The 57671-nt window shown below is 40.2% G+C and carries 61 protein-coding genes and 1 riboswitch (2 of these 62 only partly in view); of the genes, 47 read left to right on the forward strand and 14 right to left on the reverse strand.

The features are described from left to right. Positions 1 to 549: the 5' portion of a flagellar motor stator protein MotA gene (gene motA / locus NSQ11_RS06830; protein WP_008346088.1), read on the reverse strand. 246 nt of this gene lie to the left of the window's left edge; 549 of the gene's 795 nt are visible here — the first part of the coding sequence; it begins with the start codon at positions 547 to 549; its stop codon lies off the left edge, out of view. Between the two features lie 386 nt (positions 550 to 935). Then, complete coding sequence (locus NSQ11_RS06835) at positions 936 to 3041, reverse strand: ATP-dependent Clp protease ATP-binding subunit (RefSeq protein ID WP_058213826.1); 2106 nt, start codon at positions 3039 to 3041, stop codon at positions 936 to 938. A gap of 245 nt (positions 3042 to 3286) precedes the next feature. Between NSQ11_RS06835 and NSQ11_RS06840 the strand changes: the two genes are divergently transcribed. From NSQ11_RS06840 to NSQ11_RS06865, 6 genes are all read left to right on the forward strand, one after another. Next, a complete protein-coding gene (locus NSQ11_RS06840) occupies positions 3287 to 4327 on the forward strand; it encodes a membrane protein (RefSeq protein ID WP_041092377.1) in 1041 nt (346 codons plus the stop codon). 75 nt (positions 4328 to 4402) lie between these two features. Continuing rightward, a riboswitch (PreQ1 riboswitch) is annotated at positions 4403 to 4447 on the forward strand. 158 nt (positions 4448 to 4605) lie between these two features. Continuing rightward, positions 4606 to 5262, forward strand: coding sequence for a 7-cyano-7-deazaguanine synthase QueC (gene queC, locus NSQ11_RS06845; RefSeq protein ID WP_008348090.1), 657 nt, complete (start codon positions 4606 to 4608; stop codon positions 5260 to 5262). Continuing rightward, positions 5263 to 5703 (forward strand): 6-carboxytetrahydropterin synthase QueD, encoded by a 441-nt coding sequence (queD, locus tag NSQ11_RS06850; protein WP_008348088.1) that lies wholly within the window; start codon positions 5263 to 5265, stop codon positions 5701 to 5703. Beyond that, a complete protein-coding gene (gene queE / locus NSQ11_RS06855; RefSeq protein WP_058213825.1) occupies positions 5696 to 6427 on the forward strand; it encodes a 7-carboxy-7-deazaguanine synthase QueE in 732 nt (243 codons plus the stop codon). Before queD ends, queE begins: the two co-directional genes overlap by 8 nt. 15 nt (positions 6428 to 6442) lie before the next feature. After that, positions 6443 to 6940, forward strand: a complete 498-nt coding sequence (gene queF, locus NSQ11_RS06860; protein ID WP_003211403.1) for a preQ(1) synthase — start codon at positions 6443 to 6445, stop codon at positions 6938 to 6940. 258 nt (positions 6941 to 7198) lie between these two features. Next, entirely contained in the window at positions 7199 to 7417 is a 219-nt protein-coding gene (locus tag NSQ11_RS06865) for a hypothetical protein (RefSeq protein ID WP_017367128.1), read from the forward strand. Positions 7418 to 7541: 124 nt separating this feature from the next. On the opposite strand, the gene NSQ11_RS06870 is transcribed toward NSQ11_RS06865, so the two are convergent. Continuing rightward, positions 7542 to 7730 (reverse strand): DUF2187 family protein, encoded by a 189-nt coding sequence (locus NSQ11_RS06870; protein WP_003211747.1) that lies wholly within the window; start codon positions 7728 to 7730, stop codon positions 7542 to 7544. A 168-nt stretch (positions 7731 to 7898) separates the two neighbouring features. Here NSQ11_RS06870 and NSQ11_RS06875 point away from each other — a divergent pair, with 168 nt between their 5' ends. The 6 genes from NSQ11_RS06875 to NSQ11_RS06900 all read left to right on the forward strand — a co-directional run bounded on the left by NSQ11_RS06875 (position 7899) and on the right by NSQ11_RS06900 (position 14440). Continuing rightward, positions 7899 to 8093, forward strand: a complete 195-nt coding sequence (locus NSQ11_RS06875) for a hypothetical protein (RefSeq protein ID WP_008348081.1) — start codon at positions 7899 to 7901, stop codon at positions 8091 to 8093. Between the two features lie 306 nt (positions 8094 to 8399). Beyond that, entirely contained in the window at positions 8400 to 9053 is a 654-nt protein-coding gene (locus NSQ11_RS06880; protein WP_017359441.1) for a cell wall hydrolase, read from the forward strand. 113 nt (positions 9054 to 9166) lie between these two features. Then, on the forward strand, positions 9167 to 10483 hold the full coding sequence (locus NSQ11_RS06885) for a polysaccharide biosynthesis protein (protein ID WP_017359440.1): 1317 nt from the start codon (positions 9167 to 9169) through the stop codon (positions 10481 to 10483). A gap of 54 nt (positions 10484 to 10537) precedes the next feature. Further along, positions 10538 to 11026 (forward strand): endospore biogenesis thiol-disulfide oxidoreductase StoA, encoded by a 489-nt coding sequence (gene stoA / locus NSQ11_RS06890; RefSeq protein ID WP_017359439.1) that lies wholly within the window; start codon positions 10538 to 10540, stop codon positions 11024 to 11026. Positions 11027 to 11321: 295 nt separating this feature from the next. Continuing rightward, positions 11322 to 13241 (forward strand): heavy metal translocating P-type ATPase, encoded by a 1920-nt coding sequence (locus tag NSQ11_RS06895; protein ID WP_060832282.1) that lies wholly within the window; start codon positions 11322 to 11324, stop codon positions 13239 to 13241. Positions 13242 to 13345: 104 nt separating this feature from the next. Continuing rightward, entirely contained in the window at positions 13346 to 14440 is a 1095-nt protein-coding gene (locus NSQ11_RS06900) for a Xaa-Pro peptidase family protein (protein WP_017359437.1), read from the forward strand. Between the two features lie 55 nt (positions 14441 to 14495). On the opposite strand, the gene NSQ11_RS06905 is transcribed toward NSQ11_RS06900, so the two are convergent. After that, positions 14496 to 14639, reverse strand: coding sequence for a hypothetical protein (locus tag NSQ11_RS06905; RefSeq protein WP_008348070.1), 144 nt, complete (start codon positions 14637 to 14639; stop codon positions 14496 to 14498). Positions 14640 to 14732: 93 nt separating this feature from the next. Between NSQ11_RS06905 and NSQ11_RS06910 the strand changes: the two genes are divergently transcribed. The 10 genes from NSQ11_RS06910 to NSQ11_RS06955 all read left to right on the forward strand — a co-directional run bounded on the left by NSQ11_RS06910 (position 14733) and on the right by NSQ11_RS06955 (position 26287). Then, positions 14733 to 15722 (forward strand): LacI family DNA-binding transcriptional regulator, encoded by a 990-nt coding sequence (locus NSQ11_RS06910; protein ID WP_269380059.1) that lies wholly within the window; start codon positions 14733 to 14735, stop codon positions 15720 to 15722. Between the two features lie 55 nt (positions 15723 to 15777). Further along, the gene (locus NSQ11_RS06915) at positions 15778 to 16632 is read left to right on the forward strand and encodes a transcription antiterminator (RefSeq protein WP_017359435.1); all 855 of its coding nucleotides are present in this window, start codon (positions 15778 to 15780) and stop codon (positions 16630 to 16632) included. Between the two features lie 202 nt (positions 16633 to 16834). Next, complete coding sequence (gene ptsG / locus NSQ11_RS06920; protein WP_046527708.1) at positions 16835 to 18934, forward strand: glucose-specific PTS transporter subunit IIBC; 2100 nt, start codon at positions 16835 to 16837, stop codon at positions 18932 to 18934. Between the two features lie 93 nt (positions 18935 to 19027). Then, the gene (locus NSQ11_RS06925; RefSeq protein WP_003211078.1) at positions 19028 to 19294 is read left to right on the forward strand and encodes a phosphocarrier protein HPr; all 267 of its coding nucleotides are present in this window, start codon (positions 19028 to 19030) and stop codon (positions 19292 to 19294) included. Further along, positions 19294 to 21012, forward strand: coding sequence for a phosphoenolpyruvate--protein phosphotransferase (gene ptsP, locus NSQ11_RS06930; RefSeq protein WP_008348058.1), 1719 nt, complete (start codon positions 19294 to 19296; stop codon positions 21010 to 21012). Before NSQ11_RS06925 ends, ptsP begins: the two co-directional genes overlap by 1 nt. Positions 21013 to 21110: 98 nt before the next feature. Next, positions 21111 to 21353, forward strand: a complete 243-nt coding sequence (locus NSQ11_RS06935) for a transcriptional regulator SplA domain-containing protein (protein WP_034657834.1) — start codon at positions 21111 to 21113, stop codon at positions 21351 to 21353. A gap of 80 nt (positions 21354 to 21433) precedes the next feature. Further along, a complete protein-coding gene (gene splB / locus NSQ11_RS06940) occupies positions 21434 to 22462 on the forward strand; it encodes a spore photoproduct lyase (protein WP_007498710.1) in 1029 nt (342 codons plus the stop codon). A 115-nt stretch (positions 22463 to 22577) separates the two neighbouring features. Continuing rightward, positions 22578 to 24539, forward strand: a complete 1962-nt coding sequence (locus NSQ11_RS06945) for a methyl-accepting chemotaxis protein (protein ID WP_326110363.1) — start codon at positions 22578 to 22580, stop codon at positions 24537 to 24539. Positions 24540 to 24615: 76 nt separating this feature from the next. Next, entirely contained in the window at positions 24616 to 25401 is a 786-nt protein-coding gene (locus NSQ11_RS06950) for an SDR family oxidoreductase (RefSeq protein ID WP_046527707.1), read from the forward strand. A 13-nt stretch (positions 25402 to 25414) separates the two neighbouring features. Continuing rightward, entirely contained in the window at positions 25415 to 26287 is an 873-nt protein-coding gene (locus NSQ11_RS06955) for an NAD(P)-dependent oxidoreductase (protein WP_212338816.1), read from the forward strand. 114 nt (positions 26288 to 26401) lie between these two features. Here NSQ11_RS06955 and NSQ11_RS06960 read toward each other — a convergent pair whose 3' ends face one another. After that, complete coding sequence (locus NSQ11_RS06960; protein WP_017359431.1) at positions 26402 to 27199, reverse strand: CAP domain-containing protein; 798 nt, start codon at positions 27197 to 27199, stop codon at positions 26402 to 26404. A 336-nt stretch (positions 27200 to 27535) separates the two neighbouring features. Between NSQ11_RS06960 and NSQ11_RS06965 the strand changes: the two genes are divergently transcribed. After that, entirely contained in the window at positions 27536 to 29662 is a 2127-nt protein-coding gene (locus tag NSQ11_RS06965; protein ID WP_046343408.1) for a penicillin-binding protein 2, read from the forward strand. Between the two features lie 156 nt (positions 29663 to 29818). Further along, on the forward strand, positions 29819 to 31645 hold the full coding sequence (locus NSQ11_RS06970) for a PAS domain-containing sensor histidine kinase (protein ID WP_212338818.1): 1827 nt from the start codon (positions 29819 to 29821) through the stop codon (positions 31643 to 31645). A gap of 25 nt (positions 31646 to 31670) precedes the next feature. Here the strand turns inward: NSQ11_RS06970 and NSQ11_RS06975 are convergent, their stop codons facing one another. Further along, the gene (locus NSQ11_RS06975) at positions 31671 to 32843 is read right to left on the reverse strand and encodes an aminotransferase A (protein ID WP_035392226.1); all 1173 of its coding nucleotides are present in this window, start codon (positions 32841 to 32843) and stop codon (positions 31671 to 31673) included. 294 nt (positions 32844 to 33137) lie between these two features. Between NSQ11_RS06975 and NSQ11_RS06980 the strand changes: the two genes are divergently transcribed. Continuing rightward, positions 33138 to 34022 carry a cation diffusion facilitator family transporter gene (locus tag NSQ11_RS06980; protein WP_017359428.1) on the forward strand — a complete coding sequence of 295 codons (885 nt, stop codon included), beginning with the start codon at positions 33138 to 33140 and terminating at the stop codon, positions 34020 to 34022. A gap of 64 nt (positions 34023 to 34086) precedes the next feature. On the opposite strand, the gene NSQ11_RS06985 is transcribed toward NSQ11_RS06980, so the two are convergent. Beyond that, complete coding sequence (locus NSQ11_RS06985) at positions 34087 to 34239, reverse strand: hypothetical protein (protein WP_008348040.1); 153 nt, start codon at positions 34237 to 34239, stop codon at positions 34087 to 34089. Between the two features lie 300 nt (positions 34240 to 34539). On the opposite strand from NSQ11_RS06985, the gene NSQ11_RS06990 reads away from it, so the two are divergent. The 3 genes from NSQ11_RS06990 (at position 34540) to NSQ11_RS07000 (ending at position 37496) form a co-directional block, all read left to right on the forward strand. After that, positions 34540 to 35079 (forward strand): RDD family protein, encoded by a 540-nt coding sequence (locus tag NSQ11_RS06990; RefSeq protein WP_007498690.1) that lies wholly within the window; start codon positions 34540 to 34542, stop codon positions 35077 to 35079. 124 nt (positions 35080 to 35203) lie between these two features. Then, positions 35204 to 36514, forward strand: coding sequence for an MFS transporter (locus NSQ11_RS06995; protein ID WP_017359426.1), 1311 nt, complete (start codon positions 35204 to 35206; stop codon positions 36512 to 36514). Between the two features lie 73 nt (positions 36515 to 36587). Next, positions 36588 to 37496, forward strand: coding sequence for a chemotaxis protein (locus tag NSQ11_RS07000; protein WP_008348035.1), 909 nt, complete (start codon positions 36588 to 36590; stop codon positions 37494 to 37496). 237 nt (positions 37497 to 37733) lie between these two features. Here the strand turns inward: NSQ11_RS07000 and NSQ11_RS07005 are convergent, their stop codons facing one another. Both NSQ11_RS07005 and NSQ11_RS07010 read right to left on the reverse strand, forming a co-directional pair. Continuing rightward, positions 37734 to 38195 carry a YkyB family protein gene (locus NSQ11_RS07005; RefSeq protein ID WP_008356877.1) on the reverse strand — a complete coding sequence of 154 codons (462 nt, stop codon included), beginning with the start codon at positions 38193 to 38195 and terminating at the stop codon, positions 37734 to 37736. A gap of 219 nt (positions 38196 to 38414) precedes the next feature. Further along, complete coding sequence (locus tag NSQ11_RS07010; RefSeq protein ID WP_081114960.1) at positions 38415 to 39311, reverse strand: helix-turn-helix domain-containing protein; 897 nt, start codon at positions 39309 to 39311, stop codon at positions 38415 to 38417. Between the two features lie 113 nt (positions 39312 to 39424). On the opposite strand from NSQ11_RS07010, the gene NSQ11_RS07015 reads away from it, so the two are divergent. Then, complete coding sequence (locus NSQ11_RS07015) at positions 39425 to 40363, forward strand: EamA family transporter (protein WP_017359424.1); 939 nt, start codon at positions 39425 to 39427, stop codon at positions 40361 to 40363. 161 nt (positions 40364 to 40524) lie between these two features. Here NSQ11_RS07015 and NSQ11_RS07020 read toward each other — a convergent pair whose 3' ends face one another. Beyond that, positions 40525 to 40740 (reverse strand): hypothetical protein, encoded by a 216-nt coding sequence (locus NSQ11_RS07020; RefSeq protein ID WP_017359423.1) that lies wholly within the window; start codon positions 40738 to 40740, stop codon positions 40525 to 40527. 167 nt (positions 40741 to 40907) lie between these two features. Here NSQ11_RS07020 and NSQ11_RS07025 point away from each other — a divergent pair, with 167 nt between their 5' ends. Continuing rightward, entirely contained in the window at positions 40908 to 41084 is a 177-nt protein-coding gene (locus NSQ11_RS07025; protein ID WP_008348014.1) for a hypothetical protein, read from the forward strand. A 227-nt stretch (positions 41085 to 41311) separates the two neighbouring features. Here NSQ11_RS07025 and NSQ11_RS07030 read toward each other — a convergent pair whose 3' ends face one another. The 3 genes from NSQ11_RS07030 to NSQ11_RS07040 all read right to left on the reverse strand — a co-directional run bounded on the left by NSQ11_RS07030 (position 41312) and on the right by NSQ11_RS07040 (position 44174). Continuing rightward, positions 41312 to 42589: an MFS transporter gene (locus NSQ11_RS07030; RefSeq protein ID WP_008348012.1), complete on the reverse strand. Its 1278-nt coding sequence runs from the start codon at positions 42587 to 42589 to the stop codon at positions 41312 to 41314. 73 nt (positions 42590 to 42662) lie between these two features. Next, entirely contained in the window at positions 42663 to 43160 is a 498-nt protein-coding gene (locus NSQ11_RS07035) for a L,D-transpeptidase family protein (protein WP_008348009.1), read from the reverse strand. Between the two features lie 156 nt (positions 43161 to 43316). Next, entirely contained in the window at positions 43317 to 44174 is an 858-nt protein-coding gene (locus NSQ11_RS07040) for a metallophosphoesterase (protein WP_052320945.1), read from the reverse strand. Between the two features lie 138 nt (positions 44175 to 44312). Between NSQ11_RS07040 and fadH the strand changes: the two genes are divergently transcribed. The 15 genes from fadH to NSQ11_RS07115 all read left to right on the forward strand — a co-directional run bounded on the left by fadH (position 44313) and on the right by NSQ11_RS07115 (position 55375). Continuing rightward, on the forward strand, positions 44313 to 45077 hold the full coding sequence (fadH, locus tag NSQ11_RS07045) for a 2,4-dienoyl-CoA reductase (RefSeq protein WP_138825676.1): 765 nt from the start codon (positions 44313 to 44315) through the stop codon (positions 45075 to 45077). Between the two features lie 64 nt (positions 45078 to 45141). Continuing rightward, positions 45142 to 46362, forward strand: coding sequence for an EAL-associated domain-containing protein (locus NSQ11_RS07050; protein ID WP_025207260.1), 1221 nt, complete (start codon positions 45142 to 45144; stop codon positions 46360 to 46362). Between the two features lie 261 nt (positions 46363 to 46623). Then, on the forward strand, positions 46624 to 47520 hold the full coding sequence (locus NSQ11_RS07055; protein ID WP_007498675.1) for a manganese catalase family protein: 897 nt from the start codon (positions 46624 to 46626) through the stop codon (positions 47518 to 47520). Between the two features lie 184 nt (positions 47521 to 47704). Further along, a complete protein-coding gene (locus tag NSQ11_RS07060) occupies positions 47705 to 47947 on the forward strand; it encodes a DUF1797 family protein (protein ID WP_003212254.1) in 243 nt (80 codons plus the stop codon). Positions 47948 to 48086: 139 nt separating this feature from the next. Next, a complete protein-coding gene (locus NSQ11_RS07065; RefSeq protein WP_008348001.1) occupies positions 48087 to 48602 on the forward strand; it encodes a ribonuclease H-like YkuK family protein in 516 nt (171 codons plus the stop codon). 149 nt (positions 48603 to 48751) lie between these two features. Further along, positions 48752 to 48943 carry an antirepressor AbbA gene (abbA, locus tag NSQ11_RS07070; protein WP_008347999.1) on the forward strand — a complete coding sequence of 64 codons (192 nt, stop codon included), beginning with the start codon at positions 48752 to 48754 and terminating at the stop codon, positions 48941 to 48943. Positions 48944 to 49089: 146 nt separating this feature from the next. Continuing rightward, positions 49090 to 49533, forward strand: a complete 444-nt coding sequence (cbpB, locus tag NSQ11_RS07075) for a cyclic-di-AMP-binding protein CbpB (RefSeq protein WP_007498671.1) — start codon at positions 49090 to 49092, stop codon at positions 49531 to 49533. Positions 49534 to 49629: 96 nt separating this feature from the next. Next, positions 49630 to 50511: a LysR family transcriptional regulator gene (locus NSQ11_RS07080; protein WP_007498669.1), complete on the forward strand. Its 882-nt coding sequence runs from the start codon at positions 49630 to 49632 to the stop codon at positions 50509 to 50511. Between the two features lie 102 nt (positions 50512 to 50613). Further along, entirely contained in the window at positions 50614 to 51021 is a 408-nt protein-coding gene (locus NSQ11_RS07085) for a DUF4275 family protein (protein ID WP_052320948.1), read from the forward strand. Between the two features lie 199 nt (positions 51022 to 51220). Beyond that, complete coding sequence (locus NSQ11_RS07090) at positions 51221 to 51697, forward strand: flavodoxin (protein ID WP_008347992.1); 477 nt, start codon at positions 51221 to 51223, stop codon at positions 51695 to 51697. Continuing rightward, a complete protein-coding gene (locus tag NSQ11_RS07095; RefSeq protein WP_025207261.1) occupies positions 51687 to 52580 on the forward strand; it encodes a hypothetical protein in 894 nt (297 codons plus the stop codon). The genes NSQ11_RS07090 and NSQ11_RS07095 overlap by 11 nt, the downstream gene beginning before the upstream one ends. 16 nt (positions 52581 to 52596) lie before the next feature. Next, positions 52597 to 53055 (forward strand): flavodoxin, encoded by a 459-nt coding sequence (locus NSQ11_RS07100; protein WP_039963334.1) that lies wholly within the window; start codon positions 52597 to 52599, stop codon positions 53053 to 53055. 109 nt (positions 53056 to 53164) lie between these two features. Next, on the forward strand, positions 53165 to 53875 hold the full coding sequence (gene dapD / locus NSQ11_RS07105; RefSeq protein ID WP_008347987.1) for a 2,3,4,5-tetrahydropyridine-2,6-dicarboxylate N-acetyltransferase: 711 nt from the start codon (positions 53165 to 53167) through the stop codon (positions 53873 to 53875). A gap of 28 nt (positions 53876 to 53903) precedes the next feature. Next, positions 53904 to 55082 carry an N-acetyldiaminopimelate deacetylase gene (locus NSQ11_RS07110; RefSeq protein WP_046343430.1) on the forward strand — a complete coding sequence of 393 codons (1179 nt, stop codon included), beginning with the start codon at positions 53904 to 53906 and terminating at the stop codon, positions 55080 to 55082. Between the two features lie 50 nt (positions 55083 to 55132). Further along, entirely contained in the window at positions 55133 to 55375 is a 243-nt protein-coding gene (locus NSQ11_RS07115; RefSeq protein WP_003211408.1) for a YkuS family protein, read from the forward strand. A gap of 24 nt (positions 55376 to 55399) precedes the next feature. On the opposite strand, the gene NSQ11_RS07120 is transcribed toward NSQ11_RS07115, so the two are convergent. Beyond that, complete coding sequence (locus tag NSQ11_RS07120) at positions 55400 to 56209, reverse strand: mechanosensitive ion channel family protein (RefSeq protein WP_017359416.1); 810 nt, start codon at positions 56207 to 56209, stop codon at positions 55400 to 55402. A gap of 271 nt (positions 56210 to 56480) precedes the next feature. Between NSQ11_RS07120 and ahpA the strand changes: the two genes are divergently transcribed. Next, positions 56481 to 57023, forward strand: a complete 543-nt coding sequence (gene ahpA / locus NSQ11_RS07125; protein ID WP_007498654.1) for a biofilm-specific peroxidase AhpA — start codon at positions 56481 to 56483, stop codon at positions 57021 to 57023. A gap of 275 nt (positions 57024 to 57298) precedes the next feature. Further along, positions 57299 to 57671 carry the 5' portion of a TlpA disulfide reductase family protein gene (locus tag NSQ11_RS07130; protein ID WP_008345174.1) on the forward strand. It continues 86 nt past the right edge of the window, so only the first 373 of its 459 coding nucleotides appear in the window; it begins with the start codon at positions 57299 to 57301; its stop codon lies off the right edge, out of view.

A 57671-nucleotide genomic window follows, 5' to 3' on the forward strand; every position in this document is an offset into this window, starting at 1 on the left:
AATCGCATGTCCAAGTGCTTCAATGTCTCCCATGTTTGCAAGTGCGGCAATAAGTCCGACAACGGCACCAAGTACCCCTAGAGTCGGAGCGTATGTACCAGCTTGTGTAAAGATTAATGCGCCTGACTGATGTCTCTCCGACATGGCATCGACTTCTTCTGTTAAGACGTCGCGAATAAATTCAGCACTTTGACCGTCAACCGCCATGCTTAAGCCGTTCTTTAGAAAATCGTCATCGACTTCCTCAAGATTTGCCTCTAATGCCAAAAGACCTTCACGACGAGCAATTTGTGCCCAGTTTGAAAATAGAGGAATCATTTCTTGTATCGTTGGAAGCTTGCTATCTTTGAAAATTTTGCCGAATAATTTTGGTGTTTTCTTAATTTCACTAGATGGGAAGGCAATGACAACAGCTGAAATTGTCCCAACCACAATGATCAATATAGCCGCCGGGTTGATAAGAGCGGTTAGACTCACACCTTTCAAAACCATACCGACACTCAGTGCAATAAATGCTAAAATAATACCAATTAACGATGTTTTGTCCATTATCTCACCAAATCCTTTAACTATCTTTTTCTATAGTTAATATCGGTGTCTTCTAGAAGGGTTTTAGTCAGAATATAAAATTAAGACAGTTTATGTGAAGAAATTTTGACGAAAGCGCTTTCTAGAAGCCGTAAAAAAAGAAACTCCCTCATATAAAAGGGAGTTTTCAACTTCATCTTTTTTGAGCTGTTTCATCTAAGAGCAATTCTTTTAATTTTTCTTCATGTATGATTTTGATCAAATCGTAGTTCCAATTGATCATGTGATCCATGTGCTCCACCTCTTTTTCTTTTATCGTAAAGGAAAAGAGGCGGGGGAGCGTCGGCGCTCAGATGGAATTTAGACACTGCCACATGATGGAGCTGAAGATCCTCCTTAGGATGTACTTAGCTCTTTTTCACAACAATTTCGTCATGTTCAACATCGACTGTAAATCCAGTAAGTTGTTCTTCTTCAAGCAAGATGTCCGTCATTTGATCCTCAACATGCTCTTGAATCGTTCTTCGTAACGGACGAGCCCCAAATGCTGGATGATAACCAAGTTCAGCGATTTTTTCTTTCGCTTCGTTTGTGACGTGAACAGTTAGATTTTGTTCTTTTAACTGCTCTGACAAATCTTTGAGCAGAAGATCCACAATTTTGACTAAATCGTCTTTATCTAATGAATCAAACTGAATGATGCTGTCAAAACGGTTCAAGAATTCCGGTTTGAAATAAGCGCTCAGTGAATCAATCAATGATTGTTCTTCGATGGCTTCTTCTTGTTCAGACTGGAATCCGACTTTGACTGCTTTTTTATCTGTGCTGCCAGCGTTACTTGTCATAATGATGACTGTGTCTTTAAAGCTGACGGTTCTGCCTTGGCTGTCTGTTAGACGGCCATCTTCCATGATTTGAAGGAACATATGCTGGACATCAGGGTGCGCTTTTTCGATTTCATCGAGCAAAATGATGCTGTATGGTTTTCTGCGAACCTTTTCCGTGAGCTGGCCGGCTTCATCATGTCCAACGTAACCAGGAGGAGAACCGATGATTTTGGACACGGAGTGTTTCTCCATGTACTCACTCATATCTAAACGAATGATCGCTTCTTTTGAGCCAAATAATTCTTCCGCTAATGTTTTAGACAATTCGGTTTTCCCGACGCCTGTTGGTCCAACGAAAAGGAAGGAGCCAGTTGGTCTGTGTTTTGATTTTAAGCCGGCTCTGCTTCTTTTTACGGCTTTCGCCACTTTTTCAACGGCATGTTCCTGACCAATGACGCGGGCTTTTAAGCGCACATCAATTTCTTTCATTTTTGTTTGTTCGTCTGCTTGCAGTTTGCCGACAGGGATACCTGTTTTTTGTTCTACAATCGACTGAATGTCCTCAGCTGTGACGACATGTTCTTTGTCATTTGTTTTGTTTTGCAATCTCGCTTCAATCGCTTCTTCTTCGTCTCGAAGCTTCGCTGCTTTTTCATATCGTTCTTCATTTAAAGCAGCTTGTTTTTCAGCGGCAATTTGCGCAAGACGGTTTGTTAATTCATCTTCACTTGCTGCATCAATGGAGAGATTCGCTTTTGAACCTGCTTCATCCATTAAATCAATGGCTTTATCCGGCAAGTGGCGGTCTTGAATATACCGCGAAGATAATTGAACACACGCTTTAATGGCTTCGTCAGAATAGGTGACGCCATGATAGGCTTCATACTTATCTTGAATGCCTTTTAATATCTCGAATGCTTCATCCTGTGTTGGCTCATCAACCATGACGGGCTGGAACCTGCGTTCAAGGGCAGCATCTTTTTCAATTTGACGATACTCTTTTAATGTTGTCGCACCTACTAGCTGCAGTTCCCCTCGAGCTAGAGCTGGTTTCAAAATGTTTCCGGCATCCATTGACCCTTCGGCAGAGCCTGCGCCTACAAGAAGATGAATTTCATCAACGAATAAGATGATATTTTTACGGCTTTGCAATTCTTTGATTAATTGCTTCATCCGTTCCTCAAATTGACCACGTACACCTGTGTTTGCCACAAGTGAAGAGACATCTAATAAATAAACTTGTTTGTTCTTTAATTTATTTGGTACATCTCCATTTGCAATTTTTAGTGCTAGTCCTTCGGCTATGGCCGTTTTACCAACACCAGGTTCACCAATGAGGACAGGATTGTTTTTATTTCTTCTATTTAAAATCTCAATGACTCTTGTGACTTCTTCATCACGGCCAATGACAGGATCGATTAAACCAGCATGTGCGCCATCCGTTAAGTTCCGGCCAAGCTCATCGAGTAAGCCTTTTTGTTTAGGCCGCTCTTGGCTCGTCGCATGTCCTGCTTGCTCAGAGAAGAATGAACCGCCTCCGAAAAGGTTAGGACCCATTTTCATTTTTGACTGTTCCATCAAAGAGGTATAGCAGTCTTCACATAAAACCATTTGGCTACGGGACGAATTTACTTGCATATTCAGGCGAATAGTTGCTTCATTTACTTGACAATGTTGACAACGCATAAGCCATGACCTCCTTAAAATAAAGTTTGACTTTATTTGACCAATGAATGTTAAATAAAATGGTCTGTTGTTTGACCATCTTTGACTATAGTATACTCTGACCTATTTTGACTTTCAACTGTTTTGCTCATAGCTGAATGAAAAATCCTTTTTTGCATTTAAACATGGTTTGTCCTTCTTTTCAAGGAACTTGTCTCATAGGATAAAAAAGAGACAATCGAAAGTGATGGGTGCGGAGGGGTCATATGAAACGTTCAAATGAATCCGCTTTTCAGCTTGCCTTTGTATATGTAGGAACAGTGGTTGGAGCTGGGTTTGCGACAGGGAAAGAAATCGTAGAATTTTTTGTTCGTTTTGGCTGGATTGGATTGATCGGGATTTTGATTAGCGGTGTTATTTTTACCGGCCTTGGCGCAAAAATGATGCTGATTTCCAAACGAATTGAAGCGGAATCTTATCAAGATATGAATCGGTTTTTATTTGGAGCTGCTGCGAGTCGATATATTAACATCGTCATGTTTTTTATCTTACTAGGTGTGACGTCAGTGATGATTTCTGGCGCAGGCGCTATTTTTGAAGAACAACTTGGCATCTCAAAAGAATATGGTATTTTTTTAACGATTATTTTAAGTGTCATTGTCCTTTTTAAAGGGTCAAAAGGGTTATTTGGTGTCAATGTACTTGTCGTTCCCATGCTGATTTTCTTTTCGCTGATTGTGTTTCTAGACTCATTTGTGTTTAGTAGCGGTGAAAGCCACGTTCTGGGGCTGCAAATGGGAGAGGGCGAATGGATGTTGTCTGCGATTTCATATGGTGCATTTAATTTAGCGCTGTCTCAAGCCGTATTAGTGCCGGTCGCAAACGAAATGACATCCGAAGCCGTTATCAAAAAAGGAGCGGTGCTTGGGGGACTGATGCTGACACTCATTCTGCTCGCCTGCTTTTTATCTCTTTCTTCATTAGATATGCTGGAGTCTTATGATATCCCGATGGCCCAAGTGGTGTATCAAGTCGCAAACTCCATTCATCTCATCTATTTATTCGTGATCTTTGGTGAAGTCTTTACATCCGTTATAGGGAATTTATACGGTCTCGAAAGACAGGTGAGGGCGTATATCCGATTGAACAGTATGTATACGATATCCTTTATTTTGCTTTGCTGTTATGTGATCAGTAAAATTGGATACGGCACACTCATTTCAACGGTTTACCCTGTTTTTGGCTATGTCAGTATCTTTTTTATCCTCTTTCTTTGTCTGAAAAAAGTGCCTGCATCAGGTGATTAAGTAAAGAAGGGATAGCTTGTACATCAATTATGTGGTACACTATCCTCTGTGAAAATTGAACAAAAATCCGTGAAAACGGGAGAGGTTCTAGCAAAACCCTCTATAAAAAACTAAGGACTTGCCGTATCCTTGGATGTGGCATTTTTTATTTTTTATGGCTGGGACACCTCATACACATGTAAAGGTGTCTTTTCTTTTGAGAAAAATAGGGGTTTTCATGAACCTTTCAGATGCAGCTTTGTGCGGTGGTACGGGTCTGCAAAAGGAGGAAAAGGAAAATGAAAAATGAAAAAGCGGTCGTTGTCTTTAGCGGGGGACAGGACAGTACGACATGTTTACTATGGGCACTTCAACAATTTAAAGAGGTTGAAACGGTAACCTTTCATTATAATCAGCGTCATCAAGAAGAAATTGATGTCGCCAAAAGAATTGCTGACAAGCTAGGTGTGAAAAATCATCTATTAGATATGTCTCTTTTAAATCAGCTTGCACCAAATGCCTTAACAAGAGATGACATTGATATTGAAGAAAAAGAAGGAGAACTGCCTTCCACATTTGTTCCCGGGAGAAACTTAGTTTTCTTATCCTTTGCATCCATTCTTGCGTATCAAATCGGAGCACGTCATATTATCACGGGTGTGTGCGAGACAGACTTTAGCGGCTACCCAGATTGCCGAGATGAGTTTGTGAAATCTTGTAACGTCACGGTGAATTTGGCAATGGAAAAACCATTTGTCATCCATACGCCGCTCATGTGGCTGAATAAAGCTGAAACGTGGAAGCTGGCTGATGAACTGAATGCGCTAGATTTTGTGAAAAATGAAACACTCACTTGCTATAATGGCATCATTTCTGATGGCTGCGGGGAATGTCCTGCATGTAAGCTTCGGAAAAATGGCTATGACACTTATATGGACATGAAGGAGGCGAACTAAATGCTTTCTCAAATCTATCCACAGACGGATCACCCATTTTCGTTTGAATTGAATAAAGATATGCATGTATCGGCAGCACACTTTATCCCGAGAGAAGATGCTGGCGCCTGCAGCCGTGTACATGGTCATACGTATACGATCAATATTACGATTGCAGGAGATCATTTAGATGAGTCAGGTTTCCTTGTGAATTTCAGCACGCTAAAAAAACTCATTCATGGACAGTACGACCATACACTGCTCAATGACCATGAAGAATTCTCATCGAATGATCCATATGCGATGCCAACCACTGAGGTTGTCGCAAAGACTGTGTATGATAAAGTGGCCGCATATTTAACGACTTTAGCGAACAAACCAGTATGTGTTCAAGTTTTTGTCAGAGAGACACCAACAAGCTACTGCATTTACCGTCCGAAACGAGTTGAGCTCAATGACTAAAGCGATTCCTGTGTTAGAAATCTTTGGTCCAACCATTCAAGGAGAAGGAATGGTCATTGGCCAAAAAACCATGTTTGTCAGAACGGCTGGCTGTGACTACTCTTGCAGCTGGTGTGATTCATCTTTTACATGGGATGGATCAGCTAAGCATGATATTCAGTGGCTTCAGGCAGAGGACATTGTAAAAGAGCTGAAGAGAATAGGTGGAAAGGCATTTTCTCATGTCACCATTTCAGGTGGGAATCCTGCGCTTTTGAAACAAATGGAATCACTTATTGATTTATTGCATGAAGAAGGAATTGATACGGCGCTTGAAACGCAGGGAACGATGTATCAAGATTGGTTTTTGAAGATAGATGATTTAACCATTTCTCCAAAACCACCAAGTTCAAATATGAAAACAGATTTTACGAAACTAACGCGTATCATAGATGAATTGAAAAATGGAAACAGATTGCATCATGCAAGCCTGAAGGTCGTCATCTTTGATGATCATGATCTAGCCTATGCAAAGGATGTTCATGCGAAATACCCAGAACTCCCCTTTTATTTGCAGGTGGGAAATGATGATACAACAACAGCTGATGATGCGTACTTATTAACGCACTTATTAAAGAAATACGAAATGCTTGTAGATCAAGTAGCGCAAGATCCTGATTTGAATCGTGTGAGAGTCCTACCACAATTGCACACGCTATTGTGGGGAAATAAACGAGGCGTATAGAAAGGAAGAGACAAAATGACGACAAGAAAACCAGAAGAATTAGAAGGTGTCACTTTACTAGGAAATCAGGGGACGAATTACTTGTTTGACTATGCACCACAAGTGCTTGAAACGTTCCCGAATAAACATACGAATAGAGATTATTTTGTGAAATTCAACTGCCCAGAATTCACATCACTTTGCCCGCAAACAGGGCAGCCAGATTTTGCGACCGTGTATATCAGCTACATCCCAAATGAAATCATGGTCGAAAGTAAATCATTAAAATTATATTTGTTCAGCTTCCGTAACCACGGTGACTTCCATGAGGATTGTATGAATATTATCATGAACGACCTCATTGAATTAATGGACCCAAGATATATCGAAGTATGGGGCAAATTTACACCAAGAGGCGGTATTTCAATTGATCCGTATACGAACTACGGAAAACCTGGGACGAAGTATGAAGAGATGGCATCGTATCGTATGATGAATCACGATATGTATCCAGAAACGATTGATAATCGCTAATAAATAAGAAAAGACATGTGGATGACATGTCTTTTTTTATGGAATAGATCATGATGACACATAAAAAAAGAGAAGAGTCATGTCACTCTTCTCATACCAATAGGAATAGAACTTGCTAGGACGGCTGGGGGCTACCAGCTCGTATGTATAGTATACACGACAGAACGTATGTTTGTAAAGGTGTATCATGCTTTTATTCTTGATATATTTACTTTAAGATAAAATTGAAACGAGCGAATGAAAATGGAGGCGTTTGTATTGGCAAACAAAGAAGACAAAACAGAGAAGCTGCTGATGGAATTGAGGGAAGAGCTTCAGATGCTTGAACATCAAAACAAAGAACGATATAAATGGAGTGCCTCCACATTACTTGGAGTGATCGCCCTTTTAATTGATAAAGGCGTGATAACACCTGAAGAAGTTGATATGTACAAAACAAAAGCGGAAATGCAAACCTTTCACGCGCAAAAAGACTGACGCCACTTAATATGGTTGTCAGCCTTTTTCATATGTGATTGTCAAAAGAGAACAGAGCTGTCACACGAGTCAGCTTTGCTGTGTATATCTTTATGTAACGGTAGTCTGAATTGAGGATTGCAAATTAATGTACGGAGTCTTTGATGATTTTATAGTTTTTATGATTAACGACTGTTAGTGAATCCAGTTCTAAATCTCTATAGTTGTCCATAATAGTGACATCCACAATAACAGAGTTTTCATTCACTTTTTCAACTACACCTGTTAAACCATTTCTAAATTCGATCACATTCCCAATTTTTGCAATCTTCAACCGATCCCTCTCCTTTAAAAACAGATTTCATTCCCTATTAAAAAGTATTTTGCAATATTTTCATACCAATGTAAAGGATAAAGACGTTTTTCTTTCGTTTTCGTTGTACGCTTTGAAAACGAATGGTATATTTAATATTTGATCAAGGCTGAAAAGGAGTGGTTTTTTTTGACTGAAGAACACATCAACACAATACTAGAATCATTACGGAATGGAACTGAAAAACAAGTGACCATTCAAAAGGATGATTTTTTAACATTTCGTTCTGTATTGGTCAATCAAGATGATTTTAAACATTTTCGCGGAATCGCCAAGCATGGTGGAGATGTTATTTTTGAATATCTTAAAGAAGCAAGAAGCTAAAGCTTTTTCTCATTCATGAGAAAAAGCTTTTTATTTTGGTTCTTTTGTCACACTTCAAACCAGCTTGATACATATGAAAAGAAAATGTAATAACCCATAATCAGGAGCATAAGGATGATTATAGGCTAAAAAGAGACTATATTAAACGCTTACATTACCAGTTCATGAGTATTTCAACTAGGACATGCCATTTAATGACGGAATTTGGACAGGCATGCAAATCTTTGTGCGTGAAAATAGAAGAAGCTCTTGTTAGAGTGGACAAGTATCTTACGGCCTACATTGATTAAAGGAGGAATGAGGCGAATGATCAAAATTCATACAGCTCTTTTTGCCATCCTTATGCTCATCTCAGCGATCAAGATGGACAATATACAAGAGCAAGAAGGCACATTAAGTCAGAAACTTGGACAAGCACCTGTAAAGCATCAGCTTTCATATATAGATCAAGATGAAAAGCATACCGTGATCCCAGCGTTTTCAGAGGAGAAACATCAGCCTAAAGTGAAAATGCTAAGCACGTCAACAGAGGAAAAGGCATCAAAACCGAAGCCGAAGAAAAAGGAAACGGCAAAGCCAGCAAGCTCAAGAAATCAATCACACTATTCTAATGAAGAAATGGACTTGCTTTCTCGGTTGGTACATGCCGAAGCAAAAGGTGAATCTTACGCCGGGAAAAAAGCTGTAGCAAGCGTCGTCTTAAACCGCGTGGAACACCGCTCTTTTCCTGACAGTGTCAGAGGCGTGATTTATCAGCGAAATGCCTTCCAGCCTGTATCAAATGGAAGTATCAATGATAAGGCAGACCAGGATTCCGTAAAAGCTGTGAAGCAGGTTGTCAAAGAAGATGACAGAACAACAAAGGCGATTTATTTTTATAATCCAAAAACGGCGACAGATAACTGGATTCGTTCTCGTAAAATTGTAGAACGCATTGGCCGTCATGTGTTTGCAGTGTAAAGAAAAGCAGCGATCAATCAGTCGCTGTTTTTTTGTCTTCAATTATTAAAATATTTTCAGGACTTGTCTCATAGAATGTGAAAAGAATTTGCTTTTAGACAAGGGGAGGCTACATGAATCGATTTGTAAAAGGGGTCATTCTGCTATCTGTCGCAGCTTTCATTGCTGAGTGTATCGAGTTTTTAGTCAATATGATTTTAGCGAGAGAGCTTGGAGAACATGGAATGGGTTTATATATGAGCATCCTTCCCATCATCATGCTTGTGCTTGTGATCGCCAGTTTAGAGCTGCCAGTCTCCATTTCTAAATTCATTGCAGAATCGCATGAGCGACTTCATAAAAGTATGCTTCGCCATGCATTTAAAATGACGCTTGTGGTGACATGCACCACAACGGCAATAGCAGCCATTGTACTGCCTTTCATTCCTGTATTTCAATCGTATCATCCGCTGATGAAGGGCTTGGTTCTGTCACTCATTCCAATCATCGCATTTACTTCCATTGCACGCGGCTATTTTATGGGCAAGCAGCAAATGGGCAGAATTGCTCTAGCCAATATGCTGAAAAAAACGATCCAGCTTATCTGTTTGTTTTTGTTTTTTCATTGGTATTCGTTTGATATCGAAACAGCGGTGCTTATCGCGATTGGTGTGATTGTTGCAAGTGATCTCGTCGTCTTTATCTATTTATATTCCCAATACGTCATGGCAAAAAATGCTGTGAATGTCAGATCGGTTGAGTTAAGAGGAATTGACGTCAGAAAACGTTTGTTAGCAGTCTCCATCCCGACAACAGGTATGCGTATCTTTCATGCCATTGCCAATGCGATTGAACCGTTTTTAATCAAAGGAGCCCTCGTTGCAGCGGGCATTTCTGGTACGCTTGCTGTTGATCATTACGGAATGCTTGCTGGCGTAGCGATGTCGATCGGTTTTTTTCCGGCGTTTATTGCTCATTCCATTATGATTGTGATGATTCCGAATGTATCAGAAGCCTATGCCTTGGGGCAGTATGATCTCGTGAAAAAACGTGTCAGACAAGCGATTCTCATTACGTTTGGCTATGGGGTGCCAGCTGTGATGATCATGTATTATTTCGCTTATCCGCTCACGCAGCTCTTTTTTGACTCACCTCAAGCAGCCGTTTACTTGCAGCTGCTATGGCCTTACTTCTTATGCCACTTGTTCGTGATGCCGTTTCAAGCGTGTTTAATTGGTATGGGTCTCATTAAAGATGTGTTCCTACATAATATATGGGTGCACGTGGTGTCGTTCTCTATGGTGTATTTCCTAGGATCCATCGAATCCTTAAATATGATGGGCGTTATCTTAGGAATGAACACGGGGATGCTGTTATTAACTGCTTTGCATTACGCGACGATTTGCAAGGAACTCGGCGTCTCCATGTTTCTTACATTGAAAAAAGCTTGAATGTCATGTGCAGCTAGCGGGCAAGCTATAAGAAAATCAGGAAGGAAGATGCTGATGAATCGTAAATATCTAACCGCCAGTCTTCTCATGATGACCCTTCTTTTATTTCTGATGAACATAGAGGCTGAAGCAAAAGAGCCTGTCATGGCGCCGAGGATAGAAGCTCCTACATTAACAGGTGAAACGCAGGTGATCCCGGTGAAAGGGAAGCGGACCATTCTGCATTTTTGGACAACGTGGTGTCCGTCCTGCAAAATGGAGCTACCAGCTTTTGAACAGATCGTAAAAGAAAATCAAAGTGATGTAGACATACTGACTGTGAATTTACTTGGTGCTGAGCAAAGCAAGCATGCAGTTTCCCAATTTGTGAAAGACAGAAAGTTCACATTTCCGATCGTTCTCGATGAGCACGGCGAAATGATGAAAAAATACCAAATCATGACGATCCCGACGACCTTTTTCATCAATGAAAAGGGTGAAGTGGTCAAAAACCATGTAGGTCCGCTGACGAAAAAACAAATCAAAGAGTGGACAAATTCGTAGAACACAAGCTTTCTGTAAAGAACCAATGGTCGATCCATTGGTTCTTTTTTGTGTTCAATTACCTTTCAGATGAATAAAATGTGCTCAGAAAGAGGAAGAAATGTCGGATGCTAATAATGATAATTATTATCAAGAAGAAATTATAATAATTATTAATTGAAAATTGGTCAGAACCTGTTATAATGAGTTACAGACCTATAAAAAGCTTGAAATAGCAGAAAATATAGATGATAAACGGAACGGGCAACGATTGATAATGTGAAAATCATTATCAATTAGAGAGGAGAAAGTAATCATGAATGAGAATACAGCACTTTATCAAACGACAGATCAAAAGGGATCCAACTCGCTCTTTCAAAAATGGGCACAGCACGGAGAATTAATCGCAGCAGGCATTTCGGGGATTCTCATCTTGATTGGATGGTTTCTAAAGGACGAAACGATGTGGAGTATTCCACTTTTCATTCTTGCTTTTGTTATTGGTGGTTTTGCAAAGGCAAAGGAAGGAATTGAAGAAACCATTTCATCCAAGACATTAAATGTAGAACTTTTAATGATATTTGCTGCGATAGGCTCAGCGATCATTGGCTACTGGGCAGAGGGCGCCATTTTAATTTTTATTTTTTCTTTGAGCGGTGCGCTAGAAACGTATACGTCAAATAAAAGTAAAAAAGACTTAACGGCCTTAATGAGTATCGCTCCAGATGAAGCCACTTTAATTGAAGAAGATGGCACCACCATCCAAATCGCTGCTTCTTCACTTACGCCAGGCGACCGTATTTTAATCAAAGCGGGCGAACGAATTGCAGCAGATGGTGTGATCATGAGCGGAAGAACAAGTGTAGACGAATCTGCCTTAACGGGTGAATCGGTGCCTCAGGAAAAAGGGCAAGGGGAAGATGTGTTTGCAGGAACAGTGAATTTAAATGGTTCATTAACAGTAGAAGTAACAAAACATAATGAAGAAACACTTTTTCATAAAATCATTAAGCTGGTGGAATCTGCACAAGAAAGTGTATCGCCAAGCCAAGCGTTTATTGAAAAATTTGAAGGTGCATATGTAAAAGGTGTGCTCATCACTGTAGCGATTTTAATGTTCCTACCTCATTTTGTACTTGGCTGGAGCATGAGTGAAACGTTTTACCGTGCGATGGTGTTTATGGTGGTTGCCTCGCCTTGTGCACTTGTTGCCTCAATTATGCCAGCAGCTCTTTCACTCATCTCAAACGGTGCAAGAAACGGTATGCTTGTAAAAGGAAGTGTCTTTTTAGAAAAACTGGGCACAAGTACGATGATTGCATTTGATAAAACGGGTACGATTACAAGTGGAAAACCAGCTGTTGAAAAAGTGGTCTTGGCAAAAGGGCAAGATGAATCGACCTTTTATCAAGCGCTCTATCAAATTGAAAGTCAGTCAAATCATCCATTAGCTAAAGCCATTTCTGATATGGCAAAAGAGCATCATACAGAGCGGACAGCCCACGTAACCATTGAAGAAACATCAGGTTTTGGTGTGGAAGCACAATTAAATGAGGACACATGGCGGATTGGGAAGAAAGATTTTGCCGGAAAAGCTTCAATGGATCGTGACATTGAAGAGAATGGTGATGTTCTTTCATCCAAAGGCTATACAGTTGTCTATGTTCAAAAGAATCAAGAAGTTGTCGGCTGTCTCGGTTTGAAGGATCAAATCAGACCTGAAGCTAAAAAAATGATTCAGGAGCTGAATGATTTAGGCATCCAAACCGTCATGCTCACAGGGGATCAGCAAAAAACAGCTGAAGCGATTGCAGAGGAAGCAGGCATCCAAACCGTTGTCGCTGAATGTCTTCCAGATGAAAAGGTACACGAAGTCAATCAACTGAAAAAACAAGGTGATTCGATCATTATGGTCGGAGATGGAATCAATGATGCACCTGCACTCGCCACAGCAGATGTTGGCGTCGCAATGGGCGGAGGCACAGATGTTGCTTTAGAAACAGCAGACCTCATTTTAATGAAAAATAACTTAAACAATCTGACAAAGATGATCCGTCTTTCAAGAAAGATGAACCGAATCATTAAACAAAACATCATCTTTTCATTAACTGTTATTTGTCTCTTAATCTGTGCGAATTTCTTACAAGTTCTTGATTTACCTTTTGGTGTCATTGGGCATGAAGGCAGTACGATTTTGGTTATTTTAAACGGACTTCGTTTGCTTCGTGCTTCTTAAGCAAATCACAAAAGCGCACTGGCTTTAGGTCAGTGCGCTTTTGTGCGAAATACAGTGAAAACTGATACAATAGATCAGTAGTCAAACGTGTGAGGAGGATCACGATGAATCGAATGAAAAACTTGTCTTCTTGGCTTAAGAAAAAAGACATTCAAGGTGCATTTATACATACAAAGGAGAATGTATTCTATCTATCTGGATACTTCACAGAGCCGCATGAAAGAGTGATGGGGCTGTTTGTTTTTCAGGAAGCAGATCCATTTTTCATTTTGCCTAAGATGGAAGTTGAGCAAGCAAAAAATGCGGGATGGGCTGGAGATCTCATTGGATATGAAGACCATGAAAACCCCTTTGATTTCATACAAAAGGCACTAGAAAAACGAGGAGTAAAAGCGACTCGCCTAGCGATTGAAAAAGAATCCATTCCTTTGCAAAGAGCAGAGCAGCTTCAAGCTGTCACTGGGGCAGAAACATTCGTCCGGGCAGAAGATGTGCTCAATCAGCTAAGACTAATTAAAGACGAAGCTGAAATTGAAACATTGAAAAAAGCTGCTCAATTGGCAGACGAAGGCGTTAAAATTGGGGTTCATGCCCTAAAAGAAGGGGTGACGGAAACCGAAGTTCTTGCTGTCATCGAATATGAACTGAAGAAAAAAGGCATTCAGGGCATGTCCTTTTCAACCATGGTACTATTTGGAGAAAAATCAGGAGAACCTCATGGAAATCCGGGACAGGCAGCCTTGAAAAAAGGTGATTTTGTTTTATTTGACCTTGGCGTGATTGTGGATGGCTATTGTTCAGATATTACAAGAACCTTCATCTATCAAGAAGCGTCTGAACAACAAAAGGATATTTACAACACCGTCTTGAAAGCCGAATTGGCAGCACTTGATATGAGCAAGCCGGGTGTGAGAATTGGTGACCTTGACTTAAAAGCAAGAGGGCTGATCGCAGAAGCAGGGTATGGCGAATACTTTCCGCATCGTCTAGGGCATGGACTCGGGGTTTCTGTTCATGAGTTCCCTTCTATGAGTCAAGCAAATGATGACCTTCTAAAAGAAGGGATGGTCTATACGATCGAGCCGGGTATTTATGTACCTGGAGTCGGCGGGGTTAGAATTGAAGACGATGTTCTCATTACAAAAGATGGCCCAGTCACGTTAACCAATTATCCAAAAGAGTTGACGATCATCAAGTAATGAAAAAAATCACGATGAACGTCCAAGTATTGGGAGCGTCATCGTGATTTTTTTGTCACTCTTTGCGATCCTTATCAACAAAGAAATCATCAATTGATTGAAACGGCTTGATTTTATGTTCTTTTCCTAAAGGATGTAGTGCGAATCGAGCAGAAAACAAAATAGTCAAACATAATATGATCCATATGATAATACCCATCTTGAATTCCCCTTTCCACCCAGTGATTTGTTCAGCTCACATACATCTTAAAGTATGAAACGCTTACCATATCAAGAGAAAGTAGGAGAAAAAATGCCTAACATAAGGGATATTGCGAAAAGAGCGGGTGTATCTGTTACCACTGTATCACGAGTGATGAATGATCATCCTTATGTCAAAGAAGAAAAGCGAGAGCGCGTACTTAGTGCGATGAAAGAGCTCAAATATACACGTAATATTCAGGCAGTGCATTTAGCAAAGGGCTATTCCAATATGCTTGGAATTGTGCTTCCGACAATTGATCACTCCTATTTCAGCGGAATTGTCACAGGGATTGCAGAGAAAGCACAGGAGCGTGGAATGCATTTTGCCTTGTTTCAAACAGGATATGACCCAATAAAGGAAAAAGAAGCATTAATGAGCTTAAAAGAGCAACGTGTGGATGGTTTAATCTTTTGCTCAAATGCGTTAAGTGATCGAGACATTTTAAAGTGGCAGGAATCTGGTCCTATTATCTTTTGTCATCCTACTCCGCATGATCCATGTTCATCGGTATCGATTGCGCATGATCAGGCTTTTAAGGAAGGGCTTGAACACTTAGCGGCATGCGGTCATGAGCGAATCGCAATCGTTCTTGCTAGAACAGAAGGGGAGAATAGCCAAGTTCGCATTCAGACTTATCAAGAAATGATGCGGTCGCTTGGGCAGGACATTGATGATGAATGGATCATTGAAGGAAAACTGACCATTTTTGATGGCAAGCAATTATTTAGAGAATGGAAAGAGATGAAAAATCGTCCGACAGCCTTATTGATTACGAACGATGATGTCTCAGCAGGTTTTTTACTAGAAGCACAGCGTCACCAAATAAACGTTGGAGAATCACCAGCCATACTTGGCTTTCAAAACGATCAATTGAGTGAAGCATTGGGGATTTCTAGTATAGACATTCCCCTCAAACAAATGGGGCAGGAAGCATTTGACTTGTTCAAGCAAGCATTACAAGGTGAGGCACCAGAAAAAAGAGTGCTGTCATATCGACTCGTTGAGCGCACAACGACTATTTTGAAAAACAATCGTTGACGCACGTTTCATCTGTTTTGTACGATAAGAAGGATTGAATAAGAAGGAGGTGGGGATGTTCATGGAATCCTTCACCGTTGATAAAGCGTTAAATAATAATGTCATCATCGCAAAACACCCTTCTTTAGGTGAAGTGGTCCTGATTGATAAAGGGATCGGCTTTGGGAAAAAATCGGGTGACGTTCTCGATCAAGCGGCATTTGAGAAAATGTTTGTGTTAAAGAATACAAAAGAGCAAACAGAATACAAACAATTGCTGCACCACATAAATGAGGACATGATTGAGCTTGCCAATGACGTCATTTATCATATACGAGAAAAAATGGGGCATCGTTTAAATGAGCATATTCACATTGCACTGACAGATCATATTGCCTTTAGCTTTAAGCGAGTTAAGCAAGGCTATGATATCACCAATCCTTTTATGCTTGAAACGAAATCCTTATACCCGAAAGAATACGAGGTCGCAAAGGAAGTCGTGGAACTGATAAATGCGCGGCCAGATGTTGAAACAAAGCTGCCCGAAGGAGAGATTGGCTTTATTGCGCTCCACATTCATTCTGCTTTAACGAACCGGCCTTTATCCGAGGTCAACCGTCATTCACAGCTCATGACACAAATGGTCCAAGTCATAGAAGATGCATTTCATATGAAAGTAGATAGAGAAAGTATTCATTATTTACGCTTACTGCGCCATATTACGTTTTCGATTGAGCGTATTAAACGGGAAGAATCATTAGAGGAGCCAGAAAAGTTGCTTCATCTATTGAAAAATGAATATCCTTTATGCTACAATACTGCTTGGAAAATGATCAAAATTTTGCAACATGCATTGAAAAAGCCTGTACAAGATGCCGAAGCTGTCTACTTGACACTACACCTGTACAGATTGACGAATAAAATTTCATAGTTTCCTTGAAACGTGTAACTGATTCGATCAGGCATGAGTGACTTAAGGTAAATACAGGATAAGATCCTGTTATTTGCGCAACCTTATATCACCATGCCTTTTTTGTGTTCTGAAAGTGAAATGTAAACGGTTAATTATGAAATGTATGTCAGTGTGTCATTGAAATGCATGTTGTAAGCGAAAACAAAAGGAGGTTCAACCAGTGTTTAAATCACTTTTTGGTGTGTTGCAAAAAATTGGACGAGCACTTATGCTTCCAGTTGCGATCCTTCCTGCTGCTGGTATTTTACTAGCACTCGGAAATGCGATGCAAAATCCGCAGCTGATTGATGTCGCTCAATTTTTAAGCAATGATACAATTCAGCTTGTTGCTAGTGTTATGGAGAATGCGGGGAATATTGTCTTCTCGAATCTTCCGCTCCTATTTGCTGTAGGGGTTGCCATCGGTCTTGCCAATGGAGACGGTGTGGCAGGGATTGCCGCGATCATCGGTTACCTTGTCATGAACGTAACGATGAGTGCCGTATTAATGGCCAACGGTTCCATTCCATCCGATTCAATCAAATTGGCTAAGTTCTTTAAGGAAAGTCATCCAGCATATGTGAATATGCTCGGCATACCGACCTTGTCTACCGGCGTGTTTGGCGGGATTATTGTCGGGGTATTAGCGGCTTATATGTTTAATAAATTTTACAAAATTGAGCTCCCGCAATATCTTGGCTTCTTTGCTGGTAAGCGTTTTGTTCCAATCGTTACGTCGATTTCAGCACTTATTTTAGGGCTTTTGATGCTCGTCATTTGGCCGCCAATACAAGGTGCATTGAACTCATTTTCAACAGGATTGCTTGCAGCGAATGAGCCGCTAGCTGCCTTTGTATTTGGTGTCATTGAACGCTCATTAATTCCGTTTGGTCTGCACCACATATTCTACGCACCATTCTGGTATGAATTTTTTAGCTATAAGAGCTTATCAGGAGATATTATCCGTGGTGACCAGCGTATTTTCATGGCGCAAATCAAAGATGGTGTTCAGCTGACAGCCGGTACATTCATGACAGGGAAATATCCGTTCATGATGTTTGGACTTCCAGCAGCAGCACTTGCGATTTACCATGAAGCCAAACCTAAGAATAAAAAGCTTGTAGCAGGAATTATGGGATCAGCGGCCCTTACTTCTTTCCTAACAGGGATCACTGAACCGCTTGAATTCTCATTCTTGTTTGTTGCACCGATATTATTTGCGATTCACTGTGTATTTGCTGGATTATCCTTTATGATAATGGATATTCTAAACGTGAAAATCGGGATGACCTTCTCAGGAGGGTTAATCGACTTCTTCCTTTTTGGTATCCTGCCGAATAGAACCGCTTGGTGGCTTGTCATTCCAGTCGGTCTCGTACTAGCTGTCATTTACTACTTCGGATTCAGATTTGCGATTCGCAAGTTTAATCTGAAAACGCCAGGACGCGAAGATGAAGCAGCTGACGGTGCAAGCAACGCTCAATCTGGAAAAGGCGATGACTTACCTTATGAAATTCTTGAAGCAATGGGTGACCAAGAAAACATTAAACACCTAGATGCTTGTATTACGCGTTTACGTGTCACTGTAAATGATCAGAAAAAAGTGGATAAAGACCGCTTGAAAAAGCTTGGCGCTTCAGGTGTCCTTGAAGTAGGGAATAACATCCAGGCCATCTTTGGACCACGCTCTGATAATTTAAAAACACAAATGCAGGACATTATTGCAGGGCGCACACCTCGACCAGCGAAAGACCCTTCTGCAAAAGAAGAAGTTAGCCAGCAGGTTGAAGAAGTCATTGCAAAACCGCTTCAAAACGAACAAGGGGAAGAAACGTTTGCTTCACCAATTACAGGGGAGCTGCATCCAATTACAGATGTGCCAGATCAAGTATTCTCAGGGAAAATGATGGGTGACGGTTTTGCTATCTTGCCAAAAGAGGGAACAGTGGTTTCACCAGTAAGAGGAAAAATCTTAAATGTGTTCCCAACAAAACACGCCATCGGCCTCCAGTCTGATGGTGGACTTGAAATCTTGATTCACTTCGGGATTGATACAGTCAGCCTCAAAGGAGAAGGATTTGAAGCATTTGTACAAGAGGGAGATCAAGTAGAAATCGGTCAAAAACTTTTAGAGGTTGATATTGATAAAATTAAGTCAGAAGTACCATCTTTAATGACACCAATTGTATTTACAAACTTAAGTGAAGGACAATTTATTGACCTTCAAGAATCCGGTGAAATCAAAGCTGGCCAAGAAAACATCATGAAAATTTCAAAATAATTTTCATAACTGCCGTTCTTGTTAGATGACAAGCTCGGCAGTATGATATAATATTGTGGATGTATGAAATGTATAAAAAGGAGATTGATAAAAATGGCTCAACAAACATTCAAAGTAACTGCAGATTCTGGAATTCACGCACGTCCTGCAACAGTTCTTGTACAAACTGCTAGTAAATATGATGCTGATATCAACTTAGAATATAATGGTAAAACAGTGAACCTGAAATCTATTATGGGTGTAATGTCTCTAGGAATTGCGAAAGGTGCTACAATCACAATCTCTGCTTCTGGTTCTGATGAAAATGATGCACTTGCTGCGCTAAAAGACACAATGAAAAGTGAAGGCCTAGGCGAGTAATGCAACAACTGAAAGGAATCGGTGCTTCAGCAGGCGTTGCGATTGCAAAAGCATATCGTCTAGAAGAACCAGATTTAACAGTTCACCAAAAAGACATCAATGATCCAGAGACAGAAGTGAAACGCTTTGAAGAAGCAATTCATGTTTCAAAACAAGAACTTGAAGCAATTAAAGAACATGCGCTAAAAGAACTTGGCCAAGATAAAGCGGATATTTTTTCTGCACACCTTCTTGTGTTAAGTGATCCAGAGCTGCTCAACCCAGTGAAGGATAAAATCACATCGGATAAAGTAAATGCTGAATTTGCTTTAAAAGAAACAGCAACAATGTTTGTTACAATGTTTGAAGCAATGGACAATGAATACATGAAAGAACGTGCAGCGGATATTCGCGACGTTACAAAACGTGTCACTGGTCATTTGCTAGGCGTTGACATTCCAAACCCGAGTATGATTTCTGAAGAAGTCATTATCATTGCTGAAGATTTAACACCTTCTGATACAGCTCAGCTGAACAGACAATTCGTCAAAGGTTTTGCGACAGATATCGGTGGTCGTACTTCTCACTCAGCGATTATGGCAAGATCAATGGAAATTCCAGCAGTTGTTGGAACAAAAGAAGCAACAAAAACGGTGAAAAACAATGATCTGATCATTGTTGATGGTATTAGCGGAGACGTCATCATTCAGCCTTCTGAAGATGAAGTGAAAGCGTATCAAAAAAAGCATGAAGACTACTTAGCTCAAAAAGCGGAATGGGCGAAACTTGTTGACCAGCCAACGGTTACAAAAGACGGCGTTCACGTAGAGCTAGCTGCAAATATCGGAACACCTGAAGATGTAAAAGGTGTACTTGAAAATGGCGGCGAAGCAGTTGGATTGTACCGTACTGAATTTTTATACATGGGCAGAGATCAGCTCCCAACAGAAGAAGAGCAGTTCGATGCGTATAAAACCGTTTTAGAGAAGATGGAAGGCAAGGCTGTGGTTGTCCGCACACTAGATATTGGTGGCGATAAAGAACTTCCTTACTTGCAGCTTCCAAAAGAAATGAACCCGTTCCTTGGCTATAGAGCGATCCGCCTTTGCCTTGAAGAGCAGGAGATTTTCAGAACACAGCTACGCGCGTTACTTCGTGCAAGTACATATGGAAACTTGAAAATCATGTTCCCTATGATCGCGACGTTATCAGAATTTAGAGAAGCAAAAGCTATTTTACTTGAAGAAAAAGAAGCATTGGTTGCTGCTGGTACAGAAGTATCTGATTCCATTGAAATCGGAATGATGGTAGAAATTCCATCAACAGCTGTAATCGCAGATCAATTTGCAAAAGAAGTAGATTTCTTCAGTATTGGAACAAATGATTTGATTCAATACACAATGGCTGCTGATCGAATGAACGAACGAGTGTCTTATCTTTACCAGCCATACAATCCAGCTATTTTACGCCTCATAACGCTTGTGATTGAAGCAGCGCATAAAGAAGGTAAATGGGTTGGCATGTGCGGTGAGATGGCAGGAGATGAAATTGCAATCCCGCTCCTACTTGGATTAGGATTAGATGAATTTTCAATGAGCGCAACATCGATTCTTCCAGCAAGAACGCAGTTAAGCAAGCTTTCTAAGGAAGAAGCTGCATCATTTAAAGAGCATATTTTATCACTGAGTACAACTGAAGAAGTGGTTGATTTCGTGAAAAAAACGTTTCAACATAACTAGGTGATGTAAACCAGACAGGTCAAACTGTCTGGTTTTTTTGTCGAATTTTATCATAATCAGTCATATCGCTTGCAGAGAAGGGCATCCTAACATAAAAAATGGAGGTGACCAGTTTGTCTTTCTCTGACTATAAGCCAGGTGATCAAGTATATGTCATTTATCGAAATCCACATGCAGCCAATGTTGCACAAATTAAAGAAGCGGAAATCGTTTCACACCCTTACAATGAACAAGAGCTTGCGCTATTTCTACTTGAAACATATCACCCATTAGCCCCTGATGATGCCGTATTTCCAACATACGAAGAAGCAGAAGCCCTTTATCAAGATCTATTTGAATAAGGGAGATTTTAGAAAGGATAGAAGCCACCCTGAGAGGTTAAAGTAACGGTATGAACCTATAAGGTAAGGATGTGCTAAATATGATCAAACCGTTCGTTCCCCAGCTTGTGTATATTGAACCTCGGGCGCTAGAGTACCCATTAGGACAAGAGCTGAAAGAAAAGTTTGAAGGTATGGGAATTGAAATTAGAGAAACAACCTCACACAACCAAGTGAGAAATATTCCGGGGAAAAATGATTTGCAAAAGTACCGTAATGCAAAGTCGACGCTCGTTATCGGCGTGAGAAAAACCTTAAAATTTGATACATCTAAACCATCTGCAGAGTATGCCATTCCGTTCGCGACAGGATGCATGGGGCATTGCCATTATTGCTACCTGCAAACGACGATGGGGAGTAAGCCGTACATTCGCACATATGTCAATGTAGAAGAGATCTTAGATCAGGCTGAACAGTACATGAACGAGCGTGCACCTGATATCACGCGATTTGAAGCTTCGTGTACATCTGATATCGTAGGAATTGACCATTTGACTCACACACTCAAACGAGCGATTGAATACTTTGGTCAAACCGATCTTGGCAAACTACGCTTTGTTACGAAATTTCATCATGTAGACCATTTGTTAGACGCAAAACACAATGGGCGAACAAGATTCCGCTTTAGTATCAATGCCGATTATGTCATTAAATATTTCGAACCTGGAACATCACCACTCGATCAGCGGATTGAAGCGGCTGTAAAGGTAGCAAAAGCAGGCTATCCACTGGGCTTTATTATTGCCCCTATTTACATTCATGAAGGGTGGCAAGAGGGCTATAAAGTCCTATTTGAAAAACTTGATGCAGCTCTCCCTGAAGAAGTGAGACAAGATATCACCTTTGAAATGATTCAGCACCGTTTTACAAAACCGGCGAAGCGTGTCATCCAAAAAAACTATCCAAAAACAAAACTAGAACTAGATGAAGAAAAGAGAAGATATAAGTGGGGTAGATATGGAATTGGAAAATATATCTATCAAAAAGATGAAGAACAAGAACTTAGACAGACATTAGAATCATATATCGAACAGTACTTTCCGTCTGCAAAAATTGAATATTTTACTTAAAACAAGTCATTATGGCTTGTTTTTTCTATTTAAATTTTCTTACAACTATTGAATGCGGTACCAATTTTGCCGATATACACATTAAGATGCGAAAGTAGGATGTAGGGGTGATGAGATGTTTAAGAAACTTCAAGTGAGAATAGCTGTTTTCATCTCAGTTATTTTAATTTTAACCGTTGTCGCAGTTCAAGTGGGTTCCAATTTAGTATTAAGACCACTGATTGAACGAGATGCGAAAACAACGACATCAGCAACGGCAGAAAGTATGAGAGACATCATAGCACTAAAGCTTGAGAATTACGGTGATACGATTAACCAATTGGCAACAAGTACACTTACTGAAGAATTTGCACAGAAACAAACAAAGCAGACATTGGCATTTGAAAACGATGAATTAAAAGGATTGCAGGAGCAGGATGAACTCATCTCGCTTGCCTATATAGGAACAAGTGATGGTAAAATGTTTGCTTTCCCGGAGTCCGATTTTGGTGAAGGGTATGATCCGTCTAAACGAGACTGGTATATTCAAGCGGCTGAAAAGCCTGACGAAGTCCTATGGACAGATCCGTACATTGATAAAGCAACAAGTGAAATGGTCGTTTCAGCCACGAAGGCGATCGTACGAAATGGGAAAGTAGTCGGTGTCGCTGGACTTGACTTGAAACTGGCTTCCATTCAGTCTTATATAAAAGAACAAAAGATTCCTTATATGGGAACGGCTTTCTTAGTTGACGGCACAGGGACCATTTTGGCACATCCAACAGAGCAAGGAAAAAATATCTCAAAAGTCGCTTCTGTGAAAAAAGCGATCGACAACTCGGGTATTGATGATGACAAACAACTGACCGTCATCTCAAAAATTAAAGAGGCAAACTGGACGATCGGTGTGAGCTTCGAGAAAAAGAAACTTCTTTGGATCACTGAACAAATGAATCAGACAAGTATCATTATTTCTGTCATTGCCATTATACTTGCCATGATTCTAAGCTACTTATTGGCTAGAAGCATTACAACACCAATTAAACGCCTCATCGAGCATGTTCGTAAAGTGTCTGAAGGCGATTTAACCAGCTCGCTTGAGTCGAAGTCTCAGGATGAGATAGGTTTCCTTACGAAAAGCTTTAATCAAATGACTGAAGGCATCAGGGATTTAATTGAAAAAGTGAAAGAGTCTTCAGATCAGGTTGTGAAATCAACGGATGAAGTGACACAAATTTCAAACGAGACCTTGCTATCTAGTGAACAGATTGCAACGGCTATTCAAGAGGTCGCTGTAGGAGCGACGAAACAAGCATCAGAAGCGGAAACCATTAATGAAAAATCAGAGCATTTGTATGAAAAAGTTCGTCATATGGGTGAGCTTGCCACGCAAATGCAAACCAACTCAAAATCATCGGAAGATGCAAGCTATAGAGGACTTGATGCTCTTGGTCTGCTCGTCCAAAAATCAACACAAGCGAATGAAGAATCGAAGAAGGTAGAGCAAATGCTGCTTGACCTTGAGCATAAAACGAAAAATATTGAAAACGTCGTAACAGCGATCTCTGAAATCTCAGATCAAACGAATTTACTCGCACTGAATGCAAGTATTGAAGCAGCGAGAGCAGGAGAAAGCGGAAGAGGATTTGCTGTTGTTGCAGAAGAAGTCAGAAAGCTGGCTGAGCAATCTGCGGAATCAACGAAACATATTAGTGAAACCGTAAAACTGATTCAAGATGAATCGAAAAAGGCAGCTGAAGCGATGACAGCAGCAAGCAAAATGAATGAAGAACAAGGTGATGCCATCAATTCAACAGGAGAGGCACTCAGCAGTATCACAATGGAAATGCAGGCACTTGTCGGCTCCATTGACAGCATTCATACACAAATCAATGAAATGACTGAAGAACAGCAGAAAATGAATGATTCCATTCAAAGTATTGCGGCCATTTCACAAGAATCCGCCGCTTCAGCTGAGGAAGTACATGCTTCCACAGACGAACAAGTACAAGCTTTAGAAAGAACGAAAACTTCAACAGAAATGTTGAACGAATCAAGTCAGGCACTGCGTCAGGCAGTCAATCGGTTTAAACTATAATCTTGCAGAAAAGAACCTTGCCATGTGAGCAAGGTTCTTTTTGTATGATAAAATATGAACAGAGGAGGGTGCCAACATGCATGTTAATCTATCTGGAAAAAAAGCATTGGTCGCTGCAAGCAGTCAAGGTATCGGTAAAGCCATTGCCTTTCATCTTGCAAAAGAGGGAGCAGATGTGATGCTCTCGGGAAGACATGAGCACACGCTGCAAGAAGCGGTCAAAGAATTATCCCCGCTTGTAAAAGGGAAGCTGACGTATCAAGTATGTGATGTATCTGACGCCGAGCAAATTAAAGCGCTTGTCGTCGCAGCAGCAGGTGATGAAAAACGCCTTGATATACTCGTGAACAATACAGGCGGTCCTCAAACAGGAACACTTGAAACCTTAACGGATGAAGATTGGATGGAATCATTTCAGCTTCATTTACTCAGCTATATTCGGTTATTAAAAGAAGCCTTGCCGTATTTAAAAAAACAAGGTGCACGAGTGTTAAATATTGCATCTATGTCGGTCAAAGAACCGATCCCAGGCTTGATGCTGTCGAATACATTTAGACCGGCCATTACCGGCTGGACAAAAACAGCTGCCCAGGAGCTTGCCAAAAATGGCATTTTGATCAATACCTTAGCCCCGGGGAAAATTGAAACAGAGCGTGTGAAACAGTTGGACAAACACCGTGCACAAGAGGAGCAACAATCGGTTGAAGAGATCAAAGCACAAGCTGAACGTATGATTCCGCTGGGCCGTTACGGACAGCCAGAGGAATTTGCAGCATATGCGGCTTTTCTTTTATCTGAAGCCAATACATATATGACAGGTCAAACCCTCATTATTGATGGTGGATTGACAAAGTCTCTATAAGGAGGAATTCGTGATGGCACAAATCAAAACAGTTGGTTTTATTGGAATCGGTGTAATGGGACGTAGTATGGCAGGGCATTTAATGGATGCTGGCTACGAAGTTCTCGTTTATACAAGAACAAAAGCAAAGGCAGACACATTGGTTCAAAAAGGTGCTCATTGGAAATCGACCGTAAAGGAGATCGCAAAGGAGGCAGATGCCGTCATCACAATGGTCGGGTATCCATCAGATGTAGAAGAAGTCTATTTAGGAGAAGATGGACTCGTGACACATGCTGCGCCTGGTACATACCTCATTGATATGACCACATCGAAACCTCAGCTGGCAAAAGAAATTGAAACGAAAGCGAAGGAAAAAGGACTATTTGCATTAGATGCGCCGGTCTCTGGCGGAGACGTTGGAGCCCAAAACGGCACGCTGGCCATCATGATTGGTGGAGAAAAAGCGGCCTATGAAGCGTGCCTGCCGCTATTTCAGCAAATGGGAGAAAATATTCAATATCAAGGACCTGCAGGAAGTGGTCAGCATACAAAAATGTGTAACCAAATTGCTATCGCAGCAGGGATGGTAGGTGTGGCTGAGGCAATGGCCTATGCTGAAAAATCAGGACTTGATCCAGAGCAGGTACTTAAAAGCATCACAACAGGAGCAGCCGGCAGCTGGTCTTTGTCAAACCTTGCACCAAGAATGCTGAAAGGTGATTTCGAGCCAGGATTTTATGTGAAGCATTTTATTAAGGATATGGGCATTGCACTTGAAGAAGCAGAGCTGATGGGAGAAGAGATGCCAGGCCTTTCACTAGCGAAGTCATTATATGAAAAGCTCAGCGAACAGGGCGAAGAAAACAGCGGAACACAAAGCATCTATAAATTATGGGTGAAATAAAAAAACTGCCCCGCCTAGGTGGAACAGTTTGTAGCGTGTAAACAAGCCCTCACATGGCTGAAAAAAGAAGACAAACTAAAAACCTGTCCCAAATAGAGACAGGTTTTTTTGATCTTATTTTCCGATGAATTGCTGCGTCCAGTAGTTACCAGATTTCACATAACCTACACCGATATGTGTATAGTTTTTGTTTAAAATGTTCGCTCTGTGACCTTCACTGTTCATCCAAGCTGTTACTACTTCTTGAGGTGATCTTTGACCTTGAGCAATGTTTTCACCTGCTGTTTTGTACGTGATACCAAATTGCTTCATTTGATCAAATGGAGATCCGTAAGTTGGGCTTGTATGAGAGAAATAGTTTTTATCTTTCATATCTTGTGATTTAGCGCGAGCAGATTTGCTTAATTTAGAATCAACAGAAAGAGCTTTTAAGCCTTGTTTTGCACGCTCTTTATTTGTCAGCTCAACCACTTCTTGTTCAAATGCATTTAAGCTGCTGTCTGCTTTTGTTGCAGTTGTGTCTTTTTGATCAGATTTTGAGCTGTTGTTCGTTGTGTTTTCTTTTGCTGGTGTGCTTGGTTTAGAAGTAGCTGGTTTTTTCACTGATTCTTGTTTTTGCTCATTTTTTGCTTTATTAACTTCTTTCACCACTTTTGTACCAGTAACAGGTTGACCACTTTTGATCAGCTTGTTTAATAGAGCTTCGATCTCTTTTTGATTTGAAGTGCTTAGCTTGTTTACATCTGAAGAGATATGTAATTTTGCAGCTAATGTATGAAGATCAATGGCTTGATGCTGTACGTTTATGACTTGTTTCAGGTTAAGCTCTTTCGCATCAGCTGAATGCCCTCCAGTGAACGTGATCAATGCAGCAGCTGTCAGCGCTGAAAAAATGAATGATTTCTTTTTCATTTTGTAACTCCTCCTAAAATCTTTGTTTTGTTTTCTCACAGAAAATCATAACATGGACTTTTTGTTATAAACGTACCAGCATCCTCCATTGACAACGCCCGTTTGTCATTTTTGTTAAAGTCATAGAAAGAGTCTCTTCATATCAATGAATGGAGAATCTTTCTATTTAAAGAAAACGACATAAACATACCAATATTTTAAAGTGTTAGTATATTTTTTTGCAGAATAGGGATTGACAGCTTTTTTTCACTTGTTTCGCTGTAACAACTATTACAAAAGTGTTACAATAATGAGTGGTAATTGTAAAAGATTGAAAGGATGAGAGGAGCTACATAAGTGGGAGAGAAACAGCATCAAGGTGCTGCCGAGCAGAAAAAAATGAAGCGCCGGAACGCCTGGAGAATTAATCTCTTTTTCTTCGCTGTATTTAGTTTATTTGCTGGACTTGTCATCAAGCTCGGTGTGCTGCAAATCGTCAATGGTGAGGATTATAAAAAGCAAGCCAACCGAACTGAGGTCAAAACAGCATCATACCCGTCTCCAAGAGGAAAAATGTATGACGCGAGAGGAAGAGTCGTTGTTGATAACGAAAGTGTACCTGCCATCGTTTATACATCAGAAAGCGGTGTGAAAGCGGAGGATAAGATTAAAGTAGCAAGAAAACTTGCGACTTATATAAAAATGGATACAGATTTTTTGAGAGAGCGTGACATTCGAGATTTTTGGCTGGCCAGCCATCCGAAAGAAGCGGATAAGCTCATTTCAAAAGCAGAGCAAAAGAATCTTAAAGCAAAAGATGTCTATCCTCTTCAAGTAGAGCGTGTGCCTAAGAAAGAAGTCAAGGCGATCGAAAAAGATGCAGAGGAAAAAGCAGTTGCAGCGATCTATCGCAGGTTTACAGGCGGATATGCCTTTGAACCTCAAATCGTGAAAGCGATGGACCCGAACGAAGAGAAAAAAGGGGACGAAAAAGTTGCGCTGCTTGATGAAACAAAAGAATCAAAACAGACATCATCCGTAAGTTTGACATACGAAGAGATCTCACTTGTATCAGAGCATCTTGATGAACTGCCTGGTGTAAATGTCATCAATGACTGGACAAGGAAATATCCGTATGAAAAAACCCTCTATAATGTCCTTGGCGGTGTCACCACCCCAGAGCAAGGCATTATAAAAGAGCGTGAAGATTACTATATGGCAAGAGGTTACTCGCGAAATGACCGAGTAGGAAAAAGTTATTTAGAATATCAATATGAGGATTTTCTCAATCCAGAAAAAGCAACTGTTCAATATACACAGGTCGGCGGCAAACTGCTTGATGAAATCAAGCGGACAGAAGGTCGAAGAGGACTTGACCTTGCACTCACATTTGATATGGAGCTGCAAAAGGAAGTCGACAAAATCGTTGAATCAGAGCTAAGATCCGCTAGTGCAAGAAACTATATGATGGACCGTGCCTTTGTTGTGATGATGGACCCTAACACAGGTGATGTTCTCGCGATGTCAGGGAAGAAAATGGACGGCAGGGACGTCACAGATTATGCGATCGGAACATTTACGACACAGTATGAAATGGGCTCTGTTGTCAAAGGAGCTACTGTCCTCTCTGGTTATCAAGATGGCATGTCACACAATCAATCCTATTTGGATACACCGCTGTATTTTGCGGGAAGTGGAGGAAAGCCTAAACAGTCTTACAAAGTTCTTGGATGGGTTAACGACCTTCAGGCACTCCAAAAAAGTTCCAACGTTTACATGTTCCAAGTGGCGATGAGAATGGCAGGGATCACCTATCAAAAAGATGGCCCGTTACGGGCAAGACCTGAACACTTACAAAAAATGAGAAACTACTATGCGCAATTCGGTCTTGGCGTGAAAACAGGCATCGACTTGCCGCAGGAATCAAGCGGAATGCAGACGCATCCTCAGACAGTCGGCGGACTCTTGCTTGATGAAGCGATTGGCCAGTATGACACGTATACACCACTTCAAGTCGCACAATACATGTCGACCATCGCAAATGGAGGTAACCGTATTCAGCCAAGAGTGGTGAAAAGTGTTCACTTCCCAACGAATAAGGAAGAAGTAGGTCCAGTTGTGAAGAAATATGAGCCGAAGGTGCTAAACACCATTAACAACTCGAAAGCAGATATCGACCGCGTCAAAATGGGACTAAAAATGGTCACATCAACAGGCGGGACTGCCGCTGGCCGGTTCGGTCAGCATGATGTCGCAGGGAAAACGGGTACAGCCCAAACCTTCTACTATGGTGCCAACCGGAGCTGGTGGGGGAATGCCACGTACAACTTAACCTTTGGAGGATATTATCCTTCTTCCAATCCGAAAGTGGCATTTAGTGTCGTCACACCGTATGTATCAGATAAAGATCCTGTCATTAAAACCATTCCAAGTAAAATTGTTGATAAGTACGTTGAATTACAAAAGAAATATGAAAAGCAATAAACAGCAGGGAGCACAGCAAGAGAAAGTGCTCCCTTTTTGCTGAAAATATGGACGTTTCACACGAGATTGGGAGGAAAATACGGTTTTTCTAGCGAATCCTTTTTATACATCAAACTAAGGACAGCCCTAAAAAAATTAAAGGAGGGTCGGACGACGATGGAACAAAAAATGAAAGATTCGAATCAGCTGTACTCGAATATTGATTTACATGCCGTTCTTTCTTCTAATGGCCGCTTTCTCTACATTTCTTCCAATTGTAAGCAGCTTTTGTTCTATGAACAAAAGGATTTACTAGGGTGTTTTTTGAAAGACTTTGTTCATACCGAAGATCAATTTCTCGTCGAAAGTTATTTCTATAATCAGCACATGCTAGAGATTTGCCACTTTAGACTGCTTAGAAGTGATCTTACAGCTGTATGGGTAGAAGCAAGCATTGATTTTGTTGCTTGTGATGGGTTAGACAACGATTTAAGTAGAGAAATGATCCTGAAAATGAGGGTAATGAATACAGAGCCTCAAAAAGCAGCATTTCAACCAACAGAAGTGTCAGAACAGTCGTTAGGCAGTCTACCGGCTTTCCAAGATGTCAGTGAAGCTGAAAATCTGATTGCCATGCTGCCAAATCCGTTATGTATTACGGCGCTTGGGAAAATTGTGTATGCCAACGATGCGATGCTGCAATTAATGGGTGTATGTACAAAAGATGAAATGATCGGCAAGTCTGCATTTGATTTTATTGCCGAGGAGTACCATGACATTGTGAGAAGCCGAATCAACAGACTGCAGCAAGGCCTTCCAGTCGGAATGATTGAACAAATATGGAAAAGACAAGACGGGAGCATGATTCATATTGAGGTGAAGTCATCTCCGGCAATTTATCAAAATCAACGGGCAGAACTTTTACTCTTAGTGGACATCTCTTCCCGTAAAAAATTTCAAACCGTTCTTCAAAAAAGCAGAGAGCGGTATCAACTGCTTATCCAAAATTCGATTGATACCATTGCCGTCATCCACGATCATAAATGGGTATTTATGAATGAATCAGGTATTAAATTATTTGAAGCCGAACATTACGATAAATTAATCGGAAAAGATATCTTTCATCAAATCCATTCATGTGATCAGCAAAAAGTCAAAAAGAGCTTATCACGTATTATCGAAAGAGCATCAGATTCTGAGATTGTGACGATGAGCTGCCATACGTTTAAACACCGGTTGATTTATACAGAAATGGTTTGTATCCCTACCACATTTTTTGGTGAAACAGCCGTTCAAATTATTTTAAGAGATATATCTGAACGAAAACAGACAGAAGAACTCATGCTGCGCTCTGAAAAATTATCAATCGCAGGTCAATTGGCAGCAGGCATTGCACATGAAATAAGGAATCCACTGACGGCGATTAAGGGCTTTTTACAGCTTATTAAACCAAAAACAAAAGACCGTGATCAATATTTTGAAATTGTCTTCTCTGAGCTGAGCCGGATTGAAATCATCTTAAGTGAGCTACTAATGCTTGCGAAGCCGCAGCAAACAGCATCCATGCAGACGCTTGATTTGAAAAAAATCATTAGCGAAGTCACCGCTCTGCTAGAAACACAGGCCAACTTAAATGGAATTTTGATGAACACAAGTGATATTGAGGAGGATCTCCTGATGAATGGGGATCAAAACCAGCTGAAGCAGGTGTTTATCAATTTAATCAAAAATGCCGTCGAATCCATGCCGGACGGAGGGAAGGTAGACATTACCGCCAAAGCCGAAAAAGAAGGGATACTTGTCACGATTAGAGATGAAGGAATTGGTATTCCTGAATCGGTCATGAAGCGGATCGGCGAACCTTTTTTAACGACAAAAGAAAAGGGAACAGGGCTTGGGCTCATGGTGACATTTAATATTTTAGAAAATCACAACGGAACCATCCGGGTAGATAGCCACCCAGAGAAAGGGACTGTGTTTCACATCATGTTTCCCGCAAAATAAAAACAACGGCAAGAGAGCCGTTGTTTCATCCGTCTGTTGATTGTATGGAACGCTTTTCAAGTACAAATTGTTCGAGACGGTCAAGTCCTTCTTTTAACGTTTCAAGTGAATATGCATAGGAAAGGCGCACATATCCTTCTCCAAGTGAAGAGAAAGCAGAACCAGGTACGACCGCAAGTTTTGTACTTTCTAACAACTCCATGCAAAAATCAAATGAACTCATCCCAAACGATTCAATGGAAGGGAAAATATAAAAAGCGCCGGAAGGCTTAATGACCGGAAGCCCCATAGAAATGAGTCGATCATATACATAGTCGAGTCTTTTCTTATATTGCTCTCTCATGATTAGTGCATCATCCACACCGTTTGTCACTGCTTCAAGTGCCGCCTTTTGTGAGATAGCCGAGGCACAAGACACGTTATATTGATGTACTTTTAATACATGTTTAGCAATAGGAGCGGAAGCAAATAAAAAGCCGATTCTCCATCCGGTCATGCTATGAGATTTTGACAGTCCATTGATGACAATCGTCTGTTCCTTTAAGAAAGAAGCAATGGAATGATGTGGACGATCAAATGTCAGCTCACTATAAATTTCATCAGATAGAATAAAAATATCCTTTCCTTCAAGAAGCTGTGCAATTTCTTTCAATTCTTCTTCTGATAGCGTGACCCCAGTTGGATTTGAAGGGTATGGAAGGACAACACACTTTGTCTTTTCCGTTAATGCATCTTCAATCAGCTTGGCATTTAATTTAAAACCGGCATTTGTTGTGTCAATATGCACGGGCACCGCACCGCACATCCGAATGATCGGTTCATAGCCAGGGTACACAGGGCCGGGCAGGATGACCTCATCGCCTTCAGTCAAAATGGTTCGAAACGCAGCATCAATTGCTTGACTCGCACCTGTTGTCACAATGATTTCTGTCTCTGCATCATAATCAAGATGGACTTTCTTTTTGATGTATTGCTGGATCGCTTGTCTTAGCTCTAGAAACCCAGCGTTATGAGTATACGAGGTGAAATTCTCGTCAATGGCTGTTTTGGCAGCTGTTTTGACATGATGCGGCGTATAAAAATCGGGCTGACCTATGGTCAATGAAACGACATCCTCATATGAAGATACGAGATTTGAAAATGTTCGAATGCCTGAAATTTCAATATCCTTTACTCTTGGATTCAGCAAATGCTCCATTTCTCATCACCTTAAAAATTTATGTTTTTATCCTATTTTACCATTCACTGCATAAATGTCACCTGCGGAAAGGCTTCGGATATCGTTATATGTAGTCTATTCTCCTATCCATCACAGCATGAGTGATAGATGAAGAAAGAGCAACATTTATTATAGCGTAACCTGCTCGGAAAATACAGCTCTGCTTAAGATGATTAGAATAAGGCAAAACGGTATAAACTGAAAGAACGAGAGAATCGAGTCATGGGAATTGCTTTCACAGGCATACGATCTCCTGAAGGAGGACGATAATAGATGGATCAATCAGCAAAGACATCGAAAATAGCCTTTTTATCCGTCATGAGTAATACGTTTGTTGTGGTCCTTAAAATCATTGTAGGGGTGTTAACTGGATCTGTTGCGGTTTTATCAGAAGCCATTCACTCTTTTCTCGATTTAATGGCCTCTTTTATTGCATTTATCTCTGTTCGTATTTCAAGAAAGCCGGCAGATTCAAAACATCCTTATGGACATGGGAAAGTTGAGAATATTTCTGGAACGATTGAAACTTTGTTGATTTTTGTTGCTGGGATTTGGATCATTTATGAATGTGTTCATAAATTAATGCATCCAGAGCCTGTTAAACTGCCGGTACTTGGTATTGTGGTCATGCTGATCGGGGCACTTATCAATTTTGTTGTGTCGAGAGTTGTGAACAAAGAGGCAGAGCGAGTACATTCTGTTGCCATGAAATCGAATGCGCTGCATCTTTTAACAGATGTGTTTACGTCACTAGGGGTTGCCATTAGTTTATTGCTTGTTGCATTAACGGACTGGTATTTCCTCGATCCGATTATTGGAATGGTGCTAGCGCTCTATATTATGCGTGAAGCGTTTAAACTCATGAAGGAAGCCTTCCCGCCGCTTGTCGACGCCCGGTTAACCCCGGAAGAAGAACAAGCGATAGAGGCCATCATTCAAACATTCAGCCAAGAATTCATTGAATATCATGACTTTCGAACAAGACGATCCGGTGCTGAAGAATATATTGACTTCCATTTGATTGTTCATGGAAAAACAACCATTGAAGATGTTCACCAATTATGTGATAGAATTGAAGAGAACATCCAGCAGGCGTTTCCGCATGCACAAATCTTTATTCATGTAGAACCTGAAAGTGAAAGAAGCACACAAACGTAAAAAGGCGATACCACCTCTTTGAAGGTTGTATCGCCTTTTTTTACGCTTCATCTATGAAATGAAATTAATATCCATAAGCAGTATCGTAATCTTCATACCAAGAGATATAAGCAGTATCTTCATTAGATAAACCATGTTTCATATCTAAAAAATCAGCTTCGCAAATATCTTCAATCACAGTCATTTCGTTGTTCTTTAATAGTACGACAGTTCCCATAATGAACACCTTTCTTTAAAAAATCCTTGACTATTGTACCATGTGAAACGTGATTGTCAACAGAAGAATCGAAATGAGAGGAAAATATCACAAAATGTTAAAAAATCAGGCGTTGAAAGAACTAGATGTGCCATAATTTTCGTGAATTTTCAGTATTTATTCACATAAATCATCATTGAAAAATGATCTAAAATTCATGTAAAAATGTAAAGCTCCATTGATCTTGCGATATTCATAAGATATAATAACGAATGATTATAAGAAATTTATAGAAAACATACATAATAAAGGAGAAATAGGATGGAAACAAACATGTCAGAAGCACCTATTCAAGAAGAAAAACATCCTGAACTAGCTGGAGTAGGTTATCGTTTTCTTGCTCATCTTTTAGACGGTGTCATTATTAGTGTACCATTTTCAATCATTGTATTTATTCTCGCAACACTCTTTTTTGTCTCAAGCCCTGAGGCGGCATTTTTAATGTATGATGATAGCTATTACTATTCTTCAACGGTGATCACGGATGAAGAATGGGCAGTCATTGTGGGCCTTCTCTTTTTCTATGGCGTAACGACCTTAATCGGTATCGCGGTGACTTGGCTTTATTATGCGATCATGGAATCATCAAAGTTGCAAGGAACTCTTGGCAAGATGGCTCTTGGCATCAAAGTGACAAAAGTAACGGGTGGAAAAATAACATTCGGGCGCGCGACAGGCCGCTTTTTTGCAAAAGGCTTTTTGTCTCCAATCTTATTCATTGGCTACATCATTGCGTTTTTCACAGAAAAAAAACAAGCACTTCACGACTTGATTGCAAGTACCATTGTCGTAAAGAAATAATGAAAAGAAGCACCTCTGCTAAATAGTACGGGGTGCTTTTTGTATAGATTGCTTGTATGGAAGAGGGAAACGTCACATAAAGTAGAATGATAGTGAAAATAAAGCAGAGAAGGGAGTCAATCTATTGAAAAGAGGGAAAATGACCGTTCAGAAAAAAGGGGCAAGCTTCGGGCTCTTTTTCACAGCACCTGTTTTGGCCTGGGCATTGTATGATTTTGCAAATACGATATTTTCATCGAATATGATCACCATTTTCTTCCCATTTTACTTGCAGGAGACGATAGGCGACAGTGCGAGGATGGATCAAATCGCCAGTACATTTATTTCTTATGCGAACGCACTTGCAAGCTTTTTCCTCGTCATTTTTACGCCTTTATATGGTGTGCTGATTGATCGTACAGGGAAAAAGAAGCGGTATATCACGGTGTTTACCCTGATTTGTATTGCCTGTACCTTTATGATGGGGATCTTTGCTGGGATTGATTTCTCAAGCGAATGGTTTGGTCTTCCTGTCTCCTTATTGGTGGTGGTTACCTTGTTCGTCATCGCCAAATTTTTCTATCACTCTAGTCTTGTTTTTTATGACACCATTTTGCCCGATCTTGGGACAAAGGATGAAATCCCCCTCATTTCTGGATTCGGTATTGCTGTCGGCTATTTAGGTACACTTGTCGGCCTTTCTGTTTATTTACTTGTAGGAAATGACCAGTTTCATGAAGCATTTATTCCGACAGCCCTTTTATTCTTTCTCTTTTTTCTGCCCTTTCTCTTTATTATAAAAGATCCTCAACCTCTCCCGCAGCAAGAGAAAAAGTCGTCTTTTTTCAGCGGGTATAAAGAGATTATTCGTACGTTTAAAGAGATGAAGCAGTACAAACCGGCCTTTATTTTTATGATCGCTTTCTTTTTTATGAATGATGCGTTGCAGACAGCGATTGCGATGATGGCTGTTTATGCAAAAATTATCATTGGTTTTACGGCAGGTCAATTTATTTTGCTTTATCTTGTGTCCACGATTTCAAGTATCATTGGCTCGTTTCTATTCGGATATGTCACAAAGGCCATCGGGGCAAAGCGCTCGATTACAGTCGTGTATGTCATTTTAATTGTGGCGCTCATTCTAGCTGTGACAGCGACAACTGAATGGGTCTTCTGGGTAGCAGGCAGTTTATTTGGAATTTCACTTGGCGCGAGCTGGGGATCATCACGAATCCTCATTATTGAGCTGACGCCTAAAGAAAAACGAGGACAATTTTTTGGGCTCTTTGCGTTTTCGGGAAAGGTGTCTTCAATCGTCGGTCCCATCATTTATGGCTCCGTCACACTGCTATTTGCAGCACATGGGAATCTCGCAAGCCGTCTTGCATTAGGGTCTTTGCTCATCCTTGCAGCCATAGGACTTGTGATTCATCAATTCGTGCGAGAGAAAGCGTAAAGAAACGTCAACTTTTTACCCATGCTGCCGATATAAAAAGTACAATCTTATATTGAAGAATAGAGGGATTTCCGTGGCTTTAAACAAACAAGAAATTTTACTTGACTCTGGTACTAATGAATTGGAAATTGTGAAGTTTGAAATTGGTTCAAATCAATTCGGCATTAACGTCATGAAAGTAAGAGAAATTATTCAGCCAGTTGAGGTGACAGTTGTACCGCACTCTCACCAAGATGTAGAAGGAATGATTAGTTTACGAGGCGAGATTTTACCAGTCATCAATCTATTTTCCTTTTTTAATGTCGAGTCAGATCAGTCAGAACAAGAGAAATACATTGTGACTGAATTCAACCAACGGAAATTTGTGTTCCATACAGGAACGGTATCACAAATTCACCGCGTCAGCTGGGAAGAGATTGAAAAACCAACTGCACTCAATCAAGGAATGGATCGTCATTTAACAGGGATCATCAAGCTTGACGAGAAAATGATTTTCCTTCCAGATTACGAAAAAATCATCTATGATATTGAATCCGCATCTGGTGTAGACACATATCATATGTTTGACGGTGAGAAAGACGAGAGAAGAACAGGGAAGAAGCTGTATGTTGTTGAAGATTCTCCGCTTCTTATGCGCTTATTAACAAATGAATTAACCGAGGCAGGCTATAAAAACATTGTGACCTTTGAAGATGGGAAACAAGCATATGACCATGTCATGGATCTTGTCAGTAAAGGCATTAGTGTGACAGAAGAAATTGATATGATTATTACGGATATAGAAATGCCAAAAATGGATGGACATCGATTAACAAAGCTGCTGAAGGACAATCCTTTAACACAGTCCATTCCAATTCTCATTTTCTCTTCATTAATTACGGACGATCTGCGTCATAAAGGGGAAACCATCGGTGCAGATGATCAAATTAGTAAACCAGAAATTCATCAGTTGATTGAAAAAGTAGATCATTTTATTATCTAAAGAAAAAACCACTCGCTTTGAGTGGTTTTTCAGCGTGTAGACAAACCCTCGCATTCTTTGTCAGTCCTGCGTGCTGGTGCTCACGAATGTCAAATTCGCTCCGCGCCAGTACTCGTCCTTCCTAGAGCTGCAAAGGTTTTCTATCACGCTGAAAAGAAGACAAAGAGCTAAAATAAACAACATTTTAGCCCTTTGTCCATAATCTGAAAAACCACTCGCTTTGAGTGGTTTTTCTGTTTAAAAATAACTTTCCCCGAGCCGTTTGAAGACGGGTTTTGTATAATGTGATTTTTGTTTTGTGGCGGCAGGTTTTTCTTTTAAACCGACATACGTTTGAAGTATTTGTTTCGCTCGATTTAATGACATATTCGCTTTTGGATTGCGATATGATTGATTTAAATTTCCTAAGTGTGGCAAAAATTCGAAGTCTTCTTTAGTTGGTGGCAGATGAAAATAATAATCTCCAATTTCAATCAGCACGTCGGACTGTTGTTGACTATATTTGGGATTGTTAGAGAAATGTAGGCCCACTTTTCTTCCTTTACCTTCTTGCAATAGTTTTTGCAGCGCACGTTTTTTCAAAAGATAAAGAAACTTGGGATTTGGTGCGGTTTTAGCATGGCGGTTAACAGTATAAATGGCTTTTGCGATGTTTTCTGCTGTAGGTTCTATGTCTTTAGTATGAGCATAATCGTCCATTTTTTCTCTCCTTTGTCTTTCGTCTTCCTGTGCTTAGTATAAATTATACGTTTTTATTAGTAAATTGCAAATAGACTTATTGTAAAAACCATTAGATTTTCATCACTCTTATTTACAATAGCCATTCATGATGATTCTGAAACGTGAAGAAGAACAATGAATGAATCCTTCTTAGCAAGAGCACCATCATTTATCCGGTATCCTTTCCAACTAGGCGTTTCAGTTGGATGTAAACGACGCCTTTGATTTTCTATATGATAAAGGTGTTGTATTTTTTATTCTTTTAAAAATATTAATAAAATAGCTAGTGCTGCTGAATCCAACTTGGTAGGCGATTTCTGTTATGTTTAAGTCCGTCTTTTGAAGCAAAATGAGGCTTTGTTGAATTCGATATTCATTCACATAATGTATAGGAGATTTCTTTAAAATATCATTGAAATATCTACAGCATTCAGAGCGGCTTAATTGTCCTTCACGAGCGATATCTTGAAGAAGAACCTTTTCATGATAATGTTCATGAATCCAATTCAGCATATGTTTCATACGTTCATTTCTATCGTGCTTACGAGCATCATATGTCAGTTGAAAACGATTTTGTAAAAGGCATTTCCAAATCGTGATGAGCTGTATATTAAGTTCGAGTTCATAATATGCCGGAGTTTGTTCGATTAATCGTTGAATGATTTGTATACATTGATAGATTCGGTTTGGCCATCCGTCTTTTCGGTTGAATAAAATAAAAGGTGTTTGACTCGCATGCATATATGGATGAACGAACGTGGTGAATAACTCATTGGCTGTGATGAAGTGAGGTGAAACGTTTAAACAAATATAAGTACATGTCGTCCCATTTGCATCCTTTGCCATGTGTAAGCAGCCACTGTTGATGAATACACCATCTCCTTGCTGAATGTTCAATATCTTCTCGTTAATGTGAAACTCAGCCTCTCCCTCCAAAATAAAGACGAATTGAAATTCGTCGTGCCAATGAAGAGGGATATATCCGCTCATATGATCACGAATCTTTGAATGATATAGAGCAATAGGCCATGTGGTGGTTGAATGCTCCGTTAATTCTTTCAGATTGTTGTCAATAAGAAAATGATGATTGTGCATGGTTCTCCTCAATATTCTTTTATTTTTATGTTCAATTGATATATCAATATGTAAAAAATTGAACTACTATCAACTATATTATCATGATTTTTTTAGAATTGAGGAGAATAAAAATGAAGAGGAGAAAGGGAATTTTTCTTGTACTGATAGGAGCTATCTGTTGGGGAGTAGGAGGAACCGTTTCACAAAAATTGTTTCAGCAATATGGAATTGACGTCAATTGGCTGGTCACTGTCAGGCTGCTCATTTCAGGCGGGTTGCTTTTATTTGTTCATTACATGACGAAAGAACGCACGCAATTGATTGGCGTGTTGAAAATGAAGAGTACGGCCATTCAAGTGCTGATATTTGGACTAATGGGCATGTTAGCTGTTCAATATACTTATATGGTGTCCATTCATCATGGGAATGCTGCGGTGGCTACATTGCTACAGTATACAGCACCTGTCATGATTATCGTGTATCTAGTATTTCGCCGGCAATCCACTTTTACAAAAAGAGATATGTTGACGGGCGTATTGGCTTTGGTTGGCATGTTTCTCTTATTGACGAATGGTTCCGTTTCCACATTAACTGTTCCAGCTGTCGCGGTATTTTGGGGAATACTATCAGCCGTGGCATTGTCCTTTTATACGTTATATCCAATCAAGCTGTTAAAACAATTCGATTCACTTGTTGTTGTTGGCTGGGCGATGCTTATAGGGGGAGCTGCCCTTAGCTTGGTCCATCCTCCATGGAAGGTGAATCTGTCTCAATTACCTTTTGAAGCGTATATTTATTTATTATTTGTCATTGTATTTGGAACGATGGTCGCTTTTTGGTTTTACATCGAAAGTTTGAAGTATTTATCTCCGAAAGACTCAAGCTTAATTGGAAGTGTCGAACCCCTTGCAGCAGTGATAACCACTGTTTTCTGGTTAAAAGAGCCATTTGGTCTTTTCCAGTGGATAGGGACAGCGTGTTTTGTATACATGATATTATTCATGGCATTATACCAGCCTAAAATAAGAGGGGAAAAGAAGAAATTGGGTTCATTGATAGATGATAGGTAAATTAAATATGTGAAATGTATATAAAGTGAACTATTAAACATAGATAACTACCTATTTTAAAATAAATGGGTAGTTAATGACTTATATGAGAACGGGATTGCCGGATAAAATCTACCATATGCAAGACAATCAAAGTCGAACATATGGCTTAAAAACATGGACTATTTCGTATGGCTAGAATAAGCACAGTAAAAACAGCCGTTAAAATCAGTTTCACACGTCATTTTTTTGGCTTCATCCATGGCGCTTTCACTGTTCATGTGCAGACCAATCAACGTACGACTTGCTGCATCACCTAAAAATGCGCAGTCTTCTGTATGTACAACATATTGTCCTTGATCATTTTTTGTATGAATAAAATAATAGCTTTTTAGCATACCCCTCACCTCCAACCTGACTATCCTACTATAAAACTTCCAATAATGTAAAGGTTTTTTATTAAAATTGTTGCAATTTTATGCACATTCCTTTTATTTTATAAAAAGGAAAATATATTATAAAATATGAAGATCAAAGTCAATGAGGACAGAAAGGACGGTTTAGATTGAAAGATATTTTAACTCCTTTATTGGTCGCTTTTGTCGTTGGAGGCATTGTGTACGTGATAGATGATCGGCCGATTCATCCTTTTCTTCTTTTTCTCATCTTATTTATTAGCATTTATACAGTCGATAGAATCGTTCATTTTGCTTCGAATCATTTCCATGAGCAGAAAAAATAATCGTCGTTTATGTTACACCCATGAAAAAAGGACTTTCTATAGAAGAAAGTCCTTTCAGCGTGTAGACAAACCCTCGCAATCTTTGTCAGTCCTGCGTGCTGGTGCTCACGAATGTGAAATTCGCTCCGCTCCATTACTCGCCCTTCCTAGACTGCAAAGGTTTTCTATCACGCTGAAAAGAAGAAAAAGGGCTAAAATAAACATTATTTTAGCCCTTTTTGCTTCATCTATTGTACTCCCTGTCCTTTTAATTCACGTTGCACATCTAAATCGGCAGCTTCTCTGCTGAACTTTGGCAGTGTAATGAAGTAAAAAAGGAAAACGAGTAAAATAATAATACCCATTCCGTAATAAATGTAAGAAACATTGGTGATGAGCTTTGGAAATAACACGGCAATTAAACCTAGCGTCATTGATTGTGCAAACATGGTGAGCGGATCAACCCACCCTGATACGCGTCCCATCAGACGAGGGTGAACAATTCTTGGGAGCCAGCCTCCAATGACAATGTTGACTGGACCAATACATGTACCAATGACAAATGATGTGACATAAAATAACCATAATGTATGGGTAGAACCAAGGACAAAAATTAAAATACCTGCAACTAGAATTGGAATCGACATGAGATATTGCATCTTTACCTTTTTCGCAAGAATAGAGCCAAGTAAGCTTCCAACTAGAAGTCCGGCACCGATCGCGATCGTAAAAAAGGATGTATGCAGTTCAAAATGGTCCGGTGAAAGACCGTATTTCATTGTAAACATCGGAAGAACGGCAAATGCGCCATTTACAAGACCAAAAACAAAAAAGCCGAAAATTAAAGAAGCCAATAATTTATTTTTTAAAATATAGAGAATGCCTTCTTTAAAATCTTTTAGAGACGTTTTAACGGTCATGCCTTTCCAGCCTGCTTGTCCATTTGGCTGTCGTGCTTCAATTGGAATATTGCATGATCGAATGAGAATACCGGAAATAATAAAACTGACCAAATCAATGGTAATGGCACCGTGAAGTCCAATCGTTTTATACATAATGGCACCTATTCCAACACCAAATACCATAAACAAACTAAACAGCATCTGATTTAAACCAGCAGCTTTTGCATATTGATCTTTATTTAATATGGCCTGAACGAGAGAGGCTTCAGCTGGATAGAAGAACTTCGTAATGGCACTTCGTATAAACAAGATCAAGAAAATAAGCGGCAGTGAATTAAAATAAATGACGATAAATAAAACGATCGTCAGCCCAGCTCGTATCCAATCACAATTCTCTGCGACTTTTTTACGATCAAAACGGTCTGCGACCACACCGACCATAAAAAAGACAAAGATCGTAGGCAGTGAATACATTAGCTCTGCTAAAGTGGCGTAAGCGGGCTGATGACTAAAATGATCGAGCAAATAAAAGGCAAACGCCATATTGCCTACTGTTGTCCCCATTTGCGAGGCAAGTGCTGCAAAAAAGAGACGAACAAAATTTCTGTTTTTAAAAATATCCATAAATACGCTCCTTAACCTGAAGATCCCACTTTCTATCATATAAAATTTTAACCATTCGTACAATTGATTTCTCCTACTGGCTAATGGTCACAGGTGTTCCATTTGGAACAATTGAAGCAAGTTCGATAACATTCTGATTGTACATGCGAATGCACCCTCTAGACACAGCTTTACCAATTGAAGACGGGTTATTCGTTCCATGGATGCCATAATGAACTTTTGAAAGGCTCAGCCAATAGGCGCCAAAGGGACCTCCTGGGTTTGGCTGTCTGTTGACAATATAATAAGAACCTGTCGGTGTCATGTTTAATATTCTGCCGGTTGCAATCGGGTATGAGCGCAAGAGCTGTGATCCAGAAAACAGCACGAGACGTTTCGCTGAAATTGACACAGATATGCGGTAAGGGATCGTGTTAGGATCCGGTAACCCAGGGATGATGATGACTTCATTTTGTTCTGGTTCGCGGGCTTGAAGTGACGGATTTGCAGCCTTTAAAGCATCTGTTGTTGTTCGAAAATCAAGTGCTATAGAAGCAAGTGTTTCTCCACTTTTTACCGTGTATCGCAGCACGAAAGCACACTCCTTTTACTCAAATAAAAGAAGCCATGATCCCCGCCTCACATATACTATATGGACGGGATCAGGCCCAGTAAGGTTTCTCCTAACATTTGTCATGAGAATGATCTTTGTTTATACATATGCAGGAAAAGGTGATTTGGCTTCTCTTTACACGTGAGATGTTAAGGTGAAAAAAGTGATTTCAGGTTTGGCTAAAAACCGAAGCGGCAGTCTAGTTGTCCCAAGCCCGCGGTTGACATAGATACGGTGCTGATAGCTACCGTATAAGCCTTCGACATATGTACGCCCAAAAGGTGCTGTGAGAATCGGTCCATAGAAAGGAAGCTGTATTTGACCACCATGCGTATGCCCAGAAAGCTGCAAGTTAATAGGTGTTGTTTCAAGCTCTAGTGCGGCATCAGGCTCATGCACAAGCAATAACGTAAAGAGATCAGAAGAGACTTCTCGTTTGATGAAATGGTAATCAGGCATACTCATCATGAGGTCATCCAGTGTAGCGATCTGTATGCGTCTGCCTTCTTTTTCTAAGTGAAACACTTCATTTTTACATAATGTAAAACCGCAGGCTTTCATCGTTTCCTCATATAGATCGATGCCAAATGGTCCGTAGTCATGATTTCCGCATATGGCAAACTTTCCAAACGGAGCATCAAGCTTAGACAAAGAGGCTTTGGCTTTTTCATGTTCTTCAATCGATGATTCAAAATCAACAAGATCACCTGTAAACACAATGAGATCGGGAGATGCAGCGTTGATTTTTTGGACAACAGTCTCTAAATCTTTTGCCGAAAATGTATCACTTAAATGAACGTCACTAAATTGCGCAATTTTAAATTGGTCAAAAGAAGCCGGTAGCTGAGCATCATGAATAGTGAGTGATACGGTGTCGATCATGCGCGGTTCAATGTACCGAGCATAGCTATAACCGGATGTGGTCGCCAAAAGTCCGAGAATACTCGCACCAGCTGCTCCTTTTAAAAACTGCCTACGGGAAAGTTGCTTCATATAAGACTCCTTTAAAAATAAAATTAAGTATAGCATGATTTTTGATGAATCTCCCATATGGTGTATGGAGGGGAAATCATGATATGATAGACGGATAATGAATGAATAGTCATTCAAAACCACAAAGGGGGAGAACAAATGACGAAGCAAACAGTGATTGTCACAGGGGGATCAAGCGGAATGGGGAAGGCGATGGCGACTCATTTGGCACTCGGGGGCTGGAATGTTGTGATTACTGGAAGAACAGAAGAGACCCTTGAAACAACGGCAAATGAAATCAAACAGCAAGGTGGTTCGATCGCTTATTTTCAAATGGACGTGCGAGATCCAGAAGATGCTGATCAAATGGTGAAGTTTGCAGTAGATACATTTGGTGATGTGGATGCACTTATTAATAACGCAGCAGGCAACTTTTTAGTTCCAGCAGAAAAACTTTCTCCTAACGGCTGGAAAGCGGTCATTGATATTGTGCTAAATGGCACCTTTTTTTGCAGCCATGCAGTGGGCAACTATTGGATTCGTCAAAAGAAAAGCGGAAGTATGATCAACATGGTCGCCACATATGCATGGGGGGCTGGTGTTGGTGTAGCGCATTCAGCAGCCGCAAAAGCAGGCGTACTGTCGCTTACCCGAACGCTTGCAGTCGAATGGGGAAAGCAATATCGCATTCGCGTAAATGCCATTGCGCCGGGGCCAATTGAAAGAACAGGTGGTGCAGATAAACTGTGGGAATCAGAAGAGGCTGCCCAAAGAACATTAGATAGTGTTCCGCTCGGTAGACTTGGCACACCAGAAGAAATTGCAGAACTTGCGAGTTTCTTATTATCTGAGCATGCATCTTATATGAATGGAGATTGTATCACGATGGATGGGGGGCAATGGCTCAACCAATCACCATTTTGAATGACCGTGTAAGACCTGCTTTTGATATGGTATAATCACACAAAGAGAGAAGCAGGTGATGAAAATGGTCGATCCATTGGATATTTTAACGAATATTGAAGATGTTTTCCCGCACTATCAAGCGATCTTCAGTGCGGAGGAACAAAAAGTGATAGGCTATGAGATTCTTGGAAGAATGAAGCTTGAGTCGGGAACAGTTAGTCTAGGCTCCTTCTTTACGGATTCATCTATTCCTGACGAATATAAATTGGAAGTAGATCACAAAGTATTAAGTCAAGCGCTTGATCTCTTCACAACCGCAGATGAAGATTTGCTCATCTTTATTAATCATGATGCGAACGTCCTCATGCTTGATCATGGCGAAAGTTTTTTAGAACTTTTAAAAGAATATGAAGCAAAGGGTATTCAGCTTAGCCGGTTTGTCATTGAAATTACTGAACATACGTTTAGCGGCGACATTGAACAGCTTTACCATACGTTAACGTATTATCGTACATATGGGATCAAAATCGCCGTATCTAATATAGGAAAAGAAAGCAGCAATCTTGACCGGATTGCTCTGCTTTCACCTGATCTATTAAAAATAGATCTACAGGCTTTAAGAGCTTCGTCTCCATCTCCTTCCTATGAATATGTGTTATACAGCATTTCACTTCTTGCAAGAAAAATAGGAGCGGCTTTAATCTATGAAGACATTGAAGCGAATTTTCAGCTGCAATATGCATGGAGAAATGGCGGAAGATATTTTCAAGGCTTCTATCTTCACGAGCCTGCGGCACAATTAATTGACCGGAACAAACGAAAAGAAAAGCTTAAAGAAGAATTTCAGCAATTCATTGCCCATGAGAAAAAGAAACTCCAAGCTGTCTATGAACATTCTGAAACCTTTTATAAACGAATACATCAAGCCGTCAGTACGTTAAAAAAATCATGCAGCACAAATGATGAACTTATACAAAAACTGGCACATGAACTAACCGATTGCAGCTTTCGCATTTATATGTGTAATGAAGAAGGGTTTCAAATCACTGGGAATGTGTTTAAGAAAGAGAAAGAATGGCTGTTTCAGCCAGAGTATATAGAGAAAAACTGGAGCTGGCGCCCTTATTTTCTAGCGAATATTCTTCAAATGAGAATTAGCGGAAAAGGATTCTTCAGCGATATCTACAGTGATTTAGAAACTGGAGAACGAATACGTACGTTTTCTTATCCGTTAGAGGGAGACGTGTATTTGTTTGTAGATCTTCCGTATGCTTATCTATATGAGCAGGAAGGATTAATTTAAAAACAGCCGTCATGGCTGTTTTTTTTATTAGAAAAAAGATAGAAAAAATGGTTGACAATGAAACTGATAATCATTATCATTTAGTTATAGAGAGAAGCTACTCTCTGTTCCCCAACCCCTCTATCAGATCAAGATCCAAAAAACTTGGCGCTACCCCCGCCAAGTTTTTTTTGTGCGCCAATCATTCCCTTCATGCATAGGACATCCCAATTCATCCATACACCTTAAATGATGATAGTTAGACAGTAGGAGGGAAAAGTCATGATCAAACGTGACAAGCGGCTGCTGATTGATTTACCAATGCCTGATCACCCAGATGCAAATGGTGCAGCGGCTGTGCAAGAATTACTCGGCGGAAAATTTGGTGAAATGTCCACATTAAATAACTACATGTTTCAATCGTTTAACTTTAGAGGGAAACGAAAGCTCAAACCATTTTATGATCTTGTATCAAGTATTACAGCTGAAGAATTCGGTCATGTAGAGCTTGTGACAACTGCAGTCAATCTCATGATTACGGGAACCACCCATGGGGGCGATCCAGATACGACCCCGATGAAAGCGGCTGTTGATAAACGAAATACGCAGCATTTTATCCAAACGGCACAAACAGGCTATCCGTTTGACTCCATGGCAAAGCCGTGGACAGGTGAGAATGTGTTCTCAAGTGGTAATCTGATTCTGGATCTTCTTCATAACTTCTTCCTAGAGTGCGGAGCTCGTACGCATAAAATGCGCGTATATGAAATGACGGATCACCCTACGGCAAGAGAAATGATCGGTTATTTACTTGTCAGAGGCGGCGTACATGTTGTGGCGTATGCAAAAGCCCTTGAGGTAGCGACAGGAGTAGATGTTGGGAAGATGCTGCCGATTCCAAATCTCGACAATAAATACTTTGATTCTGCAAGAAAGTTTGAAGATCAAAATGTTCATACAAAGCTGTATACATTTAGTGACACGGATTATAAGGATATCAATCAAATTTGGAAAGGAAACCATCCGATTGATGGAAAGCCGCTGACAGTTATTGAGGGCACGCCAAAAGGTGCACCCGTGCCAGATTATAGAGATTTGCCGGAAGAGTTTGCTCCAGGTATTTCAAAAGAAGATTTTGACGAAATTGCGAAACGCCTGATGAGATCGGCTGGTTTATAAAAAACAAGATGCATGAGATAAGAAAAAAGACTCAAAATAAAAAAACAGATTCTTTTTCTTTTTTTGAATTCAAGAGGAAAAATATCATCTGAGAACACTTTATGGTATGATGCTTTGTAGGACTTGTGTATAATCAATACGGGTTCATCTTGAGTTGTTTTTTTGAAAGGAGTCTTTTTTTAGAATGTCACAATTAATGGGTATCATTACAAGGCTGCAAAGTCTTCAAGAGACAGCAGAAGCTGCAAACGAGCCGGCACAGCGTTATTTCGAAGTGAACGGTGAGAAAATCTGTAGTGTTAAGTATTTCGAAAAGAATCAAACGTTTGAATTGACTGTTTTTCAACAAGGGGATAAGCCAAACACTTTCCCATTTGACAACATTGATATGATTTCGATTGAGATTTTTGAGCTTCTACAATCCTAAGCTGAATCGTATGAAATGTTTTTTCTGAGAATTCCTTCGTTGATTGCGGAAGCATACACTTCATAAGTGATGAACAAATGGAAGATGATCATTCAGTGCAATATTCGGATAAGAGACCATTAAAAAGGAGTTCCTTTCTGTGAGTGATTCTTTTTTCTTTAATCTTTCTGAAGAGCATTTAGCGTTTTCTGATGTTGTCATGAGAATGAAAGACTTTATTCAAAAAGACCCGAGATCTGTTTATGTACTATCAATTGGTACGGACTCTCAGGTCAATCAGAATGTCACAACATTTATGACTGCAATTCATCTTCACCGGATCGGCAAAGGAGCTTGGGGCTGTCTCACGCAGCAAGTGTTGAATCGGCCTGTACAAAGTCTTAGAGAAAAAATTTCATTAGAGACAGCGTTTAGCCAAAAGGTATGTGCAGACATCCTTGAGGGACCTTTAACAGAACTGATGGATTTGCTTCTTCCGTTTGCTGAGGAAGGGGCAGACCTTCGTTTTGAAGTCCATCTAGATATTGGCAAAAAAGGAAGTACAAAAGAGCTGATCCAGGAAATGACCGGAATGATCACAGCCATGGGAATTGAAGCAAAAATAAAACCCGACTCATACGCAGCATTTTGCTACGCCAATCGATACACAAAATAAATTCCGTCATTTTTCTCCAAACGTTGTCGAAACGTGCGGTTGACGATTCGATTCTAGTTCCTTATTCTAGCTGTATAGAGAGGAAGCAGACATTCAAACGCCTGCTAATCAATATAAAAGCATATATGAAACAGGGGGCCTGATGTTGAATGAGCGTCATCGAAAATCGTTTTAATGAAGAAGAGAAAAAGCTATTATTAAACGTATTACTGAATCAGGAATATGCTGTCGAATTACTAAGCAGTGAGATCAATGATATAGAATGTGGAACAAAAAATGTCGACGACAATACGTATAAGAAATTGATCACATTGTATGACAGAGTAAGGTTTGAGAATTAATATCGATTGAACATTCTATTAGATACTCTACGCTGAGTATCTTTTTTATGCAGAAAAAAATCTTTCGACAAAATTCGTTTTAGTTTATGCTTAATGTTAAAGGGGAATGTATGATTGATGATTGAGAGAAAAGGGGTCGAAGAAACATGATAGAGATAGAACCGGCTCAATTGCTTGAGTCAACAGTAGCTGAGCATATGATTGATGCAGATAAAGTGGCACACGTTCAAATTGGAAATAATCTTGAGCACGCCCTATTGGTCCTGACAAAAACAGGATATACAGCCATACCTGTTCTGGATGCTTCTTATCACCTTCATGGGTTAATTGGAACAAATATGATTATGGATAAAATCTTTGGCTTAGAACGAATTGAATTTGAAAAGCTCGACCAATTGAAGGTAGAAGAGGTCATGTTATCAGATATTCCAAGACTAAAAACGACGGATCCTGTTTTAAAAGGCGTTCACGCTGTGACGAATAATGGATTTGTTTGTGTGGAAAATGAGGAGCAAGTATTCGAAGGAATTTTCACTCGGCGTGTTGTATTAAAGCGCTTAAATGAGGTCATTCATTCCGCAAAAAAATGAGCTGCAGCCCAGCTTATTTTTTTTGCCTTCATAAGCTATTATTTATATAATGACTATATAAAATAAGAAAAACTTATCAAGAGAAGGAGGGCGTTCATGCAGCTTCAAGAGTTACATATGCTTGTTGTACTTAGTGAGGAATTGAATATGAGAAAGGCTTCAGAGCGGCTCTTTGTCTCTCAGCCTGCCTTATCTCAAAGACTGCAAACGATTGAAAAAGAGTGGGGAACCAAAATCTTTTTTCGTTCACAAAAAGGCTTGACAGTCACTTCAGCCGGCGAACAGATTATTCAATTCGCCAAAGAGGTCACGACTGAGCAGGATCGAGTGCGAGAGAGAATTGACGAGCTTGAAGGAGACATTCACGGTACACTCAAGCTTGCAGTTGCGTCCATTATTGGTCAGCACTGGCTACCAAAGGTGCTGAAGCGGTATGTCGAGAAATACCCAAATGCCAAAGTATCTCTTGTGACAGGCTGGAGCAGTGAGATGCTTAAAAGTCTGTATGAAGACCATGTCCACATTGGCATCATTCGCGGGAATCCCGATTGGAAGGGCACAAAGGAATACTTAATGACCGATCATTTATATTTAGTCGATTCTGTCATCAAGGACGTGGATGAGTTAATTGAGACAGAACGCCCGTTTATTCAATTTAAAAGTGATAGCACCTATTATCAAGAAATTCAGCACTGGTGGCATCAAAAGTTTAAAGTGTCGCCAAAACAGACGATTCTTGTGGACCAGATTGAGACATGTAAACAAATGGCTTATCATGGTATCGGCTACGCCATTTTGCCTTCGGTCACCTTATATGATCATGAGAAAAGCGTACACAAAACCCCGCTCGTAGACGCAAATGGAGAGCAAATCGGACGTGACACGTGGCTGTTAGGATATGAAGCCTCTTTTCAGTTAAAACAAGTTCAAGCATTTGTTGGTGTGGTGAAAGAAATGCTTGAAAGTGAGGCAGTGTAAGTACTTCTGGAAAAGGAGGTGCTTTTTAGGATACGTGGTTTGATTAGGTTTCTAATAGATTTACCTGTTTCATACTGAAAAAGCAGAAAGCTGGAAGAAATGATGAGAAATCAACGAAAAAAGAAGACGGATATACCGAAATGGGGAACTTATTTACGCGAGAGATGGTGTGGACGTTTTGCAAGTCATCTTTCTTTAGAAGAACAAAAAGAGATTGGGATGGATGGCTTCCTATGGCACTTATGTAGCTGGGGAAAAGTTGAATGCCTTGAAAAAGAGGCTGCGATCAACGCCTTTCATCAGCAATCAAAGCATACATGTACTCTTTTTTATCAATTTACTCAAGAAGCGTATCTGTTTGAAAACGCCGCTGACCTGTCAGTGAAGGAATTGCCGTATACAGACGGACACATGGACTATAGCGATCTGTATGTCATGGATTGGGAAGAAAATTGGACATTTGTGATGACGCACGAAACCGATTGCGGTCCATATTTTATTCAGAAATAAAAAAAGAGTAAATCACAAAGAGATAGAGTGATGATCAATTAAAGCCGCCTTCCAATTGGAATGAGCGGTTTTTTGATGTACGCCATGTTTATTTTGAACAGCACCTTTTCATAAAACATTTGACAATGAAAATCATTATCATTTAAAGTGTACATATAATAATTGAAAATGATTATCATTTAGATGAGGTGACCAATAGATGAAAGCACTAATTGCATTTGCGAGTATGTCTGGCAATACGGAAGATATGGCAGCGATCTTAAAACAAACGCTTGAAGGAAAAGGGATAGAGACAGAGATGATGGAATTTGACGACACAAGCGCAGAAGATCTTTCTTCATACGATTATGTCATGATCGGCTCTTACACATGGGGTGATGGTGATTTACCTTATGAAGCTGAAGATTTTTATGAAGAGGTCTCAGCCCTTGAACTTTCTCACATCAAAGCGGCGGTATTTGGATCAGGCGATTACAGTTATCCGAAGTTTTGCGAGGCTGTTCATACCTTTCATGACATGCTGAAATCGACAGGTGCATCGGTATTTCCTGAAACATTGAAAATGGAACTTGCGCCAGATACAGATGAAGATGTGGCGTGCTGTGAGGAGTTTGCAACGAGTTTTTTAACGTGGGCATCATTGTCTGAGAAAAGAGTTGAAAATCATGTTTCATAAAGGTGCGACAGCTGTTGCTGCGTCTAAAAGTGGCGGCTACTTTGTTGCTGTCAAACGAGAAGGTATTTTCCATTACAGTGTGGAGGGTGGATGGCAGCAGCTTTTTAAGCTCAAGCATAAAATCCACGCTATCAGTTATATTGGTCCGTATTTGTTCGGAGTTGGTGAAAATGGAACTGTCATACGATCAGGAGATGAGGGCCACACATGGGCGCTATCATCTTTTCCGACAAATGCAGTTGTTTGGTCTATTACAGGACGCAAAGATGGGTTTGTATGCGCACATGGAAAGCATAGTATTTATGTGTCAACCGATTTCGGAATTTCCTGGGAAATTATGAAGCCATTTGCTCATGTAAATCATCCCCCTGTGATTCGCTCATTATGTGTAGCCGGCGATTATCTTTATATTGGAACACAGATTCATGAGGTGCATGGAGGAATATGGGTGTATGACTTCCAAAGTGAACAGGTTTTTCTCCTAAACAGAGAAGAGCACCGAATGACTGCTTCTATGTTGCTTTGCGGAGAACACCTCCTTGTCTGCGCGTTGGGCTCTAAAAAAGGGAAAAGAGGATCTGTTCAAATTTTAGACCTACATACAAATATGCTGCATGATATTCAATCACAAGCTTTTGCGCGAGAGGAATCATTTTTGGATGTGTCAGAGGATAACGGCATTGTGTATGTGACCACCTCACAGGACGAGCATGGATTTTCTAAAGTGTATCAGCTTGATATAGAGCAAAAAGAGCTCAAATGGTTTGATACGATCAAAGGGCACGGTTTTCGTGTCGCCAATCAAAAGGAGAATTTTTTCTGTGCGGGTTTATATGAAAGTAAGTTTGTCAGGCCTTATGAGGAACCTGCACTGATTCATTAATAAGGAGGAAGAAAAAGTGACGAAAAAAGTTTTATTGGTGTATGCCACAATGTCAGGAAATACAGAAGCAATGGCTGATTTAATCGAAAAAGGATTAAAGGAAGCTGGGGCTAGCGTGGATCGGCATGAAGCGATGGATATTGATGCTGAACTCCTTCATGATTACTCGCACATTCTGTTAGGTGCATATACTTGGGGAGATGGTGATCTTCCAGATGATTTTATTGATCTATATGAGGAAATGGAAGAGCTTGATTTGACGGGTAAAGCATTTGCTGTATTCGGTTCTGGAGATACATCTTATGAACATTTTTGCGGAGCTGTGGATTTAATTGAAGAAAAAGTGAAGGAGCTGGGCGGTGATATCGTCCTGCCATCCATCAAAATTGAGCTGAATCCAGAAGGAAACGAGGAAGAGGAATTGATTTCTTTTGGTAAACAATTTGTTCATCTTCACCAGCAAGAAGCGGGATAAAGAGGCCCGCTTGTTTTATTTGCCAAGGCGCAGACGATTCTTTCACTTGTCATTAAAACTCTCCTTTGGTACAGTAATGAAGTATAAATTAAGAGGAGGACATACATACATGAAACAAATGGACGCTAATGAAATTATTTCATTTATTCAAAATAGTACAAAATCAACACCTGTGAAAGTCTATATTAAAGGGGACTTAGAAGGTATTGAATTTGGTGAACATGCAAAAACATTTATCACAGGTAACACTGGTGTTGTCTTCGGTGAGTGGAGCGAAATTCAAGAAGCTCTAGCATCAAACAAAGACAAAATTGAAGATGTTGTCGTGGAAAATGACCGTCGTAACTCTGCGATTCCTATGTTGGATTTGAAAAACATCAAAGCACGTATTGAGCCAGGTGCAATCATTCGTGATCAAGTGGAAATTGGCGATAATGCAGTCATCATGATGGGTGCATCTATTAATATCGGTTCAGTCATCGGTGAAGGTACGATGATTGATATGAACGTTGTTCTTGGCGGCCGTGCGACAGTAGGTAAGAACTGTCATATCGGTGCGGGATCTGTTCTTGCAGGTGTTATTGAGCCGCCTTCTGCTAAGCCAGTTGTAGTAGAAGATGATGTTGTCATTGGTGCAAACGCTGTTGTTTTAGAAGGTGTGACGATTGGGAAAGGTGCAGTTGTAGCAGCTGGAGCGATCGTTGTGAACGATGTCGAGCCTTACACGGTTGTAGCAGGTACACCTGCAAAGAAAATCAAAGACATTGATGAAAAAACAAAAGGTAAAACTGAAATCAAACAAGAACTGCGTCAGCTTTAATTGACACAATTCGCAGCTGAAGACGTGGATGATATATCCACGTCTTATTCGTATAGAGGAAAGGAAGCGAGTTCACTTGTTAAATCGTGAGCAATTAATATCCATTCGAAGAGATTTGCACCAAATTCCTGAGCTTGGTTTTAAGGAATTTAAAACACAAGCTTACCTCATCAAGCATCTCGAATCGTACCCAACAGATCGAATCGAGATGGAAACATGGCGGACTGGACTTTTTGTGAAAGTAAAAGGGACAAATCCTACGCGCGTCTTTGCGTATCGTGCAGATATGGACGGATTATCTATCCCTGAAGAAACGGGCTATCCATTTCAATCGGTACATGAAGGCCACATGCATGCATGTGGACATGATCTTCATATGACCATTGCGCTTGGTATCATTGATCATTTCGTGTATCAGCCAATCAAAGAAGATCTGCTATTTATTTTCCAACCGGCAGAAGAAGGGCCAGGCGGAGCTGAACCAATGCTTACAAGTGATGTTCTAAAAAAGTGGACGCCAGACTTTATTACAGCGCTGCATATTGCACCTGAATATCCAGTCGGCACGATTGCAACAAAGCCGGGCCTATTATTTGCTAATACGAGTGAGCTTGTGATCGATCTTGAAGGAAAAGGCGGGCATGCCGCATACCCTCATTTAGCAAATGATATGGTGGTGGCTGCAAGTGCACTAGTAGGGCAGCTGCAATCGGTGATTTCACGAAATGTGGACCCTCTTGATAGTGCCGTCATTACAGTTGGCACGATTACAGGTGGCACTGCTCAAAATATCATTGCGCAGCATGCAAAGCTTGATGGTACCATTCGCACGCTCTCGCCAGAGTCTATGGAAAAGGTGAGAAAACGAATTGAAGCACTTGCAAAGGGAATTGAAATTGGCTATGAATGCAAGGTGACAGTTCGATACCCTTCATCTTATTACGAAGTGGACAATTCAAAGGATTTGACAGAAGAATTTATGTCATATGTAGCCGAAGAAGGTCTTGCGAACGTCATTGAATGCAGAGAAGCGATGACAGGAGAAGATTTCGGCTACATGCTGAAAAAATACCCTGGGTTCATGTTTTGGCTAGGGGTAGATTCAGAATATGGTCTGCACCATGCAAAACTCACGCCTGACGAAAATGCGATTGAAACAGCTGTGAACGTCATGACAGCTTATTTTAAAAAGCAAGCAGGTGAATGAATAATCAAATGGTCTCCTGTACACCTTATGAACAGGAGGTGTTCTTGATTATGACAAGAATTGGTGTAGAACCATCTTTATCCGATGTAGAAGAACTTTTGAAGCAAAAAGGGTATGATGTCGTACGTATTCAAAATGAACAGCAAATGGATCAGTGTGACTGTTATGTGGTCACAGGGTTAGATTCAAATGTTCTTGGCATTTCAGACACAACGACAAAGGCATCTGTTATTACAGCGTCAGGTATGACGGCTGATGAAATTTGTCAAGAAGTAGAACAGCGTGTTCAATAAAACTAACAAAAAAGAACCAGGATATTATGATCCGGGTTCTTTTTGCTCTTTGGCTAGATCGAGTGCTTCTTTCATTTTTTTGCGCAGAATTCGTTCGACACGCCACTGCTCCATCGTTTCAGTTTTTGCAATGATACGAAGGACGAGGGATGAAGAGCCAAATGATTCCACTCCAACGACTTGAGGACCTTCGATGATTTGCGGCAGGCTCTCACGAACTTCATCACAGGCTGCTTGCAAAGTGGTGATCATCTGATCCACATTTTCATCTGGGGATAATTCGATATCAACGAGTGCCTGCATCGTCCCTCGTGAATGATTGCTTACATTCAGTATACTTCGGTTCGGAATGAAATGAAGAGTGCCATCAAAGCTTCTAAGCTGTGTTGTTCTCAGTCCAATTTGTTCAACGATCCCATCGAAACCAGCAACCGTTATATACTCGCCGACATCAAATTGTTTTTCCAGCAGTATGAAGAAGCCTGTCACAATATCACTCACCAATCCCTGAGCGCCAAATCCAATGGCAAGTCCTACAACACCTGCGCCAGCCAGCAAGGCGGTTGGGTTATAATGAAATAAGTCGAGGATCATCACAACTAGAATAAAAATCAGCAAGTAGGCGAAAATATTTAAGGTAAGACTTTGCAGCGTTTGAGCTCGTGATAAAGAGACATCGTGCTTCTCAGAGAATGCTGAATAGGCACGCTTAATCATCTTGTTTCCAATCGCTCTGATGATAAAATAAATCACAAAAATAGCAATGAGTTTTAGAAAAATCATACTGATATTCATGATGATGGAAACCCAATCTACTTGTTCAAGTGCTTTCATGATCTTCAAAACCTTTCTATGTATGTGCGAAATGAGAAGCTAATCATTTGTTCCCTTATGCAAGTCATGTTAAACTTTTAATAGTTGGAGCGAGAGATTGTGACAAATCGTTAATTAAATTTATTATTAATTAATATTGACTAAAAATCGCTTAAGTATTATAATTATATTTGTGAAGTTATTAACTAAATGAGAATTCAACCTATTGATTCTCATTTTATATACAGCTAAGAAGTCTGTATAAAGATATTAATTTTGGAGGGATTTACATATGGCAGAGCGTTTTGTAGGAAAACAAGCTCCACGTTTTGAAATGGAAGCAGTACTTGCTAATAAGGAATTTGGTAAAGTGAGTTTAGAGGAAAACATCAAGAATGACAAATGGACAGTTCTTTTCTTCTATCCAATGGATTTCACTTTTGTTTGTCCAACTGAAATTACAGCAATGAGCGATCGTTATGATGAGTTTGAAGATTTAGATGCAGAAATCATTGGTGTATCTACTGATACAATCCATACGCATCTTGCTTGGATCAACACAGATCGTAAAGACAATGGTCTTGGTGAATTAAAATATCCACTAGCTGCTGACACAAACCACACAGTATCTAGAGAATACGGTGTTTTAATTGAAGAAGAAGGAATTGCACTTCGTGGTCTATTCATCATTAACCCAGAAGGCGAACTTCAATATCAAACAGTATTCCACAACAATATCGGTCGTGATGTAGATGAGACACTACGTGTTCTTCAAGCATTACAAACTGGTGGACTTTGCCCAGCGAACTGGAAACCTGGTCAAAAAACACTTTAATTGATAGTTGAAGAAACAGTCTAACGGGTGTTAGACCTTCAGATTGTTGACAAAGGGCTAAAATGAACTTGATTTTAGCCCTTTGTCTTCTTTTCAGCGTGATAGAAAACCTTTGAAGTCTAGGAAGAACGAGTACTGGCGCGAAGCGAATGTGACATTCGTGAGTACCAGCACGCAGGACCGAAAAAGAATGCGAGGGTTTGTCTACATGCTGGGGTCTAACTGATGTTAGACTTTTTTGTTTCGAGACATACAATGGATGGAGGCGCTTCAAAATGAAATTACGTCAACCAATGCCGGAACTAACTGGTGCAAAAGAATGGTTAAATGGAGAAGTAACAAGAGAAGAATTAATTGGTGATAAACCAACATTGATCCACTTCTGGTCAGTTAGCTGTCACCTTTGTAAAGAGGCGATGCCGCAAGTGAACCAATTCCGTGATGAATACAAAGATCAACTAAACGTGATCGCAGTTCACATGCCACGTTCAGAGGATGACCTTGATCTAGAAAAAATCAAAGAGGTTGCAAATGAGCATGAAATCACACAGCCAATCTTTGTAGACAGCGACCATAAATTAACAGAAGCATTTGAGAACGAATATGTACCAGCTTACTATGTATTCGATAAAACAGGTGCTTTACGCC

The organism is Bacillus sp. FSL W7-1582, from assembly GCF_038593325.1.
Classification (GTDB): domain Bacteria; phylum Bacillota; class Bacilli; order Bacillales; family Bacillaceae; genus Bacillus; species Bacillus altitudinis.

What these genes read in the sequence shown, in the direction of transcription:
- dapD (WP_008347987.1), top strand. Translation starts at nt 53,165, where the DNA reads ATGAAACAAATGGACGCTAATGAAATTATTTCATTTATTCAAAATAGT.
- queF (WP_003211403.1), top strand. Translation starts at nt 6,443, where the DNA reads ATGACGACAAGAAAACCAGAAGAATTAGAAGGTGTCACTTTACTAGGA.
- NSQ11_RS07095 (WP_025207261.1), top strand. Translation starts at nt 51,687, where the DNA reads ATGTTTCATAAAGGTGCGACAGCTGTTGCTGCGTCTAAAAGTGGCGGC.
- cbpB (WP_007498671.1), top strand. Translation starts at nt 49,090, where the DNA reads ATGATAGAGATAGAACCGGCTCAATTGCTTGAGTCAACAGTAGCTGAG.
- ahpA (WP_007498654.1), top strand. Translation starts at nt 56,481, where the DNA reads ATGGCAGAGCGTTTTGTAGGAAAACAAGCTCCACGTTTTGAAATGGAA.
- NSQ11_RS06900 (WP_017359437.1), top strand. Translation starts at nt 13,346, where the DNA reads ATGAATCGAATGAAAAACTTGTCTTCTTGGCTTAAGAAAAAAGACATT.
- NSQ11_RS06950 (WP_046527707.1), top strand. Translation starts at nt 24,616, where the DNA reads ATGCATGTTAATCTATCTGGAAAAAAAGCATTGGTCGCTGCAAGCAGT.
- NSQ11_RS07110 (WP_046343430.1), top strand. Translation starts at nt 53,904, where the DNA reads ATGATATATCCACGTCTTATTCGTATAGAGGAAAGGAAGCGAGTTCAC.
- NSQ11_RS06905 (WP_008348070.1), bottom strand. Translation starts at nt 14,639, where the DNA reads ATGGGTATTATCATATGGATCATATTATGTTTGACTATTTTGTTTTCT.
- splB (WP_007498710.1), top strand. Translation starts at nt 21,434, where the DNA reads ATGATCAAACCGTTCGTTCCCCAGCTTGTGTATATTGAACCTCGGGCG.
- NSQ11_RS06885 (WP_017359440.1), top strand. Translation starts at nt 9,167, where the DNA reads ATGAATCGATTTGTAAAAGGGGTCATTCTGCTATCTGTCGCAGCTTTC.
- NSQ11_RS07055 (WP_007498675.1), top strand. Translation starts at nt 46,624, where the DNA reads ATGATCAAACGTGACAAGCGGCTGCTGATTGATTTACCAATGCCTGAT.
- NSQ11_RS07050 (WP_025207260.1), top strand. Translation starts at nt 45,142, where the DNA reads ATGGTCGATCCATTGGATATTTTAACGAATATTGAAGATGTTTTCCCG.
- NSQ11_RS07085 (WP_052320948.1), top strand. Translation starts at nt 50,614, where the DNA reads ATGAGAAATCAACGAAAAAAGAAGACGGATATACCGAAATGGGGAACT.
- NSQ11_RS06835 (WP_058213826.1), bottom strand. Translation starts at nt 3,041, where the DNA reads ATGCGTTGTCAACATTGTCAAGTAAATGAAGCAACTATTCGCCTGAAT.
- abbA (WP_008347999.1), top strand. Translation starts at nt 48,752, where the DNA reads ATGAGCGTCATCGAAAATCGTTTTAATGAAGAAGAGAAAAAGCTATTA.
- NSQ11_RS07115 (WP_003211408.1), top strand. Translation starts at nt 55,133, where the DNA reads ATGACAAGAATTGGTGTAGAACCATCTTTATCCGATGTAGAAGAACTT.
- NSQ11_RS07020 (WP_017359423.1), bottom strand. Translation starts at nt 40,740, where the DNA reads ATGCTAAAAAGCTATTATTTTATTCATACAAAAAATGATCAAGGACAA.
- NSQ11_RS06925 (WP_003211078.1), top strand. Translation starts at nt 19,028, where the DNA reads ATGGCTCAACAAACATTCAAAGTAACTGCAGATTCTGGAATTCACGCA.
- NSQ11_RS07010 (WP_081114960.1), bottom strand. Translation starts at nt 39,311, where the DNA reads ATGCACAATCATCATTTTCTTATTGACAACAATCTGAAAGAATTAACG.
- NSQ11_RS07090 (WP_008347992.1), top strand. Translation starts at nt 51,221, where the DNA reads ATGAAAGCACTAATTGCATTTGCGAGTATGTCTGGCAATACGGAAGAT.
- NSQ11_RS06985 (WP_008348040.1), bottom strand. Translation starts at nt 34,239, where the DNA reads ATGGGAACTGTCGTACTATTAAAGAACAACGAAATGACTGTGATTGAA.
- NSQ11_RS07120 (WP_017359416.1), bottom strand. Translation starts at nt 56,209, where the DNA reads ATGAAAGCACTTGAACAAGTAGATTGGGTTTCCATCATCATGAATATC.
- NSQ11_RS06895 (WP_060832282.1), top strand. Translation starts at nt 11,322, where the DNA reads ATGAATGAGAATACAGCACTTTATCAAACGACAGATCAAAAGGGATCC.
- NSQ11_RS06935 (WP_034657834.1), top strand. Translation starts at nt 21,111, where the DNA reads ATGGAGGTGACCAGTTTGTCTTTCTCTGACTATAAGCCAGGTGATCAA.
- NSQ11_RS06990 (WP_007498690.1), top strand. Translation starts at nt 34,540, where the DNA reads ATGGAAACAAACATGTCAGAAGCACCTATTCAAGAAGAAAAACATCCT.
- NSQ11_RS07015 (WP_017359424.1), top strand. Translation starts at nt 39,425, where the DNA reads ATGAAGAGGAGAAAGGGAATTTTTCTTGTACTGATAGGAGCTATCTGT.
- NSQ11_RS06880 (WP_017359441.1), top strand. Translation starts at nt 8,400, where the DNA reads ATGATCAAAATTCATACAGCTCTTTTTGCCATCCTTATGCTCATCTCA.
- NSQ11_RS07080 (WP_007498669.1), top strand. Translation starts at nt 49,630, where the DNA reads ATGCAGCTTCAAGAGTTACATATGCTTGTTGTACTTAGTGAGGAATTG.
- queD (WP_008348088.1), top strand. Translation starts at nt 5,263, where the DNA reads ATGCTTTCTCAAATCTATCCACAGACGGATCACCCATTTTCGTTTGAA.
- queC (WP_008348090.1), top strand. Translation starts at nt 4,606, where the DNA reads ATGAAAAATGAAAAAGCGGTCGTTGTCTTTAGCGGGGGACAGGACAGT.
- NSQ11_RS06955 (WP_212338816.1), top strand. Translation starts at nt 25,415, where the DNA reads ATGGCACAAATCAAAACAGTTGGTTTTATTGGAATCGGTGTAATGGGA.
- NSQ11_RS07060 (WP_003212254.1), top strand. Translation starts at nt 47,705, where the DNA reads ATGTCACAATTAATGGGTATCATTACAAGGCTGCAAAGTCTTCAAGAG.
- ptsP (WP_008348058.1), top strand. Translation starts at nt 19,294, where the DNA reads ATGCAACAACTGAAAGGAATCGGTGCTTCAGCAGGCGTTGCGATTGCA.
- NSQ11_RS06975 (WP_035392226.1), bottom strand. Translation starts at nt 32,843, where the DNA reads ATGGAGCATTTGCTGAATCCAAGAGTAAAGGATATTGAAATTTCAGGC.
- NSQ11_RS06945 (WP_326110363.1), top strand. Translation starts at nt 22,578, where the DNA reads ATGTTTAAGAAACTTCAAGTGAGAATAGCTGTTTTCATCTCAGTTATT.
- NSQ11_RS06915 (WP_017359435.1), top strand. Translation starts at nt 15,778, where the DNA reads ATGTTCATGGAATCCTTCACCGTTGATAAAGCGTTAAATAATAATGTC.
- NSQ11_RS06970 (WP_212338818.1), top strand. Translation starts at nt 29,819, where the DNA reads ATGGAACAAAAAATGAAAGATTCGAATCAGCTGTACTCGAATATTGAT.
- fadH (WP_138825676.1), top strand. Translation starts at nt 44,313, where the DNA reads ATGACGAAGCAAACAGTGATTGTCACAGGGGGATCAAGCGGAATGGGG.
- NSQ11_RS07040 (WP_052320945.1), bottom strand. Translation starts at nt 44,174, where the DNA reads ATGAAGCAACTTTCCCGTAGGCAGTTTTTAAAAGGAGCAGCTGGTGCG.
- stoA (WP_017359439.1), top strand. Translation starts at nt 10,538, where the DNA reads ATGAATCGTAAATATCTAACCGCCAGTCTTCTCATGATGACCCTTCTT.
- NSQ11_RS07030 (WP_008348012.1), bottom strand. Translation starts at nt 42,589, where the DNA reads ATGGATATTTTTAAAAACAGAAATTTTGTTCGTCTCTTTTTTGCAGCA.
- NSQ11_RS06960 (WP_017359431.1), bottom strand. Translation starts at nt 27,199, where the DNA reads ATGAAAAAGAAATCATTCATTTTTTCAGCGCTGACAGCTGCTGCATTG.
- NSQ11_RS06980 (WP_017359428.1), top strand. Translation starts at nt 33,138, where the DNA reads ATGGATCAATCAGCAAAGACATCGAAAATAGCCTTTTTATCCGTCATG.
- NSQ11_RS06910 (WP_269380059.1), top strand. Translation starts at nt 14,733, where the DNA reads ATGCCTAACATAAGGGATATTGCGAAAAGAGCGGGTGTATCTGTTACC.
- NSQ11_RS06840 (WP_041092377.1), top strand. Translation starts at nt 3,287, where the DNA reads ATGAAACGTTCAAATGAATCCGCTTTTCAGCTTGCCTTTGTATATGTA.
- NSQ11_RS07005 (WP_008356877.1), bottom strand. Translation starts at nt 38,195, where the DNA reads ATGGACGATTATGCTCATACTAAAGACATAGAACCTACAGCAGAAAAC.
- queE (WP_058213825.1), top strand. Translation starts at nt 5,696, where the DNA reads ATGACTAAAGCGATTCCTGTGTTAGAAATCTTTGGTCCAACCATTCAA.